Below are 57,671 nucleotides of genomic sequence, written 5' to 3'. Positions count from 1 at the left end.
TTTGCCTGCTTCTAGGCTTGGTGCGTGCAGTGTTGACTCGACACACATCATGGTTAGGTAACCGTCGTCTTGCATGTCGCCCATACCTGCAGCCCCTTCCGCCCACGGGTTCCACAGTACTGCGGAGTTATGACCGTGGTTTTCAACCGTTAGCGTGCGATCCAGCTTTTTGTCAGCAACAAAGATTTGCGCTTCTGGTTGCGTGTAAACGCGGTCAATCGTGTCAGTCAGTACCAGTTCAGCACCACCTTGGCAGATCTTGCCACCTTGTAGGCTATCAATGTACTCAGCACCCATACCCGTTGTGGTTGTGTTGTGAATATCGCCAACGTTTAGGTAAGTGTGCAGTGCACCAGAGAAAGTCCATGGCTGAGAATCAGTGTTCTTCACGTCCAGCGTTACTTTTAGCTGCTCGCCGATCTCAACATTCAAACGTGCATCAAACTGATGAGGCCATACTGCTAGCGTCTCTTCGCTTGGCTTCAGACCTAAGCTAACAATCACGCCAGCTTCGCTTTCACGGTGCTCAACCAATTGCCATTCGCTTGAACGTGCAAAACCATGTGCTGGGGCTGCAATGCGACCAAACCAAGGCCAACATACTGGAATACCACCACGCAGAGCCGTTTTGCCATCGAATTTAGCTTGTTGGCTCATCCAAATTAGGTCTTCTTGACCTTGCGGTTGGAATGACACGACATGACCACCAAACAACGAAATCGCTGCGTTTGCTTTATCGTGGATAACACGAACTAGTTTTACACCTTCGTGCTCAACGATAGTGACGTTGTCAGAAAGTACCGCCAGTGCAGGTAGAGTAGATAAATCCATTACATGATCCTTCTAAGGAAATTGAATTCAAATGCTGACTAGAACTAGGGTGCTTGTGATTTTATGAGTGACAAGCAGAGTCAGTATTAGAATTGAATTTTACGTTTGGGCTATCTTGATGAGCTTAGACAGGCGCGGTTTAAAAGATAGCAGGTATTAAAAAGGCGACACTAAGGTCGCCTTTTTCAAAGTCTGCTCAAAACAGTCTTCGCTAATGCTTATCTAAAGCTATTTCTAAAAAGAAATTACTTAGAGATGTGAGCGATTAGGTCTAGAACTTTGTTTGAGTAACCGATTTCGTTGTCGTACCAAGATACAACTTTAACGAATTTGTCAGTTAGAGCAACACCAGCTTTAGCATCGAATACTGAAGTTTGAACTTCACCGATGAAATCTTGTGATACTACTTGGTCTTCAGTGTAACCAAGAACGCCAGCCATTTCGCCTTCAGAAGCTTCTTTCATTGCAGCACAAATTTCTTCGTAAGATGCAGCTTCTTTTAGGTTAACAGTTAGGTCAACTACAGATACGTTAGCAGTTGGTACACGGAAAGCCATACCAGTTAGAAGGCCGTTTAGTTCTGGAAGAACAACGCCTACAGCTTTAGCAGCACCAGTTGAAGATGGGATGATGTTTTGAGAAGCACCACGGCCACCGCGCCAGTCTTTAGCAGAAGGGCCATCTACAGTTTTTTGAGTTGCTGTAGTAGCGTGAACTGTAGTCATAAGACCAGACTCAATGCCCCACTTATCGTTAAGTACTTTAGCGATAGGTGCAAGACAGTTAGTAGTACAAGAAGCGTTAGAAACGATGTCTTGACCAGCGTAAGATGCTTGGTTAACGCCCATTACGAACATTGGAGTTGCATCTTTAGAAGGACCAGTAAGAACTACTTTCTTAGCGCCAGCAGTGATGTGCTTACGTGCAGTCTCGTCAGTTAGGAAAAGACCAGTTGCTTCAGCAACTACGTCTACTTCGATAGCATCCCACTTAAGGTCTTCTGGGTTACGCTCAGCTGTAACACGTACAGTTTTACCGTTAACGATTAGGTTACCGCCTTCAACTTCAACAGTACCGTTGAAACGGCCGTGAGTTGAGTCGTACTTAAGCATGTATGCCATGTACTCTACGTCGATTAGATCGTTAATACCTACTACTTCGATGTCTGCACGCTCTTGAGCTGCGCGGAATACGAAACGGCCGATACGGCCAAAACCGTTAATACCTACTTTGATAGTCATTGTAGTTGCTCCACAACTTAATTTCTGATTAAAGATAACTGGTAGTAAAATTACAGAATCCAGTATACATCTGCAATAGATAATCCGACTTAACTTGTTTAATGTCAAAAAAAAGCGACGCTTTTCTTAACAATTGGGTGTAAGTGGTTGAAAATTGACCATTGCGAGTGGCTCTGTACCCTTCCAGTTGGGTAAAATACCTCTAAATGATGATTCACTTATGAGTGTATATGTACAATGTTTCCTGGTGAGAAAGTATGTGCTACAAAACGACTCATATGCAAGCCTTTATAGAAAAAAGTAAATATAATAACTGATAATGTGGAGAGATATTAACGTGATTCAAAAGGGAGGAAATATGATAAAGCCTGATGAATACTGGCGTGAACGCCTAACGGACGATGAATTTTCTGTGTGTCGTCAACGTGGTACCGAAGCCCCATATAGCGGTAAGTTACTGCACAACCATAAGACGGGTGTCTATAGCTGCACATGCTGTGAAAGCCCTTTGTTTCTGTCGGATAACAAATATGATTCAGGGTGCGGTTGGCCAAGCTTTGATGCCCCAGTGAATGATGAAGCAGTGCGCTATATAGAAGATCTAAGTCACGGAATGAAGCGTGTAGAGATCCGTTGTACCGCTTGTGATAGCCATTTAGGTCACGTTTTTCCTGATGGTCCGAAGACAACCGGTGAACGGTTCTGTGTTAATTCTGTGTCGTTAATTTTCAACAAAAATGACGAAACTACCAAATAACTTGTCACAATTGTCTAATCCTTACAGGCGTATTTGTTGATTGAGTGGTACTGAACCGCCCAGTAGCTCAGTATTTCAGAGTTATTTCTAGCACAAACGAAAACAGCTACCATCATGGTAGCTGTTTTTTTGAAGGCTCGTGAATAGAACGTTTGGACTAGAAAACGAGAACAGTGCGATCAGTAACGAGGGACGATTGAAGAGCTGTAAACCTCATCTTCAATAGCTTCTACTATATTGTCCGCGTCTTGATTCAGTTGTTCGTATGTTGACTCATCGAAACGGTACAACACGGTAAGTTCTGCTTCCGAAGCAATAGGTACATCAAACTCTTTCGCTACCATGGCCCACACGTACGCCTTTTCCATATGCCCAAGGCTGTGGTTGATGCTCGCCATCGATTTGAAGATCTCGGTGTTGACCTTCGAACCATTAGAAAGCGTTAACGCATTGTTGAGTAGCTTAAGCGTCTTTTCATGGTCACGGGTAGTATAAAAAGTGGCTAGCGCATATTGCATCTCTGCTGTGTTTAATGCTTCTGTCCCTTCTAATTGCAGGAAACTGCGTCTTGCGTTGGTATCCCCAGTTTGTGACCACATAAAATAAAGCGTTTCCGGGGTATTTGATCGCGAGAGTTCATCAACAATACGCTCAGACTCTTCGATACTATTCATTAAGGAGATGAAGCGACGTTCTTGAAGTTTGGATTGATCAATCGTTTCAATTTGTGCTGCAAGTTCTAAACACTTTTTGTAGGCAGAGACTAATTCGAACTCTTTAATCTTATTGGTATCGCTGGGGTTTTCTTTTGCTTCAAATCGATGCCAGACGAGGTCGGTACGTGCGACACGGCACTGTCCGTCGTTCATATTTAACTTTTCACACTGAAGCCACGGGTTGCTTTCGCACAATTGAGCGGTATTTTTGTTCCCGTCAAAACACCCAACCAGAGTGAAAGGCAATAGGCTTAGTACCAACCATTTCATAATTTTCATATTCCTTCACTTGTGATCAAATACACTTATTTTCAGTCAGGTTCTTGACTCAATTCTGATACGGGTTATTTTCTGGTGAAAATTGTTAAAACTAAGGCCTTACCATGGATGCAGAACAACTTCTTAGCGCAATGACCCCCGAGGTCTACGAACGTTTAAACTACGCAGTTGAAACGGGGAAATGGCCAGAAGGAACGGCGCTCTCTAAAGAACAGCGCGACTCGTGTATGCAGGCAGTTATGTTGTATCAATCGAAACATAACTCTGAAGCTCAACATATGACAATTGCAGCTGGCGGAGAAATTAGCTTTAAATCAAAGTCTGAACTAAAGAAGCAGTTTAAGTCCGACCAAGAAGATATTGTTAGAGTTAATCCTAATCATTAGGCTTAAATTACAACAAAGGGGTGGCACTGTGCCACCCCTTTTTGACTGTTAAGCTGTTTATTTATAAACAATAATACGATTTAGTTCAGGTTTACGTGAGGGGCTTGATTAAAGGTAAGCCCTCGGCTAAACGAATCGCAGGATAGGCTTATAAGCTCATCTCACCGCGTAACACTTGTTGCATTTGAGCCTTCACTTCTTCGTAGCTTAAATCTTGGCTCAATAGATAATGTAATTTCGCCAGTGCTGCTTCTGGTGTCATATCGTAACCACTGATAACGCCCGATTCTGCTAATGCACAACCCGTCGCGTAACCACCCATGTTGACTTTACCTGCCAAACACTGAGTTAGGTTCACCACAATCACACCTCGTTCTGAGGCATCTTTTAAGTGTTGAAGTAGCTCTTGATTTTGCGGTGCGTTACCAACACCAAAAGTAAGCAGAATCATTGCATTTACAGGCTGTAGTAGCGTGTTGCGAATCACTTCATGCGAGATTCCTGGGTACATTGTAATGACACCGATGGGTTGCGGAGTAATGTTATGAACCTTGAAAGCACCTTCAGGTTGTTCGTTTACCTTAACGTTATTGCTGATCTGGATATTGATACCCGCTTCTAGCAATGGAGTTAGGTTTGGGGAGGTAAACGCATTGAAGCCATCAGCGTGTGATTTTGTACTGCGGTTACCGCGCATCAACTTGTTGTTGAAGAACAGTGTCACTTCGTTGATCGGGTAGTTCGCTGCAATGTGCAGAGCATTAAGCAGGTTTGCTTGTCCGTCTGAACGTAATTCTGCTAATGGGATCTGAGAGCCCGTAACAATCACAGGTTTGCCGAGGTTTTCTAACATGAATGACAGAGCTGAGGCGGTGTAAGCCATAGTGTCTGTACCGTGCAGGATAACGAAACCATCGTACTTATCGTAGTTCGCGCGAATATCATCAGCGATAGTCTGCCAATCAAGTGGCGTCATATCTGAAGAGTCCATTAATGGAGAGTATTCATGAATGGTGTACTCAGGCATTTCTGGGCGATGGAATTCAGGCATGCCAGCTAGCTGCTTATCCATAAAACCTGCGACTGGGACATAGCCGTGGTCCAAAGACTTCTGCATGCCAATTGTGCCGCCGGTATACGCGATATAGATGTGTTTTCTTTCCATGGCGATTAATACTTAGTGTGATATAGGGAACAGGGGGGCGATTATAGCGAATTATCATGCAATAAAAAGAGGCGCCTCACACAGAGGCGCCTCTTGATAACAAAGCGTTGAGCTTATCTTATTGAACTTGGCAGTTTAAGCAAAAAGCATATCGACCTTGTGGGTCGTTAAAGTTACCTAACAGTTGGCTATCTTGAGCTAACTGTTGAGTAACAGGCTGTAAACTGCTTGGAATCATTGACTGAATATCAAGGCCTATCGACATCTGAACTTGGTTCATAAATTCTTGAATAAATAGTTCAGTGGCTGAAAGAGGCTCTTCTACCCAGTAAATGTTGTAGGTCTCAAGCTCTGCAAGTGAAGCCGCAGCTGTAATCGCATCATCAAAATCACCAATTTCATCGACTAGACCTTTCTCGATTGCATCTTGGCCTGTCCATACTCGACCTTGAGCAATCTTGTCGACAGCATCGACTTCCAGACCGCGATTTTCTCCAACTAGGCTGATGAATCGGCGGTATCCGTTTTCAATGCCCATTTGGAACGCGTCTTTCGCGCCTTCGCTAAGCCCTGTTGTAATACCAAGACCTGAGAAAGGTGAGGTGCCAACGCCATCGGTGTAAACGCCGATATCGTTCAAGCCTTTCTCAAAGGTCGTGATAACACTGAAGATACCGATCGAGCCTGTTAGTGTGGTTGGTTGAGCCAAAATCTTGTCTGCGCCCATCGAGATCCAATAACCACCAGAAGCAGCCAGGCTAGACATAGAAACCACAACAGGTTTACCAGCTTGCTTGATCGCTTCTATTTCATTGCGGATAACTTCTGAAGCAAATGCGCTACCACCTGGACTGTCTACACGAAGTACAACCGCTTTTACTTTGTCGTCGTTGCGCGCTTGGCGAAGTAGGGCGGCCGTGGTATCACCACCAACGGTGCCACGTGGCTGCTTGCCATCCATAATTGCGCCGCTAGCGACAATTACAGCGACATCGTGCGATTCACTTGTTAGGTCAGGAAGCATGGTTGTACGGTACTCGTAGTACCCCAACGCGTTATAGCTGTCTTGACCGTCACTGCCGAAGACGTCTGCGAGCTCTAGACGAACTTGTTGGCGAGTTGCCAGTTCGTCAACTAAACCAAGCTTCTCTGCCAGTTTTGCGATATCGCCATCAACCGACTCAAGGTCTTTTAAGAAAGAGTCCATGCTTGGGTTCAAGGTTTTAGCATCGATCTGGCGGTTGTTGCTTACGTCATCAACGTATGCTCCCCACAGTTGACCCAACCAACGAGAAGCTGACTCTTTCGCTGCGTCTGACATATCGTCGCGAATGAAAGGTTCGATTGCAGACTTATAAGTACCGACGCGGAATACATGTGTATTTACGTCAAGCTTCTCTAATAGAGTTTTGTAGAATAGCGAGTAAGCACTGTAGCCTTTAAGAAGAACCCCACCATCTGGTGATAGGAAGACTTTAGTTGCGTAGCTGGCTAGGTAGTATTGGCTTTGGTTGTAAAAGTCACCCACCGCATAAATTGGTTTGCCAGTTGCTTTGAACTCGTTGAGCGCTTTAGCAATGTAGCGAAGCTTGGTCAGATTGGTTTCTGGCAGTTCTTTGAGTGCTAAAACGATACCAGTTACCTTGTCATCGTCTTTGGCGTAGCGAATCGTTTCAACAATATCAAACAGGACGTTCTCTTTTGGAAGGTCTTTGCCAAGCAGTGAACCCGTGACTGAATCCATCGGATTGATATAGCGACTTTGCTCCACGATAGGACCAGACAGGTTAAGCACTAAAGCCGATTCCTGTGGAACAGTGGGTTGAGTTGTGTCTGAGTGGAAGTATACAAAGTAGATGATGGCGATACTGAGTAAAAAGAAAAGGTTAACCAGCGCAAGACGCACAAACGTGATGAGCTTCCAAATCCCTTTAAAGATCATGCCTATAAATTTGAATATTTTTTTCATTCTGTCTCCGCAGTGAGATCACGTCGCTTTAACAAGCTGTAGTACCATTAATCTCAATAATATGAACTGCTTGATATCCTACGATAATTCCCTAGCTCAAACTACACCAAGAATTGCTAATCGATATATATTCTCATTAAGTGTAGTCATATTAGGGGTTTCTGAACGATTAATACGTCCTGCATTATGATCGGTGTTACAAAAATGTAAACAGTTGTTTGAACTTTTGGTGATTGAGTTATATTGTGGTCTGACCACAAGGATATAATAATAGAAGTGATGTCTGCCATGTACCCACATTTACTCGAACCACTCGATCTTGGATTTACTCAGTTACGTAACCGTGTATTGATGGGATCAATGCACACGGGTTTAGAAGAAAATAAAGAAGGCCTCCACAAGCTTGCCGCGTTTTATGAAGAGCGAGCAAAAGGAGGCGTTGGCCTTATTGTTACCGGTGGTTTCTCTCCTAATTTACGTGGCAGATTGACCCCATTTAGTGCTGAGTTCAGTAAAGTTAAGCACGCTAAAGCTCACCAAGTTGTTACCGAGGCCGTGCATAAGCACGGCGGTAAGATTGCCCTTCAGTTGCTACATGCTGGCCGCTATGCCATGCACCCATTCGCGCAAAGTGCTTCGGGCATCAAAGCGCCAATCGCTAAGTTTGCACCGAGTGAGATGAGCCCTCGTCAAATTAAAAAGACCATCGGTGCTTTTGCCAACAGTGCAGAGCTAGCTCAGGTTGCTGGCTATGACGGCATAGAGATCATGGGCTCCGAAGGTTACTTGATTAACCAATTTATCTGTAAACGTACCAACATGCGTTATGACGAATGGGGCGGTTCTTACGAGAAGCGTATGCGTTTCCCACTAGAGATCGTTAAATCGATTCGCGAAGCGGTGGGTAAAGATTTCATCATTATTTTCCGCTTATCGATGCTGGATTTGGTTGAGCAAGGCAGCACATTCGAAGATGTTGTACTTCTGGCTCAGAAGCTAGAAGAAGCGGGCGTGACCATTATTAATACCGGTATTGGTTGGCATGAAGCTCGTGTCCCAACTATTGCGACACAAGTTCCAAGAGGGGCATTCTCTTGGGTGACGGAAAAAGTAAAACCATACGTGTCGATCCCAGTGGTGACGTGTAACCGAATCAACACGCCAGAAGAGGCCGAACGTATCCTCAGTTCAGGACAGGCCGACATGGTATCAATGGCTCGTCCATTCTTGGCTGACCCTGACTTTGTTAATAAAGCCGCTCAAGACCAAGCGCAGTTCATTAACACCTGTATCGGTTGTAACCAAGCGTGTCTTGATAACGTATTCAAAGGCAAACGAGCGAGCTGCTTGGTGAACCCTCGCGCTTGTTACGAAACTGAAATTGTTGTGCAACCAGCTCAAGCAACCAAAACCATTGCCGTCGTCGGTGCTGGGCCAGCAGGTTTAGCTTGTGCAACAACGTTGGCACAGCGTGGGCATAAGGTTGATCTGATAGAGAAAAATGACCGCATCGGTGGACAATTTAGATTGGCAATGCAGATTCCGGGTAAAGAAGAGTTCAGAGAAACGATTCGTTACTTTGCTAACCAAATAGATGCATCAGGCGTGAACTTAAAACTGGATACTGAAGCGACGTTTGAGATGTTGTTGAAGTACGATGAAGTCGTGATGGCTGCTGGTGTTGAACCCAGAAAGCTTGATATTGAAGGGATAGATCAAGAAAACGTAGTCGACTATCAAACCTTGATTCGTGAAAAGACACCAGTAGGCGAAAAAGTCGCGATTGTTGGTGCAGGTGGTATTGGTATTGATGTGGCAACTATGCTGACAGAGCCGACTTCTCATAGCTTGGACGATTGGCTGCATGAGTGGGGCATTGATAAGAATATGGAGCACCCAGGTGGACTTTATCCTTATCCTGATTCGTTCAGTGATAAAACGGTTTGGGTGATGCAGCGTAAAGCGGGTCGTGTCGGTAAAGGTCCAGGTAAGACTACAGGTTGGATTCATAAACGCACATTAGAAAAACGTGGTGTGAACTTACTTGGTGGCGTGAGCTACAACAAGATTGACGATCAAGGTCTGCACATCAGCGTTGGTAAGAAAGATCAGGTACTCGATGCCGATTCCGTTATCGTGTGTGCGGGTCAAGTTTCTGTTCGCCCGTTTGAAGATATGTGGCAAGAGTTTGGTGGCAAACTTCACGTGATCGGTGGTGCTGATTACGCGGGTGAACTTGATGCGGTACGTGCTATTCGCCAAGGTGTTGAGTTAGCTATTAAGCTTTAACAACAAACAGAATGTTCTCGTTTGATAAGTTTGAATCAGAAAGTTCAATAAGCTGAACTAGACGGGTAACTAAGCTTGGACTAGACAGATAAATAAGGCTCCTAAGTCATAGATTTAGGGGCCTTTGTTGTTTCTAGTGTCGTTTCAAATATTGCTTCAAATAGACAGCCGTTGAGATTTATTATCGTTTGTGTTCTGTGCTACAGTTCAATTATACAAACAATAAAAATTAGTAAGGACTTCAAATGGATGCTTTGGATCTATTGCTCAACAGGCGCTCAATCGCAAAACTCTCTGATCCGGCTCCTGAAGGTGTGGCGTTAGAAAATATCATTAAAGCGGGCTTACGTGCTCCAGACCACGGCGCATTGACACCATGGCGCTTTGTTATCGCACAAGGCTCAGGGTTACAGAAGCTCTCTGATATTTTGGTTCGTGCGGCACAAGCTGACGAGAGCGAAGAAGCGGTCATTGAGAAAGTTAAAAAAGCGCCGTTTCGAGCTCCAATGGTGATCACTATCATCGCAAAGGTAACTGAGCACGAAAAAGTGCCAGCATTCGAACAACACCTGTCTGCGGGTTGTGCTGCGCAAGCAATGCAAATGGCCGCAGTTGCACAAGGCTTCCAAGGTTTTTGGCGTTCAGGCAAATGGATGTTCCACCCTGAAGTGCACCAAGCTTTCGGCTTAGAAGGCGACGATGAAATTGTTGGTTTCCTATACCTAGGCACTCCGGGCTGTACGCCAATGAAAGTACCAGAGCGTGACTTCTCAAAGTTCGTTGAGTTCTTATAGATCTCGTCAGTAAAACAACGACACAACGAATTGTTGAATGCTAACTGTATAAACAACCAGTTTTCCTTGATTTCTAGGGGCCACATTAGATAATGTGGCCCTAATTGTTTGTAGCATCTGGAAAAACATGTCTCGCCTTATTATTGCTGAAAAACCAAGCCTAGGCCGCGCGATCGCCGCCGCACTACCTAATCCACAAAAGAAAGACCAAGGGTTTATCAAATGTGGCAATGGAGATGTGGTGACTTGGTGTATTGGACACTTATTGGAGCAGGTTGAGCCAGACGCTTATGACGACCGTTACAAGAAATGGAACCTCGCTGATCTTCCTATTGTGCCAGAGCAATGGCAGCTGAGACCGCGTAAGACTTCAAGTAAACAGCTTACGGTGATCCGAAAGCTATTGAAGGACGCGACCCAAATTGTCCATGCGGGTGACCCGGATAGAGAAGGGCAGTTGCTAGTTGATGAAGTGATTGATTACTGCAAAGTATCCAAGGCTAAGAAAGAGTCGATGGACAGGCTACTGATCAGTGACTTGAACTTACCTGCCGTAAAACGTGCGCTCTCTCAAATGCGCAGTAACCGTGACTTTATCCCACTATCAATTTCAGCTTTGGCACGCTCTAGAGCCGATTGGTTATATGGCATGAACATGACTCGCGCCTATACCTTACTTGGCCAAAAGGCGGGCTACCAAGGCGTGTTGTCGGTAGGGCGAGTGCAAACGCCTGTACTTGGTTTGGTCGTAAGGCGTGATGAAGAGATCGAGAACTTCATTCCGAAAGATTATTTTACTCTGCATGCGCTGATCCCTTATCAAAACAACGGCCAGAGCTTTGATATTCGAGCACGTTGGAAACCAAGCGAAGCATGTAAGCCATGGCAAGATGAAGAAGGCCGGGTGCTCAATCGAAAACTGGTTGAGAATGTCGCTAACCGAATTGCGAATCAACCCGCGACGGTGACGGAATCAGAGCAAAAGCAAAGCAAACAAGCGGCGCCACTGCCTTATTCGCTGTCAGCTCTGCAGATTGATGCGTCTAAGCGTTTTGGTATGAGCGCTCAACAGGTACTCGACACTTGTCAGTCATTGTATGAGAAACACAAACTCATCACTTACCCACGTTCTGACAGCCGCTATCTACCTAAGGATCACTACTCGCAAAGAGAGTCGGTCGTGGATGCCATCGCTAACAATGCGAAAGAGCTGAAAAGTGGTGCTCAAGGTGCGGATCTTTCTCTTAAATCCAAAGCATGGAACGACAGCAAGGTCGATGCTCACCACGCGATAATTCCTACTCCGAAAAAGTCATCGGTGAACGGCCTGTCTGCCAACGAGATGAAAATCTATCAGCAAATCGCTCGCCAGTATCTAATGCAATTCTACCCACCTGCTATTTTTGCCGATGCCAAGTTAGTCTTTGATATTGCTGGTGGTGTGTTCATCGCAAAGGGGCGACAACTTATTAGCCCAGGTTGGAAGGTGTTGATGGGGAAAACGGACACCGAAGAGAAAGGCGACGGCACAGATACGGTTCCCCCATTGGATAAAGGAACGGTGCTGACTTGTCGTGAAGGTATTATTGGTGATAAGAAAACCGAACCACCAAAGCACTTCACAGAAGCGACCTTGCTACAAGCGATGACAGGTATCGCGCGCTTTGTCGCGAACAAAGACCTTAAAGCCATTTTGAAAGAGACCGATGGCCTTGGAACGGAAGCAACCCGCGCGGGTATTCTCGATACTCTATTCAAAAGGCAGTTGCTAACTCGCCAAGGTAAAAGCATTCACAGTAGCCCGGCGGGAAGAGGATTGATTCATGCCTTACCTGAGGACTCGACCTTTCCAGACATGACGGCTCACTGGGAGCATCAGTTGCAAGGCATGGCTGAACGAAACCAAGCGTATCAACCCTTCATGCAAGCGCTAGAAAGTAAGATCGATGGCTTAATGGGTAAGGTAAAAACAGGTGAAGTCCCTGAATCTCTGCGTCATCTGCCTAAAGTTGAAAGACCAGCATTCAAGCGCCGTAAAGGCGGTGGGACAAGGAAGAAGACTTACGCGAAGAAAGGCGCTAAAAGTTAATCAGTTAGAAACTGAAAGCTAACAACACCCATTATTGATATTGGGAATCAATATTAACGACCGACCTTGCGCCCACAACGTTTAAACAGCTGCTGCCAATAATCAACATGGCGGCGAGTTGATGCTCGAAAAGCTTGATGTGCATCTTGGATGGGAAAGTAATAACTGTGCAGTTCAGGTTGCGCGTCAAACATCCCAAGTTGCGGGGCTAACTGCTGATAATAGCCATCCAGCTGCGCCATGTACGGCTGAACTTTGCCTATATATTGCTGCTCGAACACATTGTTGAGATAACGAAACTTGGTCGTGTCTCGTTGTTTACCACAGATGATATTGTGATCAAAAGTTGTCAGCTGTTTGGTGATGGTATCAAGTTCGGCCGAAGCTCGCGTGAGCGAGTAGTATAAATCCCCGAGCGTAGAGCTCTTTTCTAATACTTCTTGAACCTCAGTAGTCTTTCCCGAAACGAGCGGAACGTTTAACGCTTGATTGATATGTTCTAAGGCATCACTGGTTTGTCGTACCTGATCGCCGATATCAGCACGTAACCACTGACTACCACGCATTTGCGACTGCATGGCATCGCTGGCATAGATTAGATTCCACTGGTGCAGCGGAAACTGTGTGAGTTTCTGCTGCTCGATTTCTTTCAGTAGCTCTACGACCTCAGGGTCTAATTCGCTACCGGATAAACATTTCCCAACACCTGCAAGTAACGCGACTTGATAGTCGTAATTACGAAACTCATCCGCGACTTTGCCCAGAACCGAATTTCTTTCTGCAATCAGATTGAACAATCCACACTGACGAAGCTGGTAACTGTCGATGAGACCGATAGAAAGCGAGGGCACGTCAAGCAGCAGTTCTCGTTTTCTCGGTAGGCTTTCAAATTCCCATTCCTCTTTTATCTCGTCAGCATCTTGTACTCTGGCTATCTTGGTTTGGTAGTCGTCGAATAAGTCTCCGGGGCCATCACTAAAACAGCCAGCTAGCGTCACCGTCAGACAAAACAGTGTTGAGTGCTTAACTAGGTTTGAGAGAGGGCCATCATTCATCTGCGGGCTACCAGTCTATTTCGCTGCCATCGAAATTGAAGAAGTGACCACTTACTTCAGTATTCGCTGACTCGATGACTTTAATAAGGCCGGAAGCTGAAGTGTCGGTGTCGATCAGAGCATTAGGGCCGCCCATTTCGGTCTGTACCCAACCAGGATGCAGAGCTAACACCGTAACGCCGTTATCGGTTAAGTCGTTACTTAAGCTCTTCACAACGGAGTTTAGAGCGGCTTTGGAGGAGCGATAGATGTAGCCGCCTCCTGAGGTGTTCTCGGACATGCTACCGACTCTAGAAGACAGGCAGGCGATCTTTTTGACGTCACTACTTTCTATAAGAGGTAATAGAGTCTCGACAAGCTTCAATGGCGCAATGGTGTTGACTTCGAATACACGGCGCCACTCTTCGACATCGGTATTACCCAGACCATAACCTTTAGGACCATAGTAGCCAGCGTTGTTGATCAAGATATCAATCGACTCTATTTGCGAAGTGAGGTGGCTCACTGCTTGGTAATCGGTTATCTCTAATTGAATGCAGGTCAGATTGCTGTTGTGGTCTGCGAGAGAGCAGTTCTTTTGCTGAATTGGCATCACGATAAGTCGCGTACACCTTGTGGCTACCTTCCAAGTATTGTTGAGTCAGGCTTAAGCCAATGCCGCGATTTGCTCCAGTAATAAAAATAACGCTCATGGTGATTCCTTTTCAGTTCAATTAGTTAAGTTTGATGGCTTAACACGAGAAAATCAACGCTCCACCAACTGGCTATTAGCATACCTACAAAAATCATTACTGCAGCCATCGAACCACAGATCACACCACAGATGAGTATTACGTTTTTCATTGTTGTCTCTGGAATTAATTAAAGGTAATGATAACCATTATCATTAATTAAGGTTGTCGCCAAGTCTTAGACTGTTATGATTTTGAGATTGATACGTAATACGCCCGATCTATGACTCCTTTAATTTACCATCCAATTTATTCTCAGTTGCCTTTACCAGAAGGGCATCGTTATCCAATCAATAAATATCAACTGTTGCACAGTGCTGTGACGCACCACATGGATAGCGATCCAAAATGGGGTAATGCATTCGAAATGTTCCAGCCAATGCCTGTTTCGGTAGAACAAGTAAAGCAGGTACACGATGGTGAATATGTCGATTTGCTAGTTTCTGGAAATTTGCCAGCAGCAAAAATGAGACGTATCGGCTTTCCGTGGAGTGAACAGCTTATAGAAAGGACACTCTATTCAAGTGGTGGAACCTGCTTGGCCGCTGAAATGGCCATCGAGAGTGGTTTAGCGATTCATCTCAGCGGTGGCTATCATCATGCGCACCGAGATTTTGGCAGTGGCTTCTGTTTGTTGAATGATCTGGTCTTGGCGGCCAAGCACGCATTAACCTTTGAGCATATAGATAAAGTGCTGATCGTCGACAGTGATGTTCACCATGGCGATGGTACAGCGACACTTTGCCAAGAGAGCGATGAGATTATTACTTTGTCATTCCACTGCGACAAAAATTTTCCTGCGCGTAAACCGTTATCTGATTTAGATGTGCCATTAAGTCGTGAAACAGAAGATGAAGAGTTCTTACGTTGTTTTGAACAAGTCACCAAGTTGGCGATTGCGCATCACCAACCTGATCTCATTATTTATGACGCGGGGATCGACATCCATCAAGACGATGAACTGGGTTATTTGAATGTTTCGACAAAAGGGATATTTGAACGCGACTGTTTCATGATTGAATTAGCGAAATCAGAGTCTATTCCAATGGCGTGTGTAGTCGGTGGCGGATATCGAACTGAACATCAAGATCTGGTGCCGATTCACATGCAGTTATTGAAGGCCGCATTTACTGTCAGCAGTTGAGTGGTGAGCTTGTGTGATCTCCAGATACAAAAAAGCCGCTGATTTCTCAGCGGCTTTCTTTAATGTGGTGGAGGGATAGGGATTTGAACCCAACGCTCGCAACAAAAAATTAAACTTTTCCGTTTATTATCAATAACCTTTGAAGTGGTAGCTAAGCATTGGTTATCAATCTAGTACGTCAATTGACATTACGCTTTTTAATGAGGTAGTTCAAGCCAAAGTCATGATAAACTCAATAAATTAATCGCTTGTTTAGTTACATCTAAACAATTATGTGGTTTACCCACCCCACGGAAGTAGTCTTGGATAATACTTGCCCATTGACTTTCCGAGTAACCCTCATCTGCATCATAAATTGATGAGTTGTGCAGGCATTCGGTTCCTATCATTGCAAGTAAAACCTGATGATGTTCAGGGTAATGGGAGTCTTCTGGACGCAATTGTACGATTCCTCTTTCTCCTAATAACGCAGTTAAAACAGCGGCATCGGCTTTATGTCTTAGAATATGATCTGCAACATCGTTATGAAAAGTAAAAACCAAAACCCCAAAAAGTCTTAAGAGTCTGTAACTGAAATTTTTATTGGTGCTTAATGCTTCACGATTCGATAGTTGATGATAGATTTCAATATGTCGAACTAGAGTTTCAACTTCCCTTAGAGAGGTGTTGTTTGTTCGGATATACTGCCGCACCAAATTAAAGTCACTGTGTTGCCAAAGTTCTGTGTTATCTAACGTTTGGCTAGAACGGACTAATCGTTGGTAATGATTTACTGAAGCAAGAGTTAGTTCGGCATGTACTGAGGGTACTATCTCTGGAAGAGTAAACCTAAACTTCAAAAACTTATCTAAATATCGATTGGCATCCACTTCATCGCCATAGCTATTATTAATAGCAGCCCTTAGCTGCTGCGTGTTAGTAACTAAAACAAACTTTAGACTTGGGACGTTAAAAGTATGCTTAATTACCTCTAGCATACTTACTGCAAAGTCAGGGCGACATCGGTCAAGCTCGTCGATAAAGATAATAATCGGCTTGCTAGAACCTAATTCTTCAAGTGCCGTTTGAAGTGAGTTTAAATTTTGGTTGGATTGAACATGGTCTTTTATTAGTGCGTTTACCGAAGCATCAAGGGCTTTATCTGCTACTTTTTGAACTTCTTTGTCAAAATCATTCACAATGTCATTAGCCTCTTGGCGTAAAGCGTGGGCCACTAAAGCCTTACCAACAGCCTTAGCACCAAAACGAATAGCAGGCTTAGCCTTCTCAATAAAAGACTTCCGTTGTATTCCTTCAGGTATCAATTTAATAATTCCACTTAAGAGAGTAAGGAGTGGCTCATTTGCATGATCAGCTTGAAACGCATCGATATAAATTAAGTGACTAGTATCTCCAATTTTCATGAGTTGGATAAGCTTCTGGCAAAATTCAGTTTTTCCAGTTCCCCAGCCACCATCAATGACCATCGGTGAAATATCAATATCAGATTGAAGTAAAGTAATTACCTTTTCTGCTACTGGCCTACGTTGGAACTCGTCTCTTGTTTCAAATGTAATACTTGTCATAACACCATGCACCGCTCATTTGTTGTGAATAGAGTATTTTCACTTCAAAAAGTCAAATAATCAAAGTGTTTTGGTAAACGAGCAATTGATATTAAGTTTTTATTTACAATCACTTAAGACTACTTTAGTTGATATGTAATTTAAGTTGTCGCAAAACTAAAGTTCTTAGCTATTCTTAACCGATTTAAGAATTCTTAAAAAGCGGACGAAATTTTAAGAATGCCACCATTCTGGTGAAATGACACCGAGTGATTGACTACTCAGTGTGCAGCATGTCTGCTCTTTCCATTGGCGTTGCTATTTGTTCTACCAGACGCTAATTTTCCTGAGTCAGCAAAGCGACTTTGTTCTCTGAATCGCTAAGATTCTTCTCTAAAAGACGATGGTTAACTGCAAGTTCACTGTTGTTACTTCTGAGCCTATCCAATTGATTATCTCGCTTATTTAACAAGCCTTGTGTGGATTGTAGTTGAGTCGCCGTTTCAATAAGTCGTTCTTTCGCTTCTTCATGTTGTTCTGACAATGCAGAATGGTGTATTTTAAGTGTATTTAGCTCATTCGTTGCATAGTCCAACTTTACCAATACTTCCGCATGGGTCGTTTCCATTCTCGACAATTTAGCCGCCAGTTCGGATATTTTTTGCTTTGAATGAGTAAGCTCCGCTTCCAAAGCATCGCTTTTCTCTTCATAAAACTCATTGTGTTCGACTTGTTTTCGTAAACGTGCTTCTACGTCTTCCTCTGCTATCTCTTTAGCTTTTATTGCGGCATCAGATTTAATATCTAACTCTCTAACGCGAGCATCCATCAGCGCTTCATAATGATGCTGTGCCTTATTATTCAATCCGATAGCCATGTCCCGAAGTGATTTGCAAACGTCCTGCTCTTTTTTTGTCAGCATTTCTTGAATCTCAACAGGCAGTTCAAAATAAGCTCGTAAAGACCGCCAGTCTAAGCCGTCTTTGTCGTTGTTTGGCTCTGGTATTTCGGGAACTTTTCCGCTTTTAGTTAATCGGTCTAGGTCTGCCTGAATTGAAGAGATTTTTCCCCGACCGAGGATTTCTTTGATGTACCAGCCAGTTGGCTTCTTCCCTTTAACAGATAGTTGGGTCGCAATGTTTATGAGGTCGTCATCAGTATACGATTTCGGTCTTGCCATGTTATTTACCTATATTTTAGTTATTATTTAGGTTAGTTAGTTAACTGAGTAACTAACTTACTTATGACGGTGCTCTAAATCTGGGTTGTTATCGTTCTGGTTCGTTAACTGGTTACCAGGCTCTTGCAGCAAGGCAACTTCACCAGCGATTTTGTCTGATAGCTCAGGTGGCAGGTCTAACGTTGAGTTCAGTGCGGAGGCTAGATATTCACTTTGCTTTTTCAACACACCTTTGTCTTTTGCATTGATGGAAAGCAGGACTTTCCTAAATATATCAACGAGTTTGGGCACTAGAGCCTGCGTTAAGTTCTGTGTAAGTGTGCTCAGTCGTGAAGATTCCGCTTTCAGATCTGACACCTCTATTTGCATCATATCTCGCTCAACCTGTAATTGACCCAGCTTGACTTGTTCCTGAACGGTATCACCTATTAGGTTAGTCAGGTGTTTTTCGGTTTTTTCCTGCTCAATTAACAAATTAACGTGCTTCTTCTCGGTCAGCTCTATTTTGTCCTGAATTAGCTCTAACTGATGAGTATGATAGTTATAACTGCGTTCAGATTTCGGAAGGGTAGCCTCTCGGTTCATCTCTTTGCGTCGGTCAGATTGCCGTTCGGTTTCAGGAGCAAATATCACATTAAGCCCTTTAGCATGAAATAAGTGCTTATTCGCAAAATCCTTGACCATTTTTTGAAAAAAATGCCCGTAATCCTGCGATTCTTCACGAGTAAGTTTTCCGTTTTCGGGGAAGAAGTTTTTCACCGAGTACACTCGGTGGATATACTCGTTCACCACATAAATTTGTCTTTTGTGAAGATCATAATTGCCTGTTTCACTATTACGCCCTGAAAGGAAATAATGCGGGTGACAACCAGTATTTTGCTCAACACTCCGTTCGTCATCATGACCAATAATGGCTTCGATTGGATATTGTGGAAAATAATGAGTCAGGAACTTGCGCGTAAACTCAAGATACTCCTTCAGATTTACCGTATCAGAGCCCACTTCCCAACGGTGTGGAATCTTCAAGATACCCTCTTGCAAATAGACAGCATTAGTTGGCGCACGGCGTTGAACCTGATTATGGGCATTCAAATACGTTTCAAGCATTTTTATGCGCTGCTTTTTCCGTTGCATGTTGAGCTTTCTAAACCGTTCTATCTTTGAATACGAGACATGACCCTCGGTATCAAGCACTGTCTGAAGAAATTCAACGGCTTCGAGATTACCTTTTTGGGTTTCACTGGAAATCGCCTTTTTCATTTTTAGTCGATATTGGCGGTGCTGAGTTTGAAGTTTTTTCTGATTATAGATGCGCGGAACAGGGGCAATACGATACAGCAGCTCTGTACGAGTCTCTTCCGACCACGTATCTAATTGTGATAGCCTATCGTTACACCAGACAAGATTGTTAGCTGATAGCGCTTCATTCCATTCCAGCTTTTTAGTCGGTTTAGCCTTTGCTTGTGAATCGGATAAAGTAGTTCTCATTCTTAATGAATGCTTGAGCGATGCCTCACATTTAAGCCGACTCACCGACTGGGATGTGAAGTTAAACCTGCGATAAAAATAACGAATGTCTTTGTTCATTCTGGCCTCCCCAGAGGCCAGGTGCTTAGAGAGTCAAGAGAGGCTTCTCTTGCCCGCAGCTCACGTGCATCTTTTGCGTAGCAAAAGTGTGACGGGAGCGCAGCGGGTTGCTGTCGCGTTTCACTTTTCAAGTGAGCGACTTTGGCACGGCTAGTGCCAAATTTGGCAACGATATTGCCATGTGTGGCCCTGACAATGCCACACATGGCGGGGCGGAGAATACTCATAAAGTACCTCCGATAACACCTTGGATTAGCGCTTTAAGCTCTGGCCTATCTTGCAGAGCACTCACCAACGCTAATACATCTGATGGTACTTCAGAAGATACTTCAACGGGTATAACATCAGAATGTCCGAGTGCATCGGCAAGATGATTAGCTGCGACATTGGCAAAGTCAGGAGCATCTGAACGCATCCAGCGACCATAATGCTTATCTATCATATTTGTGCCAGTGTGCCCCATCTGACGTGCAATCCAGTCTTTACTAATTCCAGCAGTAAGATTTTGACTCGCATAAGTATGGCGTAACTGACCAACACCACGGTGCTGAACTTCAGCATTTTTCAGAAAAGGAGTGAAGAAGGTTTTGTTGAATTGCTTGGCATTCAGGAACGGTAGATTCGTTTTACTGTTATAAAAGACAAAACGCACTGTATCTTTTATCCATGTTTTACTGTCAGCTTGTAACACTGAGATGGTGTGTACCCGTTTTGACCCCGTCAGTTTTACCTGCTCTTTTAGAAGCGTTATCGCCAGTTCATTAAGTTCTACCGTCCGAACTGAACCCGCAGTTTTTGGTGTTTTATAATTATTCAACACCTTTGCTCGGCGAACATATAATTCTTTACGCTGCCAATTAACGTCATCCCAAGCTAGCGCCAGTAACTCACTGATACGAAGTCCTGTCAGTATATTTAAAAGCACTGCGCTTTTGCCGCTTAAACATTCTGCCAAAGTGTCATTCAGCTTCTTAATGTCAGACTTGCTAAGCGGGTTTGGTTCCTTGTTCGTGACGGTTAGGTTTTCAATTCCGTCCATAGGGTCACGCTCTATGACCCCATCACGCATTGCACGTTTGAACACCGCCCTGAGTATAATTAGGAATTCATTGATCGACTTGTTGCTGTATTTTCGGTGAAATGAAGTGATTAAGTCGTGAATGTCACTATGATTAACATCTTTTATCAAACGTTTCTTGAAGTACTTTTTGAGCTTTCCAGCTTTACTTCTGTCTACTCGAAGTGTTGAAGGAGCTACGGTATGTACACGGCTTTCAATAAATTTATCTATGACGACATTAACTAATGTCGAATTGCTGTTTTCCACGTTGATTGCACTTAGGCAGCTATCTGCTGCTCTCTATTTGAGAACAGCGTATAGGTAGAAAAAGCGAGTTTCAATATGAAAATACTAATATTTTTAATAGGTTAGTGTAAACAAATTGCCTTATCTTTTTTTATCAATAAGTTATTTCTTTGAAGTTTTTCAAAATAGTTGGCGGATAAAGCTATAGATAGGATTTGCATCCACCATCACTAATAAGAGCGGATCTAGGGGGGATATCCGAAAAACATTTAAAGAGATTCTGATTTTTGGATGCTTTCTAACATTTGAAGCCAACTATCAGCTTACAGATACGTGACCTATTTCATTTCCAAACTGATGGGTTAATCTGATACTTTTTCCAAACGGGTGAGTTATTCTGACGTTTTTCCCAAGGGAGTTAGAAATTCGGATGCACTTTGTGCTGTGTGTCGACGCAGGCTAAATCAATGCTATTGAGTTTTACACAAGGAAAGAGACAAAACCTGATAGCAGTGGTCGTGCTAACACTTCTCTGGACAGAAACGTGTTTCTGTTGTTGCTCTTTGTGGTTGGGTGGTATTAGTTTTAGTATGGATGACCTCCAACTATGTTGCCAAACCTGTTTGACAACTGCAAAGGAAGCAATTGACCAATTTTTTACTGTAACTATTCCAGAGGTCGCAGGCTCTTTAACGTCTAGAGTTAATGAAAAATTTCTGGTACTAAGCCTGTCTGCACCTTCAAGTTTAGTGAGTATATTATAAGTTAATGCAATCTCCGAGGCTAACTCTACTAGCGGGTGGCTTATCTTCACTGTTTAGCGTGTTTGCGTGATCGTTTCGTATTCTTTCACCAAGTAATATGATGTTGACACATGTGATTATCGCTAAAGTCAACATCACAACTATCATCCGACTATAGCATTAGAACTCGTTTGACTTACATCAATAAGCAATTAATTGTTATCTGTTCGCATGCATAAAAAGTGAGTTATAGTGTCGTGGAGAAGTACACATAATGATTAGTTGGAGGTATTCGTGTCAGCAAAAAGTTTAGAGGAAATTACGAAAGGTTATTTTTCGGATATCCGAGACGGGCTAGAAAGCAAACGTTCTAAAAGAATTATAGGTAATGAAAATTTCTCAGCAGAGTCATTTGACGAGTTATCTGAATCGGTTGATTTATATAAGAGCGCTAGTGTTTCGCGTCGTTTAAAAGCGGAATCGAGCGGGGAGCTTACGGCTCCAGAAGAGTACACCTATCAGGACGCTTTACGACCATGGTTTAATAAGGTTGGATTAAACCAAAGTAAGGTAGGCCCGCATCCAGATTTCGCTCACTTAAAGGATTCGGATGAAATAGAGTTTCATCATATTGTTACAATGTTTGTAGACATAAAAAGAAGCTCTAGACTGTCTTTGTTAATGTCTTTACAAGATGCATATGTGGTGAAAAACCGAATTCTTCAAGCATGCGTTGATGTGATTCGTGCATTAGATGGTTACCCACATCGTCTTATGGGAGATGCCGTTATGGCTTTTTTTGGTGGGAAAGGCAATTGTCCTGAAGATGCGATAGCTAATGCTCTAAACGCATCTTCAGCGTTAAAGCTAATTCTTACCGAAACGGTTTTCCCAGAACTAAACAAACTTATAGGCAAAGACGTTAACCTAGGAGTTCGTGTAGGGTTAGATTATGGCTCTCATAAAGAGGTTGTTTGGGCCAATTATGGTTATGGTGATGCATCGGAAGTTACTGCTCTAGGTATACCAGTAGATCTTGCTTCAAAAGCCCAATCTCAAGCGCGAACGAATACAGCTATGTTGGGGCAAGGCATTTTAGATTATGTTGACTTTCCTGATAGATATTCTGAAATTAAAACCGTAGGTAAAGATAAGTCTGAGGAACGATATATATTGCCTAATATGAGCGACGAAAATGGTACTCCAATAAATCGTCGATGTCGTTTATTAAAAATGGAAATGTATCAAGATTTGTTACCAGTTCCATTAAATTGGAAAACTCTTGGAAATAGTCGATTAACCTATCGAGATAATATTAAATTCAAATGCTACTACAGGAAGAGTGATTCAGATGGTTGGGAAGAATATAAATCAGTTTCTTCTTTTTTAGAAAAAGATATGCAATTAAAGTTTGAGTTGGAGGTGTTAAATCCAAATGCACTTTCATCGCTATATCCTCTTAATGCGAAGTTTACAAAGAACAACCATGGTAAAGAAGCGCTTCAAGAAAAAAATGGTCTTACAGATACCAAAGTCCGTCAGATAGATAAACCTACCGATATGTATCAAAGTTCAATTGTACTTGATTTTCCAGAAGGTACTGCATATCGGGGACTGCACACTATGGAGGTTTCATTATCACCAAAATCGAATTTAAATGTTGTTATATATAGCGATATAATTGGCATCTTCATTAAATAATTAAATAATTAAATAATTAAATAATTAAATGAGGGGGAATGTTCCCCTCATATTTCATTTACAGATTGATAAGAACTTAGTAAATTCATGATGCTCAATAAAATAAACCATAGTAGCCAAACCTACCAATGAAATTGATAGTGCCACCCACAACCAATGTAAACTTTTTTTGAAGTTTTTCATCTTGTTAAAGCATATTTCTGAACAAATCCAATGATTTTCAAGGAGGTCTTCATTTATATTCTTTACAAACATATCATCGTTTATATTTATGCTTTCATAATAGAGCTTAAACTGCTCTAAATTAGGGCAATTTGAAGCTATTGATGCAAAAGATATGATTGATTCTTTTTCTGATGGCTTCAGGTTTGGTGAAAATATACTTTTTATAGTATAAAAGAACACTATCCAAGGTAATAATACCAATCCTAGAATTGCAACAGTCAAAGTTGCTGATATTACAGCACTGTCATCAGTTATAATGCTATAAAACAACGTTGAATAAATACCTAAAAATGTAACAGCAGCAGCTAGGCAAAAAGATGCTTTTTGATCAGCGGCCAGAGTGTAGCTATCTGTTCTTCGTAATGACTCAAAGAGTATCTGTGTTTTGTCTACCATGTTAATATCCCTGAATGATTTAGCCGATGTATATATCAGGCGCCTGACATAAAAAATGTATGATGACGTTTTGATGACGATCATAACAGATTCATGTCTGTTGTTATATTCGAATGACACAGAAGCTAGAGCGTAGTTATCTTAGGCATCCTCTCATTAATCTTAACCCTCCTCAACAAATAGCCTTTTACATAATGTTTTTGGGTGTTGATTAATTTTTGTCCAGTTACGAACAGAGCCGTTCAACAGCCAGACATAACTATAAGTATCTTAAGCTCAGTAGCGCGACCCGTTGCTGAGTAATCGCGCTAAAACACAAAGGGGCAGAGGCTCGTTACAGCACACGATGATGCAGTTGAAAAGCAACTATGGAGGGTTTCTTCCTAGTTGTCAGCACGTTTGGAAGGTTGGTATGTTAGCTTTAGTCTTCTATTAACGCATAGCTGACCCTATTAATTACCTCTGCTAACTGACTAATCGGCAATCGTTTCCCATACCGTCCGTAAGTCATACTGTTATTCCCGTGGCCGACGAGTTGAGCTGTGACGTGTTCAGGAATGCCTGATTGCTTCAACTCATCAATAAAGGTATGTCTAAATCCGTATGCAGTAGGTCGCTGACGGGGCTTCATTCCTATAGCAGTTTGATACTTACCAATTTTGATACAGTAAGATTTAGACCAATCGTTAAACTGATTATCTGGTATATAACTAAAAAGTTGCTTGCTGCTAGTAGTTTTAACCCTCGCCACGAAATCGAGAAACCCCATTTTTATTAGTTTCTCGTGGACAGGTACTTCACGGATGCTATTAACATTTTTTACATGCTTACCGTCTTCGCTTTCTGTAATTGAGAAATAGTAAATACCTTTCTCTTGCTTTATATCAGAAGCTTGTAGTTGGCAAACTTCAGAAGGGCGCATACCTGAAAGAGGTAGAATTTTTGAAATCCACTGAAACTCTTCATCTTTTTCTTTGAACAGAGGTGAACCGAAAAACTTCTTCATATCTTTCAATAGCCAACGATCCCGCTGTTCATCTTGGCGCTTAGTGGCCTTCTTCTGGACTTTTACATCCTCAAAAGCATTGAACCCTGTATAGTTCATCAGCTTGCAGTATTTAAAGAACTGGAAACAGGCGGCAAGGTACTCTTTATCTGTTTTAGGGCTTCGACCTTTTTTCAGTAATTCATCACGGTACTGCAAAGCATGAGCCGTCGTGACATCAGCAACTCTGTTTACTAGTGAAAACTGAATGAAATGCGTGATGCGTGATTCTAATTGATGAATTGTAAGCGGTCGGATTGATTGGAGCTTTTTAGAGTCGATAAACTTTACCAGTGCACATTTCAAGGAAATAAGTGATGTGGCTTGTTGTGTTAAGGACACTGATTGCGTCTGCATGGAAGTATTGCGTACTGGTATGGGTTTGGTTGTAAAAGTACTGTCGTTTTCGTCAAAGTTGCATCTAAGCTCATTGATGAGCTTATTTGCAGCAATATTGAAGTCTGTTAAGTGAGTCTGAGCTGTAATGCTGTCAATAAGCTGTTTGAGCTCTATCGCAACACTTAGATTGCGTAATGAGGCAACTCGACGATTTTTGGTTAGTAGTGAAATTTTTAGGTCGAAAGGAAACCCACGATCACGACAGTTCTTGGGTAGGCAAATACGGGTGTAGTAGTTATGGCTGGCAGTTTTGAATAGGTACATTGTCTCAGTCAATCCTTACGGTTTAACTTAGTACCCTTCAGATATGAAAAAAGCCGTTGATAATCAACGGCTTTTTTCATTTTAAAAGTGGTGGAGGGATAGGGATTTGAACCCTAGAACCGCTATTAACGGTTGCCGGTTTTCAAGACCGGTGCTTTCGACCACTCAGCCATCCCTCCAGTGCCGCGAATAATATAGTGGTGTGATTCGCTTGTAAATACCCTTATTAACTGACTGCTTTTTTTATGAACAAGTTTGTGTGTTTTTATATTGTCAGAGTGAAAATATATCGAAAAATGTTTCTGATCGCTTCGACTTAGAGGATTAGATCTCGTTTGAGAAAGGAAGATGGAGATAGGATCTCATACAACAGATGTGAGAAACGTCATTAAGATCGCAGCCTTAGCTTCTTGGTGCTTAGCCACTACTCCTCATTAGGTTAACTTGCCTTTATTACTCATAAGATTCATAATAAATACATCTTATAGAGTGAAATATCCCAACATGCATATCACACGTTACACTGATTATTCCCTACGCGTTCTGATCTATTTAGCGATCAACAACCAATCTCTTAGCACCATCGGCGACATTGCTAACAGTTATGGTATTTCTAAAAACCACTTAATGAAGATCGTTCAGCAACTCAACCTCAAAGGGCACCTGATCGCTACAAGAGGAAAAAATGGTGGTTTGAAACTCAGTTGCCATCCAAGTCAGATCAACATAGGTACGTTAGTTCGAGAGTTAGAAGACAAACGTAACTTGGTTGAATGTTTTGGCGAAGATAATAGCTGTGTTATTACACCAAATTGCCAATTGAAAACAATCTTTGCTGAAGCTCAAGAGTGTTTTTACAAATGCTTAGACGCTTATAGCTTGCAAGATCTCCTCGGCGAAGGGCACAGCTACAAACTAGGGCAACTTTTGGCGGTTGACGTTATTTAAGTAAGTTTTGTTTACTCACTAGGTTTACGATGATGAAAGATTTAAATCAACCCCCTAACAATGGCGTTTCAATGACGGCATTTTTTGAGCTCGCGTTTCGACCGTTTTTTTTGTTTGCATCACTTTTTAGCGTTGCAGCTCTAGTTGGTTGGGCCGCGTTTTGGAATGGTAGCGCAACTCTGAATGTTTATGGCGGAGCAATGTGGTGGCATATTCATGAAATGTTATTTGGCTTTGCAGCTACTGTCGTGGTTGGCTTTTTACTGACGGCCGTACAAAACTGGACGGGTGTCCGTAGTATTAACGGACGCGGGTTAATGATACTTCTGGTTATCTGGCTGTGTGCGAGAATAGCCATGTTCCTACCTAATGCCTTTAGCCCTTGGTTGGTGGCTGGGCTCGATTTACTGTTTTTGCCTGTCGCTGTCATTTATCTTGCTCACAATATTGTCAGTGTGAAACTTTGGCGAAATCTATTGTTCGTTCCCATTTTGCTGCTAATGACTTTTGCCAATGCGGCGATGCACTATGGTGTTCTATTTCAGCAGCCAATCTTAATTTCACAAGCTAGCACAAGCATGGTGCTGTTGGTGACTCTAGTCATGTGCATTATGGGTGGACGAGTCTTTCCTATGTTTACCGCGAATGGCACACAGACACCACGAACCCCTGCATTACCATGGCTTGAAAAGCTGAGCATCGTGAGCACGATTTTCGCCGTTGTGTTGAGCTTTCAGATACTTCCAGTTCCACAAGATATCGTTGCTAGCGTGTTTATTGTCAGTGGCCTGGCAAATGCGGTTAGGGCGGTAAGGTGGAAAATATGGGGCGCTTTTAAGACTCCTCTTGTGTGGTCTTTACACTTAAGCTACTGGGCCATTTCGTTAGGATTGGTCTTGTATGGCGTTTCGATCATTTCGTCATTGGTCACACAATCACAAGCGATTCATGCCTTAACCGTGGGTGGAATGGGGGTGATGATCTTATCAATGATCTCACGCGTCTCTCTAGGACATACAGGTCGAGCTATTGCGATTGGTAAAATAATGACTGCGGCGTTAATTGCCATTGTTTTTGCCTTTATTGTTCGAGTATTTGGTGGATACTTTACCAATAATATTGTCTCTATCATCACCTTATCGAGTGCTCTGTGGGTTGTCGCGTACAGTTGTTTCGTTGTGTTGTACTTACCAATTTTAATAAAACCAAGGGCTTAAATACCTCAAGACACCAAGCAGCCAATTTGGCTAATATTAAAGTTGCATTTAAAATGCACCTTTAATATTATGACCTTAATGAGTTACTTAAATACAATCAAAGAGAGCATAATTATGAGCTGTTGTGGCGGATGTGGTGGTTCAAACCACGAAGAAAAAGCAAATGAAGCTGAACAAAAAAAACAAGCAGAGCAGCAAGATACTAAGCAAGAAAACGCTTAATTAGATCTGCACTCAAGCCAAGTTTAAAAATCCAGAGACTTCGATGAAGCCTCTGGATTTTTTTATCGTTATGTATTCACAATGAGAACCTGAAGAAACCTAGGGCACTATTCCAATAAACATCCCCCAATTCTTCAAGTTACTTGGTCATGCATTGGTGGCGTAGGTCTACATGTTTATTGGCAGGGATGTTTTGTTGCAACAGTGACGTCGAATTTCGATAGGTTATAAAGGTAAAGAGTCAGTTACCTATGCTATATGTTTAAATACAACAGAGCGGTAATAGGCTTGAAGTTGCCGTGATAAACAGGTTTAAGTCAGATTCCGATAGTTAAGGACTTTGACTGGTTGACTAACTGACTCTTAGATTCGATTAACTTTACGCTAGATGCAAAAAAGCCGCTGATTTCTCAGCGGCTTTCTTAAATGTGGTGGAGGGATAGGGATTTGAACCCTAGAACCGCTATTAACGGTTGCCGGTTTTCAAGACCGGTGCTTTCGACCACTCAGCCATCCCTCCAGTGGCGTGAATAATATAAGGGGCAGAGGGTCTTGTAAACCCTTAATTTTCATAATTTTGTTTTGTTGCTTGTTTTCTAATCATTCACGGCAATAAAAAAGGGAAGCCATTGGCTTCCCTTTTCTTTTTGATGATCATTTAGTCATTTTTGGTATAGAACCGCTGTAACTCAGTAAGGCCTTGCATCAACACTGGCAAGCGAGGGCTTACATCTTTCAGACGTTTGTAATTCTGATCGTACAATTTGTAGTTACCAAACTTATCTAACACCGTTGTTTGTTGGTCAGTAACAAGAGCAAGTTCACGTGAGTCTCCTGCAAGAATCCATTTTCTTCTACGCTCATCAAACAGGCTACGTCCACTACTAAAATCTGTAGGGTTCGAAGATACACCTAATAGCTCTTGCATTAGCGTGACTGACACATCTAGGTGACTAGAACGGTGAGTATATTCAGATGCTGACTTACCTGGCCATTTGATGAAAAGAGGCACTTGTAGTTGGTAACGACTGTAATTGGAGTTTGCACCCCAACTGTTGGTTTTCGTCTCGTTAAATTCAGTACCATGGTTAGAGGTAATGATAACCACTGTGTTGTCTTGAAGATCTAGGCGCTCCAACTCTGCGTAGATTTTCGCTAACTGAACATCAGCCGCTTGAGTCGATTTTTGGTAGTCTGCAGTAAAACGTTCAGCGGTAGTCAACGTTACATCTGTTTCGTAACTAGAGAAGTTATCGAGCGTTGTTAGTTCAATAAAGTTAAACCAAGGGCTTTTTGCTTGTGGTGATTGAACCCATTCAGACCAAGCTTGTATTGCGCTTTGGTCATCATCTGTTGCTTGCTCTGGGAGCGCATCACGGCCTCGGAAGATGACTTCCGGGTAAAGGGCGTCGTCAAAGTCATCACCGCTAAAAGCGGCAAGTGTATAATTGTGATGATCTAGCACATCGAGCAGTACTGCGCTCGAACTTTGTGCTTTGATGCTGCTTGCGTAGCTGCTAGGAAGGCCATAGAACAATCCGAAAATACCAAACATGTCGTTACTTGAACTGTAGTGATTGGTGAAGTTGATCGATTGTTGTGCATAGGCATAGCTGCTTGGCATTGCAGTGCTATTGAGTGCATCAGCGCGAAGATTATTCACACTCACAAGCAGAATATTAAGATCAGCACTGCGGCGGTTGTATTGAATTTTTTCTAGTGGGTAGCTAACTAAGTTTACGTTCTCTTGGTTCGCTTCTAAACGCTGTAAATACTCTTCACGGTCTAATAGACCATGCTTTTCCATAAAGCTTTTTGCTGTCATAGGATAAGACAGTGGGAAATTCGCTTTCTGGCTTGTAATTGGGTTGTAGAAATACGCATCAGCCCACATGTAGGTCAAGTGGCTGCTGATGAAACACAAGAAGAAGACGGCAGTAATAGGACGGCCAATGTGTTTATGAGACAGTTTACGTTGCTTACGCCAAACCCACTCAGACAGACCTAGCTGCAATAAGAAGATTAGTGGCATTACAATGAAGAGGTGCTGCAAATCAGAAGTGAGTGCAGACTCCTCTCCACTGAATAAAACCTCCCACACGACAGGTGTCAGGTGGAGGTTTATATTTTGATACGTTTGAGTATCAATCAGTAGGACAGTTAAACCTATGGTTGCGAAGATAACGGCAACCAAACGTAATAACTTCCTCGACGGAAGAATAAAAGTGAGTGGGAACAGCACTAATAGATAGAGCGCGAACACCAAAAATCCAAAATGACCAACCCATGATGCAGCCAAATAGAATTGACCCAATAGGGTTTCCGGCCAAGCAGATTGAGTAATATAACGAGTACCAATCAACATCGCAGCAATGATGTTGAAAAATGCAAACCAGTGGCCCCAACCTACCAGTCGAGATACACGATCGCTATATGAGTTTGCGCTGTCTACCATTTATAATTCTTTTTCCGTCAATCAAACTTAGTGAGACTTTTTATCTTCAAGAGAAGAAATTAAAGCTTCGGCAAATTTTTCAGCAATTCCTTTGCGTTGTGAAGCAGCAACGTTCTGATTTAAGACATTGGTTGCGATATTTCCAGCGATCATCAATGAAAGCTCAGGTGAAGCTTTGTGCTTAGTCAGTACAGCACCTACTTCAGCTAGGATTTTTTCAACTTGATCATCTGTGTATTTAGATATAATCGGCATAAGGACTCTAATAATGATAGTAAAAGCGGCTTATGATAACCTACTATGCACAACAACTGAAACCTGAACGGTAATATTTTCACTATGAGCCTTCACCTTTCCAACGTAATTTTACACCAGCTAAGCAAGAACGATCAGGAAGAGCTGATTGTTAACTATCGTGCTGAATCTCTAGAAAACGATACTGCATCTGAAAACCTAGTCGCGGAACTTCACCGAGTTTTTAATTCAAAAGCAGGTAAAGGATTTGGTTCTTTCAAATCCGACAGCGAATTCCAGCAGTCGTTGCATGAATTTCGAGCTGGAGAACAAAGTTTTTATGATTTCTCTCAAAAAAGTGCGCTACGTCTAAAAGATGAGCTTTCAAAGTATCCTTTTGCTGATGAAGGCACTTTGGTACTGGCTGAATATCAATCACTGGCGACAGACTACCTTTTCATCGGACTACTGCCTTCTAACCAAAGTTTGAAAGTGACCGAAGGGCTAGATATTAGTGCGACGGATTACCTGGATATCTCGAAGATGGATATTGTTGCGCGCCTTGATCTTTCAACATACGACACAGACAAAGAGTCAAACCGTTACCTTACTTATATTAAAGGGCGCGTTGGTCGTAAAGTCGCTGACTTCTTCTTAGACTTCCTTCAAGCAGAAGTAGGCTTGGATGCTAAGCAGCAAAACCAAGTATTGATGCAAGCGGTAGAAGACTTTGTTTCTGACTCTAAGTTAGAGAAAGAGGAAGCGATCAGCTATAAAAAACAAGTTGCGGATTACTGTAACGAACAGCTTAAAGCGGGTGATGAAGTTCAAGTTCGTGAACTTTCTGGAGAATTGCCAGCAAGCACAGATGGTACAAGCTTCTTTGACTATACTAGTGAGCAAGGCTACGAGTTAGAAGACAGCTTCCCAGCAGACCGCGCAACTATGCGTAAACTAACAAAATTTGTTGGTGCTGGTGGCGGTTTGAATGTTAGTTTTGATAGTCTGCTTTTAGGTGAGCGTATCTTCTACGATCCAGAGACAGACACGCTAACCATTAAAGGGACGCCACCGAACTTACGTGATCAACTGACTCGCAATAAGTCATAGTCCGAAGTTATTAGGTAGCAAGCGACAGCAGGTTGTTGTCGCTTGTTTATGTTTAGCAACATAATGGTTTAGAGTTCGCATGAACAAGGAATATCGATGGAACAATCAGTAGCAAAGCCCAATCGCTTTAAAAGACCCGCAACTTTTTTGGTTGCACTCTTGGCTCTGTGGCTACTTCCTTCACTGGCTCTCCTTAATCTAAGCCGTTCTTACTCTCACTCGCTCGCTCAAATTGAAGAACTCGGTATTCGCGTTAATGAATTGAGGCAATCGCTTTATTTCTCTGAGCCGCTGCGAGTCTCTCGCATTAATGATTTAGCACTCGATGCTCAATTGGTTTATTCGATCCGACTGCAGATAGAATCTGATTTCCAACACGCCTTGTTTCGTCCTGATGTGAACCAACTGCTTTACGTTGCCGATCAATTTTTAGAAAAATTTGATGAATTCATTCCGATAGAAAGTCAGGTGCAAGATATCGTCGATAACATCAAAGTGTTACGCACAGATACTGAGCTTTCCCCTAAGTTAAAGCCGCTACTCAACGAATTTGGTGTCGTCGTTTTTGAAGCGATGTATTCCGATAACCAAAGTTCATCAGCAACTTATCGCGCCTTTGATTCTATACTTGAAAAATCTTATTCATTAAAATCCGAAGAGCAAGATGCACTCCAACAATTACTGGCTGATGCTTCAGCATTGCTGAGTGATTACGCTCAGCTCAATTATTTAGTCGATAAAATTAAGAAGAATTCAGTAAACGAACAGATCATTAAACTTGAAGCTGAGTTCCATGATCGTCAATACAACCTATTATTGATCATGCTAGGTTTAAGCTTAGTGGCAATGATTGCGTTACTGTTGTGGAGCGTTAGGTCCCAAAAATCGAAGAAAGAAGTAGACCAAGCACTCAAACAGGAACCAGTCATCGATTCAAGTCAGGACGATGCTCTCTCTACTTCCAACAAAGATACGTCTTCTCGTAATGATACTGCTGCTCGCAATAATATTGTTTCTCACAGCGATATTGCTTCTTCCGCGGTGACGCCGCCAAGTAATCCCCCATCAGTATTAGATATTACGCCAGCGAGTCAACATTCTGATACCCAACCTCAGCAGAGTGTTTGTGCGACAAGCCCGCAAGCTATTTCACAAGAACCGATTTTGCAAGAACCTATTCCACAAGTTCCGGTTCAGCAAAACTCTATTCAGCAACCCCCAACTCAGCGAACACCAGAACAAGTGCAAGAGCCAGAGAAGCACATTGCCAGTGTGACGGATTCAAAGCCAGCGATTGATATTGAAGAGATGCTAGAGACTCTTGATGGCGATACCGAGTCTGTTGAATTGTTGCTAGGGGTCTTTGTCGAAGATCACGCAGATGACTATACCAGATTCAAATCTCTGCTCACCAAGGATGAAACCTCTGCTGCTCGCATTGTGCACAGCTTAAAAGGTGTGGCTGGCAGCATCAAAGCGTCTCGGTTAGCGATCATTGCAGCGACTATTGAAATGACAATGAAGCAGTCCAGAGCCATCAGTGAGCACGATTTAGCCGAACTAGAGCTAGCGATAAAAGCCTCTGTAGATTCTGCTCATGACTATTTAAATACCCAACGTTAACTTTTACAGGTTTTTTGACAATACTCTGACGAAGCGCTCATACAATCCGCGCCCTTAGTCTTTGTCAGAGGTTTATATGTCACGAGTTTCGAGTCGAAATTGGATCGTGTTAGTGCTTAGCATTGTGCTAAGTGGTTGTTCTCTTTTGGAAGTTAAGCTAGATAGTCAAACGACGCCTCTTACTCAGCAAGAGTTACAGGCTCGGATCATGACGCGTGAATACGCCAAGATGTTTTTTACACGAGTAGAAGACTCGGCCGATCTCATTGCGCAATCTTACCCTGCTGATGACACCTTACATCAATCTTATGTGTTGCTTTGGAAGATCCATGCTGAGCAGGGCTTACAACAAGCAGCGTACCAAACCTCCCCAATGTCAGCATTAATTGACTCATGGGTTTTCACAGCCCAAATGAATCAGTTTTATAGCCAAGGCGATGGTGCGGATCTGTTCGTGACGGATAATGCGGTAGAGACGGCTCGTTCTCTTGACCAAGAAGCTGAGAAGCTAGCAAAGGGTGTATTGAGCTCAAGTGATTTCAAAAAGAGCAAAGCATTCGTCGCAGAGTTCGCCGCGAGCAATCCTTTTAAAGATCTTACCTTCAGAAGCACACCCGCTTACCGTGAATGGCTAAGTTACCTTGGTAAAGACGAATCTCAAATCGTTCAAAGCCTAGGTACCATGCCGGAGGCGATGGGCGATGCATCAGACCGCTTAAGCCTAATGGCTGACCAAACACCGAAATTGATGACGTGGAAAGCTGAGTTGGTGGCGATGAATAGCTCGCTAACGGGTGAAGACCTATCGATGACGCTAGAAAGCCTTCGTCAAACATCAGCAAGCATGCAGGACTTCATTGAGAATAACCCTGAGTACATGCAAACATTGGCTTCTATTATGTCGACAGAAATGCAGCCTCTGCTCAACGACCTCAGTGATAAGACAGATCAAAAATTGGCGATGCTCACTGAAGAACGTGTAGCGTTAGAAAAAATGGTGACACGAGAGAGAGAAGCTCTGGTCGCAATGATTGCGAAAGAGCGTATTGAAATTGCAGGCATTGTGACTTCTGAAAGGGAACTGTTTACACAAGATCTTGATCGCGTCTCTCAAGAGATGGTGGTACTCGCGATTGATAAACTGATGGACTTAATCAAAGGTGTGATTATCTACTTCATCCTGTTTATCTTGGTGGTGTTCTTTGCACCGTTAGGCATCGGTTTTTGGTTGGGTAAACGAACCGCTAACAAATAAATTCAGTAATTAAGTAGATCAAAAAAGAGCGCTCTAGAGCGCTCTTTTGGCATTTATATCATCAACATTTTTGTGCTTACGCACTAAAGCCTTAGCTTAAGCTTGTTGCTTGCTCAGTTCAGTGGCTTCTTCAGTTTCAAGCGCTGGTGCTGTTGGTTCACATTTATCAACGAACCAACCCATGTAAGACGTTACGATAGTCACGAGGATACAGATGAAGCTCAACCACATGAACGGAGCGTAAGAGAGCGTTGCGACACCAAGAATACTCGCCATGTAGATGCCGTTGTCACTCCAAGGAACCATGCCTGAAGTTAACGTGCCACCGAACTCAGCGTTACGAGATAGATTTTTACGTTGGTAACCTAATCGGTCGTAGTTTTTCGCACAGATTTTTGGCGTTAGGATTAACGATACGTACATTGCAGAACCAAATACGTTACCCATGAAGGCCGTACCGATCGTGCTTGTTGCTAGAGAGCCTGCGCTATTTACTCGGCGCTCGAACACCTTAGCAATCGTCTCTAATACGCCCACTTTATCCAGTAAGCCACCAAAACCTAAACCAAACACAATTACCGCTACCGAACCAAGCATTGAAGACATGCCGCCACGGTTAAGAATCGAGTCAATAAACTCTACGCCAGAGGAGATAGAGAACGGTGCCCAAGCAGTATTGAATGCCGTTAGGAAATCGATATCTTGGATCATGACTGCCCAGATAATACCTAGCAGAGAACCGAAGCTGATTACCGGGAATGAAGGCATGCGGAAAGCCAACAGACCAAGCACGATCAGTACTGGGACAAATGAGTAAGGCGTGATGTAGAACTGAACTTCCATTGCTTTAATGACAGAATCTACTTGGCTCATGTCAACGTTACCTGCGTAGTGAAAACCAAACGCAGTAAACATGATGCCAGTAATCACGTAGCTGATTAACGCAACTGGCAGCATGCCCTTGATGTGCTCAACCACTTCAACACCAGACATTGAAGAAGCCAGAATCACTGAATCAGAAAGTGGAGACATCTTGTCGCCGAAGTAACAACCTGACAGCACTGCACCTGCAGTAATCGGTGCTGGAACACCTAGGCCTTGGCCAATACCCATCATCGCGATACCTGCTGTACCCGCAGCGCCCCAAGAAGTACCAGTTGCCAATGCGGTTAGAGAACAGATAATCATGGTCGCTAAAAGGAAGATAGAAGGGTGGATAGCTTTCAGACCATAGTAAATGATAGTAGGTACGATCCCGCCTGAGATCCAAGTACCAACAAGAGCGCCAACGGCTAAAAGTATTAAAACCGCGCCTAAGCCATTGGATATTCCTTTGAGTGCCGCTTTTTCTAAGTCTTTGTATTCGTGGCCAAGGCGAATACCGAGAACCATGATAATGAACCAGCCAATATACAAGGCAAGTTGAATTGGAAGGTCAAGCTTTGCAGTAAAGGAAAAAGCAAGGGATAGAAATAGTCCTAACGCGATGAATACCTGCAATAGGTTCGGTAGGCGAGTTTTACTCTGCTTCATAAAAGCCTCTTGTGATTTCGAGCATTTATAGTGCTTCGTTATGGTGTGTGGTGCAAAACGGACACTACAGTAATTAGTTTATTATATCGAAAAAATACGTCCAAGTTGTGATATTTGACTGCTAACACAGTTAATCATGGTTTCATTATCTGAAATATTGTTAAATTCATGGTTCTTACATGTTGAAACTTGTCGCACGTTGTTTTCGTTTTGTGAAGTATTATTCTGGATAGTATTGATTAAAAAGAGGGATTTACTGTTTGTGACGCGAGTGGGATTAAGCTGCTTTGGCGATGCAAATGTTTGAATTTGAGGATAATGGGCGTTTTATCAATGAGGTGGATATTAAATGTCGATACAGGGATAACTGCACGATTCATTGCGTTCACTTAAAAGAAACGAAAAAGTTACACTTTTTGACAAAAAGCACTTGAGTTCTGTTTCTGAAAAACTTATAGATGGGGGAGAGCAATTTTTAATTTATATATGGAGAGTGAGCGATGAGAGTAGGTCTAGTTGGTTGGCGCGGTATGGTTGGTTCTGTATTGATGCAACGTATGGTTGAAGAGAAAGATTTCGACTTGATTGAACCTGTTTATTACAGTACGTCTCAGATTGGTATTCCTGCCCCTGTTTTGGGTGGTAAAGATGCGGGTCTACTTCAAGACGCTTTTGATATTGATAGCCTAAAACAGCTTGATGCGGTGATTACCTGTCAAGGCGGAGACTACACCTCAAAAGTATACCCAGCACTGCGTCAAGCAGGTTGGAAAGGCTACTGGATTGATGCGGCTTCTACCTTACGTATGGACGCGGATTCAATCATCACTCTTGATCCTGTTAACTTGGCTCAAATCCAACAAGGCATCAACGGCGGGACTAACACTTTCGTAGGCGGTAACTGTACTGTGAGCTTAATGCTTATGGCTTTGGGTGGTCTATACGAGAAAGGCATGGTTGAGTGGATGAGTGCCATGACTTACCAAGCCGCTTCAGGTGCGGGCGCTAAGAACATGCGTGAACTGATCTCACAAATGGGTGTGATCAACGACAGCGTAAGTTCTGAGTTAGCGAACCCTTCAAGTTCAATTCTAGATATCGATAAGAAAGTCGCTGATACCATTCGTTCATCTTCATTTCCAACCGATCAGTTCGGTGCTCCGCTTGCGGGCTCACTGATTCCTTGGATCGATGTGAAGCGTGAAAACGGTCAAAGCAAAGAAGAGTGGAAAGCCGGCGTTGAAGCGAACAAGATTCTTGGCCTAGATGGTCAGCCAATTCCTATCGATGGTACTTGTGTTCGAATCGGTGCAATGCGTTGTCACGCTCAAGCACTAACGATTAAGCTTAAGCAAGATGTGCCTATGGACGAGATCGAAGAGATCATCGCGACGCACAATGATTGGGTTAAAGTGATTCCTAATGACCGAGACATCACTGCGCAGGAGCTAACACCAGCGAAAGTAACAGGCACAATGTCTGTACCAGTCGGTCGTCTGCGTAAGATGTCGATGGGTAACGATTTCCTGAATGCGTTCACGGTAGGTGACCAATTACTTTGGGGTGCTGCAGAACCACTACGTCGTACTTTGCGCATTATCCTTGCTGAGAAAGCGTAATCGGCAAGATTGCTTAAATTCTATTAGCTGATAAACCGAAAGGGTTGACGATAAACGTCAACCCTTTTTAGTTTATTGATATCTCGTTATTCGGCCCTCGAAACTGCCCTTAAACCTCTTCGCATCTCGAGTCTGCTTTTATTTCTCTTCTGTAACGACACGCTTGTCGGGGTCTGCCAATTCACTCGCACAGTGTTTACAATACATAGCATCCGAATCATGGCCGGCGCGGTTACAGTTCGGACACTTTACCAACTCTTTGTGCGAGTTCATCTCATTGCTGAGCTCTGCAGTAATAATCCCTGTCGGTACCGCTAAAATAGAGTAACCCAATAGCATGGTCAGAGAAGCGATCGCTTTCCCTAACGCGGTTTGAGGGATCATGTCACCGTAGCCAACCGTCGTAATGGTTACGATTGCCCAATAAATACTGTGGGGAATACTTGTAAAGCCATTTTCTGGCCCTTCAATAACAAAGATAAGCGCGCCGAAGATAACAACTAAGATGCCAACTGTGCTGAAAAAGATCAGTATCTTTCGTCTTGCCATTAAAAGTGAACGTAACAGAATGTTTGAATCTTGCAGGTAGCGAACCAGTTTTAGGATTCGGAAGATACGCATCACACGCAGCAGCCTTACCACACCCATAAATGAAGCGCCTGGGAAGATGATCGCTAAGTAGGTCGGAAGAATCGCCAATAGGTCCACGACACCATAAAAGCTGGTGGCATAAGATTTTGGTTTCGGAGAACAATAGAGCCTCAACAAATACTCAAGAGTGAAGAGAGCAGTAAAAGTGTATTCAATATAACGCAGCTGCTGTGACCATTCGCTCATGACATTAGGGATGGATTCTAAGATCAGAACCAATAGCGAAGCCAAGATTGCAACGATCAGAGAAATATCAAATGCACGTCCGGCTGGCGTGTGAGTACCAAAGATAATGACGTACAAATGATGCTTGAGTGGCTTGCGTGACATAAGGAGAGATTCATCTTTTGTTAAATGCATTAACAGTCATTATACAAGCTTCATAATAACGAGGCGAGTGAAAGCCCAATTGCTTTACTCGCCTCATCTATATTGCAATATTGTTGCCCTTTATAGAGCTACCGGATTACCGTTAAACGTTATGCCAAACCTGGGAACAAATTACGTAGGCCATTGGCGATGAACTCGATGCCCAATGCGCCAAGAATCAAGCCCATGATACGCGTGATCACATTGATACCCGTTTGACCTAAAAAGCGAACGATAACCGGCGCTGAACGGAACAGAAGCCAAGAGCAGGTTGCAAACGCGATGATGCTAATGCCAATTCCCACAGTATCAATGGCTGCAGGGTAACGAGATCCGTAAACAATGGTCGAGCTGATTGCCCCGGGGCCCGCCATTAATGGCATCGCAAGAGGAACAACACCGATTTGCTCTTTGCTGATGTATTCAGATTTCTCTTGTTTATTCTGCTTATCTTCACCGAGCTTACCGCTCATCATCGAAAATGCGATGCTCAATAATAGCAAACCACCTGCAACACGAAATGAATCCAGGGAGATGCTAAACATATCAAGCAGCATTTGCCCCGCGACAAGCGACACAATCAGGATAACGGCAACGGCAATATTTGCTTGTAAGGCTGTCCTGTTCCTCTCTTCTGGCGGCATATGTGCAGTAAGGGAAACAAAAACAGGCATGATGCCGATTGGGTTTACGGCAGCAACAAGCCCAAGGAAGAATTGCATAAAAATTGCGAGTTCTAAGCCTTGCATGAGAGCGATCTCCAGTTAGCGAATTTTAAGGTTGAAGGTTTGATTCGGTGAATAGTCTGAGCGCGTAATGTAAGGGACAAATCGGATTTGCACGAATGAAAAAAACTAACCTGAAATAGGGGATTATTTTTAGAAAAACTAATTGAATATCACTTTTGTATTGGCGGTGTTGCGAGTTGGTTGTTAGTGTTTCATTTTGTAATTTATTATCGAGTAACTGTTAACTGCCGCACGAATTTAATAAAAATTATGTCAAAATCTAGCCCGTGCAACGGTATGGATATACTCTCAGTAGCACGAATATGGCTGTATACATGTAATTTAACTGACTAAAAATGAAACTTTTTTACAGTTTATGACTCTATGTAGAAAAAGTTTGTCTGTTTGCTTGTTTTTTGAACTAACGAAAAATGTGATTTTAATCTATATAAATCATCATCTTAAGCATGTTTTTGCGATTGCCTTACTACTTTTTGGTTAATTCTTTTTGGGTAACTGATCTGGGTCAATTTTTTTCACACTGTGAAATAATATACTCAGTCCTGAAAGCAATTTACTAAGAACGTTGTTGTTTGAGGTTAAAAGCAAGCAGCGAAATTAATAAAAAGTTTTTAATATTTATTATTTTAGGAGATCCACCATGCCTGTAACTAACTTAGCGGAACTTGATGCTCTAGTAGCACGCGTTAAAGCAGCACAAGAAGAGTTTGCAACATTCTCTCAAGAGAAAGTAGACGCAATCTTCCGCGCAGCTTCTCTTGCTGCTAACCACGCTCGTATCCCACTTGCACAACAAGCAGTTGCTGAATCTGGAATGGGTATTGTTGAAGATAAGGTTATCAAAAACCACTTTGCATCTGAATTTATCTACAACAAATACAAAGACGAAAAAACATGTGGCATTCTTGATGAAGATGAAAGCCTAGGCACAATGACTATCGCTGAGCCTGTAGGTATCATCTGTGGTATCGTTCCAACAACGAACCCAACTTCTACAGCAATCTTCAAATCTCTAATCTCTCTTAAAACACGTAACGGCATCATCTTCTCGCCACACCCACGTGCAAAGAACTCAACTAATGACGCAGCGAAGCTTGTTCTAGACGCAGCTGTAGCAGCGGGTGCACCAAAAGACATCATCGGTTGGATCGACCAACCATCTGTAGAGCTTTCTAACGCGCTGATGAAGCACGACGGTATCGCACTTATCCTTGCTACTGGTGGTCCAGGCATGGTTAAAGCAGCATACTCTTCTGGTAAGCCTGCTATCGGTGTTGGTGCTGGTAACGTTCCTGTAGTTATCGATGAAACAGCTGACATCAAACGTGCAGTAGCATCTATCCTTATGTCTAAAACATTCGATAACGGTGTTGTATGTGCTTCTGAGCAAGCTGCAATCGTAGTTAGCGAAGTATATGACGAAGTTAAAGAGCGTTTTGCTTCTCACAAAGCTCACGTTTTATCTAAAGCTGACGCAGATAAAGTACGTAAAGTTCTTCTTATCGACGGCAACCTAAACGCTAAAATCGTAGGTCAACCTGCTCCAGCAATCGCTGAAATGGCGGGTGTTAAAGTTCCTGCTGATACAAAAGTACTTGTAGGTGAAGGCCTTGGTAAAGTTTCTTACGATGACGAATTTGCTCACGAGAAACTGTCTCCAACTCTAGGTCTATTCCGCGCAGACGATTTCGAAGACGCTGTTGCTCAAGCAGTAACTATGGTTGAAATCGGTGGTATCGGTCACACATCTGGTCTTTACACTAACCAAGACGTAAACGCAGATCGCATCCGTTACTTCGGTGACAAGATGAAGACGGCTCGTATCCTAATCAACATCCCGACTACTCACGGTGGTATCGGTGACCTGTACAACTTTAACGTTGCACCTTCTCTAACTCTTGGTTGTGGTTCATGGGGTGGTAACTCTATCTCTGAGAACGTAGGTCCTAAGCACCTTATCAACAAGAAAACTGTAGCGAAGCGAGCTGAAAATATGTTGTGGCACAAACTACCTAAGTCTATCTACTTCCGTCGTGGCAGCCTTCCAATCGCTATGAGCGACCTAGAAGGTAAGAAACGCGCATTCCTAGTAACGGACCGTTTCCTATTCAACAACGGTTACGCAGACGATGTAGTTAGCCTGCTTAAAGCGCAAGGTATTGAAGTTCAAGTATTCTTCGATGTAGAAGCGGATCCAACACTGTCTGTTGTTGAGAAAGGCGCTGAAGCAATGAAGAGCTTCCAACCTGACGTAATCCTTGCTCTAGGTGGCGGTTCTCCAATGGATGCTGCTAAGATCATGTGGGTTATGTACGAGCACCCAGAAACTCACTTCGAAGAACTAGCAATGCGCTTTATGGATATCCGTAAACGTATCTACAAGTTCCCTAAAATGGGTAAAAAAGCTGAGCTAGTATGTATCACTACTACTTCAGGTACGGGTTCAGAAGTTACGCCATTCGCGGTTGTTACTGACGACAAAACAGGTGCTAAGTACCCGCTAGCGGATTACGAAATCACGCCAAACATGGCTGTTGTTGATGCTAACCTAGTAATGAACATGCCTAAGTCTCTAACAGCGTTCGGTGGTTACGATGCAGTAACTCACGCTCTTGAAGCTTACGTATCAGTTCTTGCGAACGAATACTCAGATGGTCAAGCTCTACAAGCTCTTAAGATGCTTAAAGAATACCTACCATCAAGCTACAAAAACGGTTCAGCAGACCCAATCGCTCGTGAGAAAGTACACAACGCTGCAACGATTGCTGGTATTGCCTTTGCGAACGCATTCCTAGGTGTATGTCACTCAATGGCTCACAAAATTGGTGCTGAGTTCCACCTACCACACGGTCTTGCAAACGCACTACTTATCTCAAACGTTGTACGTTACAACGCGAACGATAACCCAACTAAGCAGACTGCATTCTCTCAGTACGACCGCCCACAAGCACGTCGTCGTTATGCTGAAGTTGCTGACCACCTAGGCCTAAGCCAAGCTGGTGACCGTACTGCTCAGAAGATTGAACGTCTACTGACTTGGTTAGAAGAGCTTAAAGTTGACCTAGACATCCCACTGTCTATCCAGGCTGCGGGTGTTAACGAGTCTGACTTCATCGCTAAACTAGACGAGCTAGCTGTTGAAGCGTTCGATGACCAGTGTACAGGTGCTAACCCACGTTACCCTCTAATCACTGAGCTTAAAGAAGTTCTAACAACGTCTTACTTCGGTAAAGCATACGTTGAAGGTGAAACTTTTGAAGGTACGACTGTAATTTTGAAGAAAGCTGACCAAAAGCCAGCTGAAGAAAAAGCAGCACCAAAAGCTAAAAAAGAAAAAGCTAACGCATAATAAGTAAGCATTAGTTTGAGATAGGTTTTCGCTAGCACGATACTTATCTATCGGGAAAAGATGAAAGCCCCAGTCGAGAGACTGGGGCTTTTTTTATGTTTGGTTAGTTTGTAAAACGGATTGAAAGGCAATAGCTCTGCTACTTAATATGAGCTGAGCCAGTCATGTTCAATTGGAATAGGGAGTTAAACCTCAGCTGCGACAACTCGCCCACTGAAGTAGTCATTCGAGACAATGTATTCCGTTGTTCTGGTCAGTTCGTCTTGCAGTTGTGCCCAGTGACACCCATTGAGCTTGCCTTCGGAGTTATGAACGGCAGGGACAACGCCACCGACTCGAATACCAAATGGCGTCAGTTCTTTCGCCCAGCTATGGGTAAAGCCGGTAATCATGGAGTTTGCGCTCTCTAAGCCTGACACATCATGAAAGTCATCGTGAGATATCACATTCACAATTACGCCTTCTTTGTCTTGCTCTCGTAACCTCTCTGCACTGATTTGCCCAAATGCGAAAAGGGTCGATGCCATAGCAGACAGATCATTGATAAAGCTACTGACAGGCTGATCGCCAATTAGACTAGGCATTGGGGAACTTATCCAATTGTTGACCAGAACATCGGGTGTAGTGTTAAAGGTGGCTTGAATAAAATCAAATACGCTGAGGATAGCTTGGCTGTCATTCCCTTCGAGCGTGTAATGGTAAACAGAGTCGGAGAAGCGGGCACATTGTAAATAAGTCGCCTGAAGTGCTTTTGCGTCTTTATCACAAAGGATGACAGTGGCTCCAAGGTTAACAAAGTGATTCGCAATCGTTCCTCCCAATCGCGAGCCGGCAGATGTTACCAATATAATTGAGCTTTTTATTTCCATCCCAGTACCTAAGCAAATCGTCCATGTTGGATAATGATGGGTTAAATTTCATACAGCGGGTGTGAATTGGCTCAAACTAAGGTGTACCCATTGATAACTTTTTATGAACTTTGTGGCAGGTCACATTTTGCAGTAACTTCAAGTGTTAACCGACATCTCCGGTTTTTATGATGACCAAAGGTGATGGTTCATATTGCCTACATCAATCATTCAAAAAGCGAGATCGAACAAAGAATAGTCGTGAATATTGAGTGAGAAAGAGGACGGCTAGGCAGCGGCTATACTTGCGCCTGAATCTGATACTGACGTTGAGCTGTCGACAGCTCGTTGTAGAGCGTCGCATTTGGTAAATCAGGTAACTGTTTACTTGCCAGTTTACGCCTGTCATGACCAGAAAGGTTTTGGTAAATCTCTTCGGGGAAGTCGGCTGTATCTTCTGGCATGAAAGCAAGTGCTTCAGGCTTCAAGTAGTGGCTTAGCTTGGCGCTGGCAAGGCTAGCTTGATGAAAGTGATTCGATTGTTGTGCTGAAATTTCATACGACGATTGGTTTGAACGCAGTTGTTGCGGTTCTGCTACGCCAAATTGCTTACGTAAGCGATCTTCAGTCGTTTCAGTGACGTCAATAGTGTCGATGGGAGTACAGTCGCGAACATCATTGGAAAACATAGATAGCAGCAACGCAAAATCTGCACGGCGACCTTGCTCAACCGCTTGGCTGATCCCGATGCCGAACTTCAGTTCGTTGATGATTCCTGCTTTGTCTAAAGTATGTATTTGCATGCTGCCTCTCATTGGATACACCTTTAACGGCACGGAGTTGGCAAACTTTAGAGTTTAATTACAGGCAAATAACGAATTTATGTAGGGCGATTGAGAAAGGTAAGAATAGGTTGAAAAGTCGGCTCGATCTGCTAGTTCGTTTCGCAATGTTCGCATTGATTAGAATACGACAGATACAAAAAAGCTCACGCCGAGGCATGAGCTTTCAATAGATAACTCGCTATAAATAGCGCAGCGTAAGTAATAATTACTTAGCTAGGTTCTCTTCTACGAAAGACCAGTTTACTAGGTTCCAGAATGCAGCCATGTAGTCAGGGCGAACATTGCGGAAATCGATGTAGTAAGCGTGTTCCCATAGGTCAACAGTTAGAAGTGGAGTAACACCTTCTTCTGTTAGAGGAGTCGCAGCGTTAGAAGTGTTAACGATGTCTAGAGAACCGTCAGCTTTCTTAACTAACCAAGTCCAAGAAGAACCGAAGTTGTTGATTGCTGAATCTGTGAATTTCGCTTTGAATTCTTCGAAAGAACCGAATGCAGCGTTGATCGCTTCTGCAACCGCGCCTGTTGGTTCGCCGCCTGCTTTAGGAGCAAGACAGTGCCAGTAGAACGTGTGGTTCCAGATTTGAGCAGCGTTATTGAAAACACCACCAGTAGAAGTCTTAACGATTTCTTCTAGTGTTTTGCCTTCAAACTCAGTACCTGGGATAAGACCGTTTAGCTTAACAACGTAAGTGTTGTGGTGCTTACCGTAGTGGAAATCTAGCGTTTCTGCTGAGATGTGTGGTTCTAGCGCGTCTTTCGCGTAAGGAAGAGCCGGTAGTTCAAATGCCATTGCTCAATTCTCCATTGATATGAAAGAGTTAACTCTTTCGATTGCTTCCAGTGATATTATTATTCATGGCTCGCTATATTGCCAACCACGGTCAATTTGCTGACTTGCGATATAGTTTAGCAAGTTTTTACTTTATTAAAAGCTTAATTCATCACTTTTGTGTGAATTGTTAGCTTAACTGGTTAACCTCTTTTTTTATATGGTTTTTATTCTTTTGGTTTGGGGTAGAATAAAGGCAATGAAAGCCGTAATCCATTAACGAGGAAGCAATGGAAACTATCGATAAAATCAAACAGCAAATTGAAGAAAACACTATTCTACTGTACATGAAAGGTTCTCCTAAGCTACCTAGCTGTGGTTTCTCTTCTCAAGCGTCTCAAGCGCTAATGGCATGTGGTGAAAAATTTGCTTACGTAGATATCCTACAAAACCCTGATATCCGTGCAGAGCTTCCAGCTTACGCACAATGGCCAACGTTCCCACAACTTTGGGTTGAAGGTGAGCTAATCGGTGGTTGTGATATCATTCTTGAGATGTTCCAAAAGGGTGAGCTTCAGCCAATCGTTAAAGAAGCCGCTGCTAAAGTAGCTGGCGACGACGCTGAGTAAGCTTTAGGCCTTGGTGCTTAAATATTGAATGGAAGGGGCCTTAATTAGGCTCCTTTTTTCGTTTGAATGGTTCAACAAAGACTCGATAAGGAATGAACAATGAACGTAAAACTTCATTATGTGCATGATCCAATGTGCAGCTGGTGTTGGGGCTACAAGCCAACGCTTGAGTTATTAAAACAACAATTGCCAGCGAGCATTGAGTTTAGCTATGTAGTCGGTGGTTTGGCTCCGGATTCTGAAGAGCCGATGTCAGAAGAGATGAAAGGCAAGCTTCAAGCGATTTGGAAGCAGATTGGAGCTAAGCTGGGTACGGAATTTAATCATGAGTTTTGGACGGAATGCCAACCAGTTCGCAGCACTTACCCAGCGTGTCGCGCAGTGATCGCTGCTGGTTTTCAAGATCACTACGAAGCAATGCTTGAAGCGATCCAACACGCTTACTACCTTCGTGCGATGCTGCCTCATAGCCAAGAAACGCATTTGCAGTTAGCTCAAGAGCTAGGGATGAATGTACAACAGTTTGAAAATGACCTTTCTAGTAAGCTATTGGAAAGCGAGTTAGATGATCAGTTAGGTTTCAAAGAAGCGATGGGTGTGCATTCTTACCCAACCTTAATGCTTGAGGTAAACGGTATCTTTAGCGAAGTTGAATTGGATTACCATTCAACTGAAGCGACGCTCAAGTCTATTCGCGAAATTCTAGTGAATAACGCTCCCGCTGTATAATCCAGCGAGAGCTGTCTGTATTGACGCAATAACCTCTAAGGCTTACTCATAAGAGTAAGCCTTTTCTTTTGTCTGACGTAGTTGGTTTATCTCCTCTGTAAACCGTTCGAATGTGTTAGTTGCTTCCGAGATTGATGCTTCAATTTCTGATTCGACTTGATCTAAGTCTGTGGCTTCGGTTACTAGGCCGTTTGCTTGTGCTTCAATGATTGCGAGCGGAGAAGCAATCGCGTCACATGCCACCATTTTAGCGGCACCTTTGAGTCGGTGTGATGTGGTTTTTAGTCCCTTATATTCCTTATTAGCCCACTGCGCTTTTATCTGTTCATTATCTGCAATAAAACTTGCGGCAAACTCGTCGAGTAAGGTCATCACCACATCGTGATCTTCAAATAGATCGTAGAGTGCGGTGTAGTCGATGATGGGGCTATTGGTCTCGTTGGGTGAATCTTGAGGGACTGTGGGGTCAACATCTTCGATTGTCTCTGAGTTGTTATTTTCTGCCGATTCCGCAAAGCTCTGTTCAATGCCTTGGAACAGCATTGAAAACTCATTGGTTTCTTGAGCTGCCGGTAAAGCGTTTGACGAAGAGCTTGTGTCCTGATTTTGCGAGTCTGGCTTTTCTGCATCAGAAATATCGGTTTCAAGCGTCGGATCTAAATCGTGGACTGCGGGTAGCCATTTTTCAATGGTCAGCTTCATTTGCTTAATGGAAACGGGTTTAACTAGGAAATCATCCATGCCGTGTGCATAACAGTTGGCATCTTCACCCTGAACCGCATTCGCCGTCAACGCGACGATAGGCAACTTTTGAGTTTCTTGATTTAGTTCTTCATTGCGTTGTTCTATCTGACGAATGCTTGAGGCAAGCGTGTAACCGTCCATCTCCGGCATATGACAATCGGTGAGAAGCAAACCATAACGTTTATTTTTTAAAGCATTCAGCGCTAGCACTCCGTTATCGAAAATATCAGCGTGGACACCAATACTCTCAAGCTGCTTGGCGATGACTTGCTGATTGATCGGGTGGTCTTCCGCAACAAGAATCAGTCGGCCATTACGCTCGGCTTGTTCGCGAGTCTCGATGGCGATAGGCGCTTTGGTTTCGTTGTCTAATGATGAGAGTAGATTGTTGTGACTGACGGGTTTCGTTAAAACATGAACAAGGTTATCGGGCAGCAGCGGATTTACCGACAAGCACCAAGAGTTACCTAAAGGCTCTGGTGAGAGCATTGGGTTTTGGTTGATTACGGTGAAGCGTGTTGAACCCGTATGCTGCTGAATCCAAGCATCGCTAATCGCCAGTTGTTGCCAAACCGACATCGCGACAAAGATGTGTTTGGGCTGATGTTTGACGATCATCTCTTTGAGTAGGTGCTTTTGATTAATGTGCAGAACTTTTGGTTCAAGATCGAAGTGTTTCAAATATCGACACAGCTCTTCTTGTTGCAGAACGTAGCCAACAACGTATACCTCGCTTGAGTGATTACCGACATCTAGCTCAATAGAACTCTCACCCTCTGAAGGAAAAATCAGCGTTTGTCGTAGAGCCAAAGCGTTGCTTACTGCATGTTCAGGAGTACAAGTTGGGAGGGTAACGGTTACCGTAAAGTGGCTGCCTTTTCCTTCTTCACTCGACAGTTCTATGTTGCCATCCATCTGTTCTATCAATTTCAAAGCGATAGACAGTCCAAGCCCTGTGCCACCAAAACGGCGACTAGTGGTTTTGTCGACTTGTTCAAAAGGTTGGAATAAGCTTTGTTGTCTGTCTTTCGGGATGCCGATGCCCGTATCGGAAACCGTGAGGCTAACTTTCTGCTGATGTTCGTTTTGTTCAATTACATCAACATGCAATGAAATAGTGCCATGTTCGGTGAACTTAATCGCATTGTTAAGGAAATTGTTTAGAATCTGATGGAGTCGTATATCGTCTGTAAACAACCACTGAGCGAGGTTTGGGTCTTGCCAATAGTGGAAGGCTAAGCCTTTTTGCTGTGCATGAATGGATTGCGGTTGCACGATACGGGCGAGTACTTTTCCAAGCTCAATTTCGGTCGGGTTAAGATCCAATTTTCCGGCTTCAATCTTGGAGTAATCGAGTACGTCATTAACGATGTGCAGTAAGTTCCGAGCCGACTGATTCAATCTACCGTGTAAGTTCAGTAACTCTTCACTCAGCTGATGTTCCTGCATTAATTCCAACAGCCCTAAGATCCCACTAATCGGGGTGCGAACCTCGTGGCTAATGGTCGCTAAGAATTGCGACTTTGCAGCCGTTGCACTTTCTGCTTTTTGGCGTGCGTTGTCTAAAGCTTGCTGTTGTTTTTTTAGTAGGGTGATGTCTGTTATCACCGTATTCCACTCAATGGTTTTGCTGTTCGATACTTGGCTATTAAATTTCACCCATTTAGTTTGACCTGATTCTAACTGCATTCGCTGTTCATTTTCCCAATGCCCGGTTTCAATAGCTTCGAGCATACTGGTTTCAAACAGGGGCAAGTCATCCTCTGCGATCAGATCAAACAGACGTTGAGGGTGCTCTTTTACGTTATCCACGGATAAGCCGAACATATCGCTTACACCTGCACTGACAAAGCTAAACCGGATATCTAAAGGCTGTCGAGGGTGCGTTTGAATATGTTTAAGCACGACCCCATCAATGTTGTCGGCCAGCGTTTGCAAGTGGGCTTCTGCTGCTTTTGCTCTCTGCTCGGCGATCTTTCGCTGCTCGATTTCAGCCGCCATTTTTCGGTTCCAAAATACGATCACGAAAATGACCACAAAGATCCCAAGCCCGATGATCACCGACCATTTAGCGACTTCGCGTGGTGATAAGCCTTCTTGGTATTCATAGGTTAACCATTTGTTTTCCAAGCGCGCTAATTCATTGGCAGGCAGTGCTCCAATGGTTTTGTTGAGAATACTCAACAGCATGGGATGGCGGAAGTTCACTGCGAGAGCTAGTGGTGCGCTGTTTTGCTCATTAATGGTGCCAGTGATTTTGAATTGCCCTACATAGTCTTGATGCAATAAAGGTGCAGCATGATGAAGTGAAGCAAGCGCGAAACTGATGTCGTCTTTCTGTAATGCTTGGAAAGCGCTGACGTGATTGATGTAAGGGACGGCTAGGCAAGTAAGGCAGAGAGAAGGCAGAACTGTTGAGCCTCCAGAATTTTCAATCACACCAACAGCTTCGGTGCCACTTGGCGCAAAGTTGCCTAAGCGATCAGAGCGACTCAATAACACCCAAGGTTCAAAACTGTAAGCTTGAGTGAAGTCCATGTATCGGGCTTTATCTGTGGTTGGTGTGATGTTGGTTAGCACCATTGTCTCACCATTATTGAACGCGACCTCGGCCGCTTCTGGTGTTAGGTAAGTGGTACTTTCGAATGACACGCCAAGCACATTACTTATTAGGTTTAAGATGTCAGCAGATAAGCCTGAGTGTTGCTGTTGCTCATTGGTAAAGTCGTAAGGGTACCAATTGGAGTGTGTGCCTACGGGGATGGAAGGGTTGCTGTCGAGCCAGTTCTTTTCATCTTGGGTTAAATTCAATGTTCCATAGTTCAGCAGCATCGAATGTTGCGACGGAGCAAGTCATTGATTATAAATAGATTGCAGTGAGCCTTCCTTAATGTCCTGTAAAGCGAAATTGATTCGGCTAAGCAATCTGTGCTTTCCTTTTTTGACCGCGAAGTGCAAGTGGTCAGCTGGAAGGTCAGGAAGAACTGATAGTGTGAGTGAGTCTCGAGGCTGTTCTCGTAATAACGCAGAAAGTGCAAGCGCATCGCCAATGTACGCATCCACGCTATCCTCCTGAATTGCCGTGAATGCCGCTTGCGTACTGTCTAATGTGGTAATTTGACTATCAGGAAGCAGGCTAGGAAGCAGATCATTGAGCGCAAACCCTTTCTCCAATGCTAGGTTGGCGGTTGCCAACGCACCTAAATCGTTTATTTTTCTATTTTGGGTCATCACCGCTCGTCTTATGGAAAACATCGGCTCACTAAAAGTCATGTAATTATGGCGCTCCTTGGTCGAAGAGACACCGACTAGCAGATCTAATTCACCTCTTTCGAATGCACTCAGTACATCACTAAATGTTGAATACAACTTAATCTGATATTGGAAACCTGCATTTACCGCTACCTGATCCAACATACTGATGAGTAGCCCTTCAGAAACAGTGTTGCCTGAGGGAGTCTTATGTTGATAGCTGTAGGGGACCATGTCGTAAGAAGGTAGGCCAACCCGCAATATGACTTGGTCACTCGATGAGTTCTCTGTTTTGTTTGCTAAGGAGCTAGCGGGTGATGTGTTCCCTGGTGGGGTGTTTTCGGCAAAGGTGAGCAGTGGCCACATCAACAGTGAAAGACAACTCAATAAAAAGGCGACACACCACGTTTTCGTTTTTGAAGCGCTGTTTTGCATAAAGACATCCTGTCGTTTGCTTGCTGATTTTAGAGTATCGCCATGCTTAACTAACGGCAGCCAAAGGGGCTTTAGTTAGTGTGGGGAGTGAAAAATTATCAGCTTGCTGCAATGCCATACGTTGAAGTAGAGCAAGGTTCGTGTGATCCGCTTTTAAATGAACGTCAATTTGGCGCTTTATTTGAACGACTTTGTCTTGTAATCCTAAGGCTTGATAACACAGCGCCAACAAGAAGAACGCGTCGACATCATTGCCTGAAAACTCGTTTATCGAAATACTCTCAATGCACTCTGTCGCAACCTCATGTTGATCGAGTTGAATCAGTTGTAAGGTACGACAAAGCTTTAGAAGCGGCTTGCTCAATGCGTAAGACTTTTCAGAGTGAGAAAGCCTCTGCCAAGTCGCTTCAGGTTTCCAAAGTGTTAGTTCTTCGTGGGTGAGCGCCAAACTATCCGCCCATAAGATGAGTGCTCGCTTACCTGTAGAATCCCAAATTGAGTGAGGAATGAGTTGTGCGAGAGATTTGAGATGTTGGGTCGCTTGTGTGACATTTTTATCTAGCAACTGCAGCCAGACCATGGTGTTGGTTAACTCAATATTACTGCTGTTCACGGTGAGTACTTGGTCAATCAGTTCGCTCGCTGATTCGAAATCACTGGTATTGAGACAGATCTTGACCTTAAGTTGCTGAAGTTTGATATTGCGCGGGTTGCTTTCTATTAGGCCATCGATTTGACGGAGTGCGTCGTGATAGTGCTGCTTGAGGATATGTATTTCAATGAGCTTAACTTTAGCGGGCAGGTAATCATGGAGCTGCAATAGCCCATTCAACATGGCTTGTGCGTCATCGAGTTGTTGGTTTTTTATCAGAATATTCGCCATATAAATAATGGCATCTTTCAGTGTCGACGGATCAGGGGCTTTGCCAAAGAGTGGCTTTACCGCATTGAGGCCATTCTTTAAAAAGGCCTGCTCTAATGTCGAAAAGTATTGCTGCCGAGAGAGTGCGGATGTGACTCTTTTTATGATGTCATCTGCACGTATTGGCTTAATCAAATAACCATCAGGTTCTAAGTTAGCATAACCAAAGAAGGTATCTTGGCTGTCATTGCCTGTGACGATAAAGACGATCGTTTGTGGCCGGATTAATTCTTTTTGCTGCAAGAACTCAAGCAACTGCAAGCCATTGCTTCCTGAGCCTAAATCGTGGTCAATTAATAAGATGTCGAATCGATGTGCGCGACAAGCCTCAATCGCGTTTTGTGCATTGGATGCGCTAATCACATTGTTGTTAGGCACGCCTAACTTGATAAGTAGTGCGCGGGTAGCACTTTGAATGACGCTGCTGTCATCAACGATGAGGTAGCGCGATCGGGCGAGTATATCCATATAGTAGCCTTCTGACGTATTGAGCCTTGCCACTTTGTCGTCTATGAATTAGCGGCTTATTTATTAAACACTTAAGTGTAGGAGTGAATTCAATGAATAGCCACAAGTTGCACATCAATGCGTACGGGATAATGTATAGGGAGTGATGTTGGTTCAGAAGGTTAGCGTGTTTCTAAAGTTGGAAATAAAAGGGGAAAGAGGTTAGGGTCTGTTGACCTTTCGCGGTTAAATTTTGTTCGATATAGAATCGTTTTAGGCGCGGCAAGGAATATGTAGCCTAGTCACTCTAAGTAAATACTTCTTAACAAAGCATAAAACGATTCTAGCCGAACCCTTCGGGCAGCCTTTGTGGTTCATTTCTACTGCGTTATCGGCTTCTCATGTAGGCTAGCTACACTTCAAAGCCTCTGCCTTGTAGCAATTTCCCACAAAGCGCTGCAAAAATCAGCTCGAAAGGTCAACAGACCCTATATACAAAAAAGACCGCACGAGGCGGTCTTTATAAAAGTGAGCGTAGGATTCTTTAACTACAGAACCTAATTACAGAACCATGGCTGCAATCCAACCGAATACGATCAGTGGGATGTTGTAGTGTAGGAACGTCGGTACTACGGTTTCCCATACGTGCTCGTGTTGACCATCAGCATTAAGACCCGATGTTGGACCTAAGGTTGAGTCAGAAGCTGGAGAGCCAGCATCGCCAAGCGCTGCAGCTGTACCTACTAGAGCGATCGTTGCCATAGGTGAGAAACCAAATGCTGCTGCTAGTGGAACGTAGATAGTTGCAAGGATTGGAATCGTAGAGAACGAAGAACCAATACCCATAGTTACCAATAGACCAACAATTAGCATAAGCAGTGCCGCTAGAGGCTTGTTGTCACCGATGCTGGTTGAAAGCGCTTCAACCAAAGATTCAACGCCACCAGTTTGCTTCATTACCGCTGCAAAACCTGCCGCTGCAATCATGATGAAACCGATCATTGCCATCATGTGAACGCCCTTAGTGAAGACATCGTGTGTCTCTTTCCAAGCGATTACACCACCGAAGGTGAATACCATGAAACCAGCCAAAGCACCGATGATCATAGAACCTGTCGATAGTTGAACCGTTAGTGCAGCAACAATACCCGCAGCAGCCACTAGGATGTGCTTCTTGTTGATCTCTTTCACTTCGGTTGAAACAACAGTATGAGACGTTTCTTTGTATTGACGTGGCTTACGGTAAGTAAAGAATACTGCCGTAAGAAGACCAAAGATCATACCAGCTGCCGGTAACAACATCGCCATTGGTACTTGGCTTGCTACTACGTTTTCAAGACCGTTGTCGTGAAGGTTTTTAAGCAAGATGTTGTTTAGGAAGATGCCACCAAAACCGATAGGTAGAACCATATACGGAGTAATCAGGCCAAAAGTAAGTACACACGCAACCAGACGACGGTCTAGGTTCATTTTTGCGAATACGCCTAATAGAGGTGGGATTAAAATTGGGATGAAGGCGATATGCACAGGAATCACGTTTTGCGAAGACATGGTCACTAAGATCAAAGACGCAAGGATGCCATATTTTAGACCATTAGATGCCGCACTGTTCTCTTTGCCGTGAATGCGCTTAATGACGCTTTGAGCGAGTAGATCTGTGATACCAGAACGAGAGATAGCAACAGCAAAGGTACCAAGCATTGCGTAGCTAAGTGCGATAGTTGCACCGCCACCTAATCCACTTTCGAACGCTGCTACAGCATCGTTCACACTCATACCAGAGGCTACGCCACCGATAATTGCGCTGAACGTGAGAGCCACGACAACGTTTACGCGCATCAAAGCTAAAACAAGCATGATGCAAACTGAAATTACAACAGGATTCATATTATTCTCGGGATGTTGTGTTTTTTATGAAGGCAATACGAGTGAACGTTTACCGACTCTATTTGTTATTCTTCGTCAACAAGAGGCCAACCACCAAGGGCTTTCCATTTGTTTACTATGCCGCAAAATAACTCTGTGGTTTTTTGCGTATCATACAAAGCAGAGTGTGCTTCTTTGTTGTCAAATTCCATCCCCGCAGTGCGGCAAGCTTTAGCCAAAACGGTTTGACCGTAGGCAAGACCACTAAGGGCTGCAGTGTCAAAAGTTGCAAATGGATGGAAAGGGACGCGTTTAAGCTTACAACGCTCACTTGCTGCATTAACGAAGTTTAAATCGAACGTAGCATTGTGAGCGACCATGATTGCGCGACTGCAATCTGAAGCTTTTTGTTCTTTTCTCACAAGCTTGTAGATTTCTTTAAGGGCTTCTTGTTCCGACACAGCACCACGTAATGGGCTAAATGGGTCTTTAATTCCGTTAAAGTCTAATGCTGCCTGCTCTATATTTGCGCCTTCAAAAGGCTCAATGTGAAAATGAAGCGTTGATGCAGGGTGCAGATCTCCGTTCTCATCCATTCTTAGTGTAATGGCACAGATTTCTAATAATGCATCGGTTTCAGCGTTAAACCCTGCGGTTTCCACGTCGATGACCACTGGGAAATAGCCACGAAAGCGTTTTTTAAGGGTCAGAGCTTCGTTTTCTACAGTCATGTTAGCCCAAATATGTGTGATTAAGGCAGCATTATTGCAGATAATAGCAGTGATAAAAACTAGGGAAGGGCAATAAATCATAAATTAGCCGACCTATTTCGGCTTGATAATTGCATATTCAAACGTGATGGAAAAATGCGGCAATTGGCTGCATTGTTAAACGAATTGCTTAAGAGATACTCCACTTTATGAAGAAACAACTCATAACAGGTTCAATGCTATTTTCGCTACTTATGTCGTCATCGGTATTGGCACAAGCAAAGCGTTACGGAGCATCTCCTCTACAGTCGACATGGGAGATGGTGGCTAACACGCCACTAGAATGTCGCTTGGTTCACCCTATCCCCAACTTTGGTGATGCTGAGTTTTCATCTCGCGCGAGTAAAAAAATCATTTTGGATTTTGAGCTTAAAATGCGTCGCCCAATGGGGGCGACACGCAATGTAAGCTTGATCTCTATGCCACCAGCTTGGCGTCCGGGCGAAAGTGCTGACCGCATGACGACCATTAAGTTCTTCCAACAATTTGATGGCTATGTTGGTGATCAAACCGCTTGGGGTATTTTGAGTGAGTTGGAGAAAGGGCGTTACCCGACATTCAGCTATCAAGAGTGGCAGAGCCGAGATCAGCGAATCGAAGTTGCACTATCATCGGTATTATTCCAAGAAAAGTATAATGTGTTCAGTGACTGTATCGCCAACTTATTGCCTTACAGCTTCGAAGATATCTCTTTTACTATCTTGCACTACGATCGTAACAGCGATCAGTTGAATAAGTCTTCACGTAAGAGACTCAGCCAGATTGCCGACTATGTTCGCTATAACCAAGACATCGACCTTGTGCTGGTGGCTACATACACCGATTCCGTCGATAGCAAAGGTATTAGCCAGAATCTTTCAGAGCGCAGAGCGGAATCATTAAGAGAGTACTTTAAATCTCTAGGCTTGCCAGAAGACCGCATTCAAGTACAAGGTTATGGTAAGCGTCGTCCAATTGCTGACAACAACTCGCCAATTGGTAAAGACAAAAACCGACGTGTTGTTATCTCTTTAGGTCGCACACAGGTGTAATCTGAACAATAGCTCGTTTTGAAATGACAAAGCCCGTCTTCACTGATGACGGGCTTTTTTATATTTTAAATTTGAGTCGTTGTTTAAACGTAATTTGTTTAGTTCAAGCGGAAGCGGGCGATCATTTCACAGTTGGTCGCGGTATCGATCTTTTCCACCATAGAAGCAATTTTAGGGTTGGGATGGCGTTTCATGAAATCGATAAGGGCTTTCTTACAGCAACCAATTGAGTCAATGAAGCTTGAACATTGCGTATTGGGACATTGCGGGATCAGTGTCAGTACTTTTTCTGAAGCCAATTGGAGATACTTGAGTTCATATTCAGTATCGCCGGCCCATCGCCAAAACTGAGCGAGGTTGTGACAAGAAATCACAGAGATAAGTAAGCGCTCGTCCGCTTGGATATCGGTACGTTCAGTAATTTTTTCGCTTAAACTCAATGCTTGCTGATAGTGAAGAATACTTTGTACAGGATCGTCGAGCTGCAATGCCGTATCGGCAAGTAACGTGTGTTTTTCCCATTCGCTAATCATTGTGTTACCTCACTAATCAATAGGGGACTTAATTTAAATGATAATTATTATCATGTAAAGTTTCATCAGTGAGAATGTTGTAATAATTAGTAAAGAATATCGATTATTAATAGAGCTACAAAAAAAGCGAGCTTTATGCTCGCTTATAGTGTTTATTCCATAGCCAAATATTGCAGAGGCTACGAAGGGTTAACCTTCTAGACCAGCACTTGCTTGTTTGTTCTGAATAAGCTCAATCATGTAGCCGTCAGGATCTTTAACGAATGCGATGTGAGTAGAGCCGCCTTTTACAGGGCCCGCTTCACGTGTCACATTACCGCCTGCTGCTTTAATCGCGTCACACGTTGTGTAGATGTCATCAACTCCGATAGCAACGTGACCAAAAGCTGAGCCAAGGTCATATTCAGTCGTGCCCCAGTTGTAAGTCAGCTCAATCACAGCGCCTTGAGATTCGTCACCAAAGCCAACGAAAGCCAGTGTGTATTCGTACTCTTTATTCTCGTTCTTACGTAACAGCTGCATGCCCATTACATTGGTGTAGAACTCGATAGACTTGTCTAGATCACCAACGCGTAGCATGGTGTGTAAAATACGGCCGTTTGACATGATTTGCTCCTAGCTTTAATTATGTATACGTTTTTGTAATTCTGTTTTATGCCGCTAGAAAAATGCGGCATTGTT

45 protein-coding genes, 2 tRNA genes and 3 pseudogenes (1 of these 50 cut by a window edge) are annotated in these 57,671 nt (G+C 43.3%); 19 read left to right on the top strand and 31 right to left on the bottom strand.

Annotated features, from left to right (window positions below; translation table 11 throughout):
- Both ACED53_RS01615 and gap read right to left on the bottom strand, forming a co-directional pair.
- Positions 1–831, bottom strand: the 5' portion of a protein-coding gene (locus ACED53_RS01615) for a D-hexose-6-phosphate mutarotase (RefSeq protein ID WP_017099470.1). Its footprint begins 54 nt before the window's first position; only the first 831 of its 885 coding nucleotides appear in the window; it begins with the start codon at positions 829–831; the stop codon falls past the left edge of the window.
- A 245-nt stretch (positions 832–1,076) separates the two neighbouring features.
- Positions 1,077–2,072 carry a type I glyceraldehyde-3-phosphate dehydrogenase gene (gene gap, locus ACED53_RS01610; RefSeq protein ID WP_009848658.1) on the bottom strand — a complete coding sequence of 332 codons (996 nt, stop codon included), beginning with the start codon at positions 2,070–2,072 and terminating at the stop codon, positions 1,077–1,079.
- Between the two features lie 358 nt (positions 2,073–2,430).
- Between gap and msrB the strand changes: the two genes are divergently transcribed.
- Positions 2,431–2,829 (top strand): peptide-methionine (R)-S-oxide reductase MsrB, encoded by a 399-nt coding sequence (gene msrB, locus ACED53_RS01605; RefSeq protein ID WP_009848657.1) that lies wholly within the window; start codon positions 2,431–2,433, stop codon positions 2,827–2,829.
- A 179-nt stretch (positions 2,830–3,008) separates the two neighbouring features.
- Here msrB and ACED53_RS01600 read toward each other — a convergent pair whose 3' ends face one another.
- Positions 3,009–3,815, bottom strand: coding sequence for a DUF2989 domain-containing protein (locus ACED53_RS01600; protein WP_029225310.1), 807 nt, complete (start codon positions 3,813–3,815; stop codon positions 3,009–3,011).
- A 113-nt stretch (positions 3,816–3,928) separates the two neighbouring features.
- Here ACED53_RS01600 and ACED53_RS01595 point away from each other — a divergent pair, with 113 nt between their 5' ends.
- On the top strand, positions 3,929–4,210 hold the full coding sequence (locus ACED53_RS01595) for a YeaC family protein (RefSeq protein WP_009848655.1): 282 nt from the start codon (positions 3,929–3,931) through the stop codon (positions 4,208–4,210).
- 148 nt (positions 4,211–4,358) lie between these two features.
- Here the strand turns inward: ACED53_RS01595 and ansA are convergent, their stop codons facing one another.
- Entirely contained in the window at positions 4,359–5,375 is a 1,017-nt protein-coding gene (ansA, locus tag ACED53_RS01590; RefSeq protein WP_012603507.1) for an asparaginase, read from the bottom strand.
- A gap of 118 nt (positions 5,376–5,493) precedes the next feature.
- The gene (sppA, locus tag ACED53_RS01585) at positions 5,494–7,344 is read right to left on the bottom strand and encodes a signal peptide peptidase SppA (RefSeq protein ID WP_017099418.1); all 1,851 of its coding nucleotides are present in this window, start codon (positions 7,342–7,344) and stop codon (positions 5,494–5,496) included.
- Between the two features lie 279 nt (positions 7,345–7,623).
- Here sppA and ACED53_RS01580 point away from each other — a divergent pair, with 279 nt between their 5' ends.
- The 3 genes from ACED53_RS01580 (at position 7,624) to ACED53_RS01570 (ending at position 12,516) form a co-directional block, all read left to right on the top strand.
- On the top strand, positions 7,624–9,633 hold the full coding sequence (locus ACED53_RS01580; RefSeq protein WP_029224084.1) for an NADPH-dependent 2,4-dienoyl-CoA reductase: 2,010 nt from the start codon (positions 7,624–7,626) through the stop codon (positions 9,631–9,633).
- Positions 9,634–9,878: 245 nt separating this feature from the next.
- Positions 9,879–10,427: an NAD(P)H nitroreductase gene (locus ACED53_RS01575; RefSeq protein WP_009848708.1), complete on the top strand. Its 549-nt coding sequence runs from the start codon at positions 9,879–9,881 to the stop codon at positions 10,425–10,427.
- Between the two features lie 127 nt (positions 10,428–10,554).
- Positions 10,555–12,516: a DNA topoisomerase III gene (locus tag ACED53_RS01570; RefSeq protein ID WP_017099417.1), complete on the top strand. Its 1,962-nt coding sequence runs from the start codon at positions 10,555–10,557 to the stop codon at positions 12,514–12,516.
- Positions 12,517–12,569: 53 nt separating this feature from the next.
- Here the strand turns inward: ACED53_RS01570 and ACED53_RS01565 are convergent, their stop codons facing one another.
- The 3 genes and pseudogenes from ACED53_RS01565 to ACED53_RS01555 form a co-directional block, all read right to left on the bottom strand.
- Complete coding sequence (locus ACED53_RS01565) at positions 12,570–13,571, bottom strand: DUF3080 domain-containing protein (RefSeq protein WP_017099416.1); 1,002 nt, start codon at positions 13,569–13,571, stop codon at positions 12,570–12,572.
- Positions 13,572–13,578: 7 nt separating this feature from the next.
- Positions 13,579–14,263: pseudogene (locus ACED53_RS01560) on the bottom strand (SDR family oxidoreductase).
- 25 nt (positions 14,264–14,288) lie between these two features.
- Positions 14,289–14,414 (bottom strand): hypothetical protein, encoded by a 126-nt coding sequence (locus tag ACED53_RS01555; protein ID WP_258957299.1) that lies wholly within the window; start codon positions 14,412–14,414, stop codon positions 14,289–14,291.
- 111 nt (positions 14,415–14,525) lie between these two features.
- Between ACED53_RS01555 and ACED53_RS01550 the strand changes: the two genes are divergently transcribed.
- Entirely contained in the window at positions 14,526–15,446 is a 921-nt protein-coding gene (locus ACED53_RS01550; protein ID WP_017099539.1) for a histone deacetylase, read from the top strand.
- Between the two features lie 221 nt (positions 15,447–15,667).
- Here ACED53_RS01550 and ACED53_RS01545 read toward each other — a convergent pair whose 3' ends face one another.
- The 4 genes from ACED53_RS01545 to ACED53_RS01530 all read right to left on the bottom strand — a co-directional run bounded on the left by ACED53_RS01545 (position 15,668) and on the right by ACED53_RS01530 (position 21,084).
- Complete coding sequence (locus ACED53_RS01545) at positions 15,668–17,011, bottom strand: P-loop NTPase fold protein (RefSeq protein WP_017100278.1); 1,344 nt, start codon at positions 17,009–17,011, stop codon at positions 15,668–15,670.
- 316 nt (positions 17,012–17,327) lie between these two features.
- On the bottom strand, positions 17,328–18,170 hold the full coding sequence (locus ACED53_RS01540; protein ID WP_069591843.1) for a hypothetical protein: 843 nt from the start codon (positions 18,168–18,170) through the stop codon (positions 17,328–17,330).
- A gap of 57 nt (positions 18,171–18,227) precedes the next feature.
- The gene (locus ACED53_RS01535; protein WP_017101774.1) at positions 18,228–19,757 is read right to left on the bottom strand and encodes a hypothetical protein; all 1,530 of its coding nucleotides are present in this window, start codon (positions 19,755–19,757) and stop codon (positions 18,228–18,230) included.
- A gap of 223 nt (positions 19,758–19,980) precedes the next feature.
- Positions 19,981–21,084 (bottom strand): site-specific integrase, encoded by a 1,104-nt coding sequence (locus tag ACED53_RS01530; protein ID WP_017101772.1) that lies wholly within the window; start codon positions 21,082–21,084, stop codon positions 19,981–19,983.
- Positions 21,085–22,100: 1,016 nt separating this feature from the next.
- On the opposite strand from ACED53_RS01530, the gene ACED53_RS01525 reads away from it, so the two are divergent.
- A complete protein-coding gene (locus ACED53_RS01525) occupies positions 22,101–23,507 on the top strand; it encodes an adenylate/guanylate cyclase domain-containing protein (RefSeq protein ID WP_017101770.1) in 1,407 nt (468 codons plus the stop codon).
- A gap of 54 nt (positions 23,508–23,561) precedes the next feature.
- Here the strand turns inward: ACED53_RS01525 and ACED53_RS01520 are convergent, their stop codons facing one another.
- The 3 genes from ACED53_RS01520 to ACED53_RS01510 form a co-directional block, all read right to left on the bottom strand.
- The gene (locus ACED53_RS01520) at positions 23,562–24,128 is read right to left on the bottom strand and encodes a hypothetical protein (RefSeq protein ID WP_017099609.1); all 567 of its coding nucleotides are present in this window, start codon (positions 24,126–24,128) and stop codon (positions 23,562–23,564) included.
- 421 nt (positions 24,129–24,549) lie between these two features.
- Positions 24,550–25,836, bottom strand: coding sequence for a site-specific integrase (locus ACED53_RS01515; RefSeq protein WP_017099608.1), 1,287 nt, complete (start codon positions 25,834–25,836; stop codon positions 24,550–24,552).
- A gap of 88 nt (positions 25,837–25,924) precedes the next feature.
- Positions 25,925–26,015: transfer RNA gene (locus tag ACED53_RS01510), tRNA-Ser, on the bottom strand.
- A 325-nt stretch (positions 26,016–26,340) separates the two neighbouring features.
- Here ACED53_RS01510 and ACED53_RS01505 point away from each other — a divergent pair.
- The 3 genes from ACED53_RS01505 to ACED53_RS01495 all read left to right on the top strand — a co-directional run bounded on the left by ACED53_RS01505 (position 26,341) and on the right by ACED53_RS01495 (position 28,223).
- On the top strand, positions 26,341–26,784 hold the full coding sequence (locus tag ACED53_RS01505) for an Rrf2 family transcriptional regulator (protein WP_009848694.1): 444 nt from the start codon (positions 26,341–26,343) through the stop codon (positions 26,782–26,784).
- A gap of 32 nt (positions 26,785–26,816) precedes the next feature.
- Positions 26,817–28,001 carry an NnrS family protein gene (locus tag ACED53_RS01500; RefSeq protein WP_017101393.1) on the top strand — a complete coding sequence of 395 codons (1,185 nt, stop codon included), beginning with the start codon at positions 26,817–26,819 and terminating at the stop codon, positions 27,999–28,001.
- Positions 28,002–28,079: 78 nt separating this feature from the next.
- Positions 28,080–28,223: a hypothetical protein gene (locus ACED53_RS01495; protein ID WP_157044877.1), complete on the top strand. Its 144-nt coding sequence runs from the start codon at positions 28,080–28,082 to the stop codon at positions 28,221–28,223.
- Between the two features lie 429 nt (positions 28,224–28,652).
- On the opposite strand, the gene ACED53_RS01490 is transcribed toward ACED53_RS01495, so the two are convergent.
- The 3 genes from ACED53_RS01490 to ACED53_RS01480 form a co-directional block, all read right to left on the bottom strand.
- Positions 28,653–28,743 (bottom strand) — tRNA-Ser (locus ACED53_RS01490).
- Positions 28,744–28,881: 138 nt separating this feature from the next.
- The gene (locus ACED53_RS01485) at positions 28,882–30,678 is read right to left on the bottom strand and encodes a DUF3413 domain-containing protein (RefSeq protein WP_017099477.1); all 1,797 of its coding nucleotides are present in this window, start codon (positions 30,676–30,678) and stop codon (positions 28,882–28,884) included.
- 27 nt (positions 30,679–30,705) lie between these two features.
- The gene (locus ACED53_RS01480; RefSeq protein ID WP_004734063.1) at positions 30,706–30,933 is read right to left on the bottom strand and encodes a YejL family protein; all 228 of its coding nucleotides are present in this window, start codon (positions 30,931–30,933) and stop codon (positions 30,706–30,708) included.
- An 84-nt stretch (positions 30,934–31,017) separates the two neighbouring features.
- Here ACED53_RS01480 and yejK point away from each other — a divergent pair, with 84 nt between their 5' ends.
- The 4 genes and pseudogenes from yejK (at position 31,018) to ACED53_RS01460 (ending at position 34,900) form a co-directional block, all read left to right on the top strand.
- Positions 31,018–32,022: a nucleoid-associated protein YejK gene (gene yejK / locus ACED53_RS01475; protein WP_009848690.1), complete on the top strand. Its 1,005-nt coding sequence runs from the start codon at positions 31,018–31,020 to the stop codon at positions 32,020–32,022.
- A 96-nt stretch (positions 32,023–32,118) separates the two neighbouring features.
- Positions 32,119–32,905: pseudogene (locus tag ACED53_RS01470) on the top strand (Hpt domain-containing protein); the annotation flags it as partial.
- 368 nt (positions 32,906–33,273) lie between these two features.
- A pseudogene (locus ACED53_RS01465) lies at positions 33,274–33,645 on the top strand (Hpt domain-containing protein); the annotation flags it as partial.
- A 76-nt stretch (positions 33,646–33,721) separates the two neighbouring features.
- Positions 33,722–34,900: a hypothetical protein gene (locus ACED53_RS01460; protein ID WP_017099475.1), complete on the top strand. Its 1,179-nt coding sequence runs from the start codon at positions 33,722–33,724 to the stop codon at positions 34,898–34,900.
- Positions 34,901–34,996: 96 nt separating this feature from the next.
- Here ACED53_RS01460 and nhaC read toward each other — a convergent pair whose 3' ends face one another.
- Positions 34,997–36,433, bottom strand: a complete 1,437-nt coding sequence (gene nhaC / locus ACED53_RS01455; protein WP_012603519.1) for a Na+/H+ antiporter NhaC — start codon at positions 36,431–36,433, stop codon at positions 34,997–34,999.
- Between the two features lie 500 nt (positions 36,434–36,933).
- Here nhaC and asd point away from each other — a divergent pair, with 500 nt between their 5' ends.
- The gene (gene asd / locus ACED53_RS01450) at positions 36,934–38,052 is read left to right on the top strand and encodes an aspartate-semialdehyde dehydrogenase (RefSeq protein WP_017099474.1); all 1,119 of its coding nucleotides are present in this window, start codon (positions 36,934–36,936) and stop codon (positions 38,050–38,052) included.
- A gap of 138 nt (positions 38,053–38,190) precedes the next feature.
- Here the strand turns inward: asd and ACED53_RS01445 are convergent, their stop codons facing one another.
- A complete protein-coding gene (locus ACED53_RS01445; protein ID WP_032498918.1) occupies positions 38,191–39,033 on the bottom strand; it encodes an ion transporter in 843 nt (280 codons plus the stop codon).
- Positions 39,034–39,182: 149 nt separating this feature from the next.
- On the bottom strand, positions 39,183–39,821 hold the full coding sequence (locus ACED53_RS01440; RefSeq protein WP_004734056.1) for a YchE family NAAT transporter: 639 nt from the start codon (positions 39,819–39,821) through the stop codon (positions 39,183–39,185).
- 640 nt (positions 39,822–40,461) lie between these two features.
- On the opposite strand from ACED53_RS01440, the gene adhE reads away from it, so the two are divergent.
- Positions 40,462–43,170, top strand: a complete 2,709-nt coding sequence (gene adhE, locus ACED53_RS01435; protein ID WP_017099472.1) for a bifunctional acetaldehyde-CoA/alcohol dehydrogenase — start codon at positions 40,462–40,464, stop codon at positions 43,168–43,170.
- Positions 43,171–43,355: 185 nt separating this feature from the next.
- Here adhE and ACED53_RS01430 read toward each other — a convergent pair whose 3' ends face one another.
- The 3 genes from ACED53_RS01430 to sodB all read right to left on the bottom strand — a co-directional run bounded on the left by ACED53_RS01430 (position 43,356) and on the right by sodB (position 45,653).
- Positions 43,356–44,039, bottom strand: a complete 684-nt coding sequence (locus ACED53_RS01430) for an SDR family oxidoreductase (RefSeq protein WP_017099967.1) — start codon at positions 44,037–44,039, stop codon at positions 43,356–43,358.
- A gap of 278 nt (positions 44,040–44,317) precedes the next feature.
- The gene (locus ACED53_RS01425; protein ID WP_277814439.1) at positions 44,318–44,821 is read right to left on the bottom strand and encodes a VC2046/SO_2500 family protein; all 504 of its coding nucleotides are present in this window, start codon (positions 44,819–44,821) and stop codon (positions 44,318–44,320) included.
- A gap of 247 nt (positions 44,822–45,068) precedes the next feature.
- A complete protein-coding gene (gene sodB / locus ACED53_RS01420; RefSeq protein WP_017099965.1) occupies positions 45,069–45,653 on the bottom strand; it encodes a superoxide dismutase [Fe] in 585 nt (194 codons plus the stop codon).
- Between the two features lie 269 nt (positions 45,654–45,922).
- On the opposite strand from sodB, the gene ACED53_RS01415 reads away from it, so the two are divergent.
- Both ACED53_RS01415 and ACED53_RS01410 read left to right on the top strand, forming a co-directional pair.
- Complete coding sequence (locus ACED53_RS01415) at positions 45,923–46,261, top strand: Grx4 family monothiol glutaredoxin (RefSeq protein ID WP_009848715.1); 339 nt, start codon at positions 45,923–45,925, stop codon at positions 46,259–46,261.
- Between the two features lie 99 nt (positions 46,262–46,360).
- A complete protein-coding gene (locus ACED53_RS01410; protein ID WP_017099964.1) occupies positions 46,361–46,990 on the top strand; it encodes a DsbA family protein in 630 nt (209 codons plus the stop codon).
- A 42-nt stretch (positions 46,991–47,032) separates the two neighbouring features.
- Here ACED53_RS01410 and ACED53_RS01405 read toward each other — a convergent pair whose 3' ends face one another.
- The 5 genes from ACED53_RS01405 to rnt all read right to left on the bottom strand — a co-directional run bounded on the left by ACED53_RS01405 (position 47,033) and on the right by rnt (position 55,387).
- Positions 47,033–50,545 carry an ATP-binding protein gene (locus ACED53_RS01405; RefSeq protein WP_371715233.1) on the bottom strand — a complete coding sequence of 1,171 codons (3,513 nt, stop codon included), beginning with the start codon at positions 50,543–50,545 and terminating at the stop codon, positions 47,033–47,035.
- A 42-nt stretch (positions 50,546–50,587) separates the two neighbouring features.
- Positions 50,588–51,421: a transporter substrate-binding domain-containing protein gene (locus ACED53_RS01400; protein ID WP_241816725.1), complete on the bottom strand. Its 834-nt coding sequence runs from the start codon at positions 51,419–51,421 to the stop codon at positions 50,588–50,590.
- 46 nt (positions 51,422–51,467) lie between these two features.
- Complete coding sequence (locus ACED53_RS01395; RefSeq protein ID WP_231847883.1) at positions 51,468–52,811, bottom strand: response regulator; 1,344 nt, start codon at positions 52,809–52,811, stop codon at positions 51,468–51,470.
- 540 nt (positions 52,812–53,351) lie between these two features.
- Positions 53,352–54,677 carry a Na+/H+ antiporter family protein gene (locus ACED53_RS01390; RefSeq protein WP_012603527.1) on the bottom strand — a complete coding sequence of 442 codons (1,326 nt, stop codon included), beginning with the start codon at positions 54,675–54,677 and terminating at the stop codon, positions 53,352–53,354.
- A gap of 65 nt (positions 54,678–54,742) precedes the next feature.
- The gene (gene rnt, locus ACED53_RS01385) at positions 54,743–55,387 is read right to left on the bottom strand and encodes a ribonuclease T (RefSeq protein ID WP_029222960.1); all 645 of its coding nucleotides are present in this window, start codon (positions 55,385–55,387) and stop codon (positions 54,743–54,745) included.
- 188 nt (positions 55,388–55,575) lie between these two features.
- On the opposite strand from rnt, the gene ACED53_RS01380 reads away from it, so the two are divergent.
- Positions 55,576–56,457: an OmpA family protein gene (locus ACED53_RS01380; protein ID WP_017099963.1), complete on the top strand. Its 882-nt coding sequence runs from the start codon at positions 55,576–55,578 to the stop codon at positions 56,455–56,457.
- 98 nt (positions 56,458–56,555) lie between these two features.
- Here ACED53_RS01380 and ACED53_RS01375 read toward each other — a convergent pair whose 3' ends face one another.
- Both ACED53_RS01375 and gloA read right to left on the bottom strand, forming a co-directional pair.
- Entirely contained in the window at positions 56,556–56,990 is a 435-nt protein-coding gene (locus ACED53_RS01375) for a DUF2753 domain-containing protein (protein WP_012603530.1), read from the bottom strand.
- A 189-nt stretch (positions 56,991–57,179) separates the two neighbouring features.
- Positions 57,180–57,596, bottom strand: a complete 417-nt coding sequence (gloA, locus tag ACED53_RS01370; RefSeq protein ID WP_004734046.1) for a lactoylglutathione lyase — start codon at positions 57,594–57,596, stop codon at positions 57,180–57,182.
- Positions 57,597–57,671: the final 75 nt, after the last annotated feature.

Source organism: Vibrio sp. 1F169, assembly GCF_041439605.1.
Taxonomy (GTDB): domain Bacteria; phylum Pseudomonadota; class Gammaproteobacteria; order Enterobacterales; family Vibrionaceae; genus Vibrio; species Vibrio tasmaniensis_A.
The sequence above is the reverse complement of the archived record's forward strand: the minus strand, read 5'-3'. Positions and strand labels throughout refer to the sequence as shown.

Bases quoted from the DNA above. Each gene is read 5' to 3' on its own strand.
- ansA (WP_012603507.1), bottom strand. From the start codon at position 5,375: ATGGAAAGAAAACACATCTATATCGCGTATACCGGCGGCACAATTGGC.
- ACED53_RS01390 (WP_012603527.1), bottom strand. From the start codon at position 54,677: ATGAATCCTGTTGTAATTTCAGTTTGCATCATGCTTGTTTTAGCTTTG.
- adhE (WP_017099472.1), top strand. From the start codon at position 40,462: ATGCCTGTAACTAACTTAGCGGAACTTGATGCTCTAGTAGCACGCGTT.
- ACED53_RS01375 (WP_012603530.1), bottom strand. From the start codon at position 56,990: ATGATTAGCGAATGGGAAAAACACACGTTACTTGCCGATACGGCATTG.
- ACED53_RS01395 (WP_231847883.1), bottom strand. From the start codon at position 52,811: ATGGATATACTCGCCCGATCGCGCTACCTCATCGTTGATGACAGCAGC.
- ACED53_RS01535 (WP_017101774.1), bottom strand. From the start codon at position 19,757: ATGAACAAAGACATTCGTTATTTTTATCGCAGGTTTAACTTCACATCC.
- ACED53_RS01460 (WP_017099475.1), top strand. From the start codon at position 33,722: ATGTCACGAGTTTCGAGTCGAAATTGGATCGTGTTAGTGCTTAGCATT.
- ACED53_RS01495 (WP_157044877.1), top strand. From the start codon at position 28,080: ATGAGTTACTTAAATACAATCAAAGAGAGCATAATTATGAGCTGTTGT.
- ACED53_RS01555 (WP_258957299.1), bottom strand. From the start codon at position 14,414: ATGAAAAACGTAATACTCATCTGTGGTGTGATCTGTGGTTCGATGGCT.
- ACED53_RS01485 (WP_017099477.1), bottom strand. From the start codon at position 30,678: ATGGTAGACAGCGCAAACTCATATAGCGATCGTGTATCTCGACTGGTA.
- yejK (WP_009848690.1), top strand. From the start codon at position 31,018: ATGAGCCTTCACCTTTCCAACGTAATTTTACACCAGCTAAGCAAGAAC.
- ACED53_RS01440 (WP_004734056.1), bottom strand. From the start codon at position 39,821: ATGCAAGGCTTAGAACTCGCAATTTTTATGCAATTCTTCCTTGGGCTT.
- ACED53_RS01570 (WP_017099417.1), top strand. From the start codon at position 10,555: ATGTCTCGCCTTATTATTGCTGAAAAACCAAGCCTAGGCCGCGCGATC.
- gloA (WP_004734046.1), bottom strand. From the start codon at position 57,596: ATGTCAAACGGCCGTATTTTACACACCATGCTACGCGTTGGTGATCTA.
- ACED53_RS01515 (WP_017099608.1), bottom strand. From the start codon at position 25,836: ATGTACCTATTCAAAACTGCCAGCCATAACTACTACACCCGTATTTGC.
- ACED53_RS01410 (WP_017099964.1), top strand. From the start codon at position 46,361: ATGAACGTAAAACTTCATTATGTGCATGATCCAATGTGCAGCTGGTGT.
- ACED53_RS01575 (WP_009848708.1), top strand. From the start codon at position 9,879: ATGGATGCTTTGGATCTATTGCTCAACAGGCGCTCAATCGCAAAACTC.
- ACED53_RS01400 (WP_241816725.1), bottom strand. From the start codon at position 51,421: ATGCAAAACAGCGCTTCAAAAACGAAAACGTGGTGTGTCGCCTTTTTA.
- sppA (WP_017099418.1), bottom strand. From the start codon at position 7,344: ATGAAAAAAATATTCAAATTTATAGGCATGATCTTTAAAGGGATTTGG.
- ACED53_RS01445 (WP_032498918.1), bottom strand. From the start codon at position 39,033: ATGTCACGCAAGCCACTCAAGCATCATTTGTACGTCATTATCTTTGGT.
- ACED53_RS01580 (WP_029224084.1), top strand. From the start codon at position 7,624: ATGTCTGCCATGTACCCACATTTACTCGAACCACTCGATCTTGGATTT.
- ACED53_RS01545 (WP_017100278.1), bottom strand. From the start codon at position 17,011: ATGACAAGTATTACATTTGAAACAAGAGACGAGTTCCAACGTAGGCCA.
- ACED53_RS01380 (WP_017099963.1), top strand. From the start codon at position 55,576: ATGAAGAAACAACTCATAACAGGTTCAATGCTATTTTCGCTACTTATG.
- ACED53_RS01565 (WP_017099416.1), bottom strand. From the start codon at position 13,571: ATGAATGATGGCCCTCTCTCAAACCTAGTTAAGCACTCAACACTGTTT.
- ACED53_RS01430 (WP_017099967.1), bottom strand. From the start codon at position 44,039: ATGGAAATAAAAAGCTCAATTATATTGGTAACATCTGCCGGCTCGCGA.
- ACED53_RS01415 (WP_009848715.1), top strand. From the start codon at position 45,923: ATGGAAACTATCGATAAAATCAAACAGCAAATTGAAGAAAACACTATT.
- nhaC (WP_012603519.1), bottom strand. From the start codon at position 36,433: ATGAAGCAGAGTAAAACTCGCCTACCGAACCTATTGCAGGTATTCATC.
- asd (WP_017099474.1), top strand. From the start codon at position 36,934: ATGAGAGTAGGTCTAGTTGGTTGGCGCGGTATGGTTGGTTCTGTATTG.
- ACED53_RS01505 (WP_009848694.1), top strand. From the start codon at position 26,341: ATGCATATCACACGTTACACTGATTATTCCCTACGCGTTCTGATCTAT.
- rnt (WP_029222960.1), bottom strand. From the start codon at position 55,387: ATGACTGTAGAAAACGAAGCTCTGACCCTTAAAAAACGCTTTCGTGGC.
- sodB (WP_017099965.1), bottom strand. From the start codon at position 45,653: ATGGCATTTGAACTACCGGCTCTTCCTTACGCGAAAGACGCGCTAGAA.
- ACED53_RS01480 (WP_004734063.1), bottom strand. From the start codon at position 30,933: ATGCCGATTATATCTAAATACACAGATGATCAAGTTGAAAAAATCCTA.
- ACED53_RS01600 (WP_029225310.1), bottom strand. From the start codon at position 3,815: ATGAAATGGTTGGTACTAAGCCTATTGCCTTTCACTCTGGTTGGGTGT.
- ACED53_RS01425 (WP_277814439.1), bottom strand. From the start codon at position 44,821: ATGCAAATACATACTTTAGACAAAGCAGGAATCATCAACGAACTGAAG.
- ACED53_RS01595 (WP_009848655.1), top strand. From the start codon at position 3,929: ATGGATGCAGAACAACTTCTTAGCGCAATGACCCCCGAGGTCTACGAA.
- ACED53_RS01500 (WP_017101393.1), top strand. From the start codon at position 26,817: ATGAAAGATTTAAATCAACCCCCTAACAATGGCGTTTCAATGACGGCA.
- gap (WP_009848658.1), bottom strand. From the start codon at position 2,072: ATGACTATCAAAGTAGGTATTAACGGTTTTGGCCGTATCGGCCGTTTC.
- ACED53_RS01520 (WP_017099609.1), bottom strand. From the start codon at position 24,128: ATGGTAGACAAAACACAGATACTCTTTGAGTCATTACGAAGAACAGAT.
- msrB (WP_009848657.1), top strand. From the start codon at position 2,431: ATGATAAAGCCTGATGAATACTGGCGTGAACGCCTAACGGACGATGAA.
- ACED53_RS01540 (WP_069591843.1), bottom strand. From the start codon at position 18,170: ATGGCAAGACCGAAATCGTATACTGATGACGACCTCATAAACATTGCG.
- ACED53_RS01550 (WP_017099539.1), top strand. From the start codon at position 14,526: ATGACTCCTTTAATTTACCATCCAATTTATTCTCAGTTGCCTTTACCA.